Origin of the sequence: Streptomyces sp. DvalAA-43 (assembly GCF_900091725.1) — a bacterium.
Lineage (GTDB): Bacteria > Actinomycetota > Actinomycetes > Streptomycetales > Streptomycetaceae > Streptomyces > Streptomyces pulveraceus.
The window spans coordinates 55,836-113,506 of sequence record NZ_FMBW01000064.1 but is presented as its reverse complement, the minus strand read 5'-3'; the positions used below and the strand labels follow the sequence as shown (position 1 = coordinate 113,506).

Below are 57,671 nucleotides of genomic sequence, written 5' to 3'. Positions count from 1 at the left end.
GGCCGACCGCCCAGGCCGCCAGCCCCAGACCGTGGGCGAGGTGGTCGGCGAGGTAGGGCATGAGCATGTAGAAGCCCAGATTGATGCCGAACTGATTGACCATCAGCAGCTGGATGCCGGGCTCGAAGGAGCGCATCTGGGCGCGCAGCCGTCTCATCGGGCACCCGCCAGCACGGCGGGGACGACGGCCGGGCCGGTGACCGTACGGCACCGCGTCCAGGACGCCACGGTGCGCTCGCCCGGGTCGGCGATCTCGTCGGGCTCGTCCGGCAGCGGCACCGGAGTGTCGAGGAGGCGGTGGCCGTGGCACCAGCCGTCGTTGTAGATGGTGTCGAGATAGCGGTGGGGGCCATCGGGAAAGATCGCGGCGATCCGCGTTCCGGCGGGGTAGGTGCGGGCGGCCCATCCGGCGACCATCGCGACCGCGCCGACGCTCCAGCCCCCCGAGGCGTAGTGGTGGCGGGCCAGCGACCGGCAGGAGCGGACCGCTTCGGCAGGGGCCACCCAGTGGACCTCGGTGAACGCCGGATAGGCGACATTGCCCGGGTGGATGCTGGAGCCCAGCCCGCGCATCAGGCGCGGTGCGGCCGGCTGCCCGAAGATCGTCGAACCGGTCGAGTCCACACCGATCAGGACCAGGTCGGGGAAGGTCCGGCGCAGTGCGGCGGAGATCCCCGCAGAGTGGCCACCCGTCCCGACGGAGGCGACCAGGACGTCGACGCGGCCCAGCTGCGCGACGAGTTCGGCGGCCAGCGGGGCGTAGGCCGCCACATTGTCGGGGTTGTTGTACTGGTCGGGGCACCACGCCCCGGGCGTCGCGGCGAGCAGCTCGGCCACCCGCTCCCGCCGGGCCTGCTGCCAGCCACCGGACGGGTGCGGGGCGGCCACGGTCTCGATGCGGGAGCCGTAGGCGATCAGGGCCCGGCGGATGCCCGGTTCGAGCCCGGGGTCAGTGACCACGGTGACCGGGTGCCCGAAGGTGATCCCGGCCAGGGCCAGGCCCAGTCCCAGGGTGCCGCTGGAGGATTCGACGACGGGGGCGCCGTGGGCCAGGTCGCCGCGCTCCCGGGCGCGGGCCACCATGTGCAGGCCGGGGCGGTCCTTGATGCCGCCGGGGTTGGCGCCTTCGAGCTTGGCCCAGAAGCCTCGGCCCGCATCGGCGAAGGGCTCACCGATCCACAGGACCGGCGTGTGGCCCACCAGCTCGGAAGGCCCACGGGCGGACACCGGGGCAGGGGCGTACGAGGGGATGTTCATGAGGGTGTCACGGCTCCTCGCCCCGGGCCGGCATCGGCCGTCGGGGCATCGGGGGGATCAGGGGGGCGGACACACGGCGGCCCGGATCCGGCCCGGCGCGGGCCGGGACGGCGTGCAGGGGACGGGCGGCCGTGCGGGCACGGTCAGGTCCGCGCCACGCACAACGCCGTGAGGATGCACCGCCCGCCGAGGAGACCGCGACCGGGTGCCCGAGCAGACCCGCCTCCCGGCGGGACGGAGGCGGGTGCCGGGGGCCGGACCTCCGCCGGGAGCGCCCCGCCCGGGGCGGGCGGGGGCGGGGCGTCGACACGGATCCAGTCCGCCGCGTGATCCGACTCGGGACAGCACGGCGCCGGATCGGGAGACGAGGTCGTGGCCGGAACGGAGGGAACCGCCGCAGGAGCCGAGGCCGCCGACAACGCGGTCATCGGATCGTGATGGGTGCCGAACGCCGGGCCATGGCTGTGCGCGCAGCCCAGGAGATGGAAGGCCGCCCAGAGCAGTACGAGGAGCACGCCACTGTCCCACCTGCGGCGATGTGCCGGGGGGAACGACGCCGCACCGATCATTGACTCAAAGTACCCAACCGAACACCCAAAGTCACACCGGCGGGTCGGCTCGCCGCACGCGGTCATGGCGGCCCCGGGCGGCGGCGCCGCCGTCAATCGTGCGTCAAGGGGCGTACCCGCGGGATCAAGAGGCCGCTAACGGGGACGTCCGGCCCGGCGGGGCGGCATAGCGTCGTGCCATGCCATGGACGCCCGGCGGTCCGTGGCGATGTGCCACCCGTCCCGCCCCGTCCCCACGAGGAGTGCCATGAACGACAACCCGCGTACCGAGGACCCCGACCCCCTTCAAGAAGACCCCGACCCCCTTCAACCGGACCGGGCCGGGGCCCTGTTCGTTCCGGTCCGGCCGGGGCCGGCGGGCTGCTGCGCCCGCCTCTTCCGTACGCCGCTCGGTGTGCGTACCGCCGTCGCCTTCACCGATGAGCGGCAGCTGATCCGCACCCTCGGACAGCGGCAGGCCTGGGTCCGGCTCGCCGAGCCGGCGGTACGCGCTCTCGTCGCGCCCCTGGGGGTCGTCGACCTCGTCGTCGACCCGCTGCTCGCCGTCCCGGGCCCCGGCACCGCCTCCCGTGGGCAGCGCACCCACCGCCCGGCCCCCGCGCCGCAGCGCGCACGCCGGCCGGTCCGCAGGCCACGGGCGGCCGATGCGGTCCGCGCGGCCGCAACGCCGTCGTTGTCTCCCGCGTCAACCTCCTGATCGGCCGAGGGAACACCATGACCACGCCACTGCCCGCGACCCCGGCACCGACCGTGCCCGACACCGCACCCGTGCCTCCGGGGACCGCCGCGAGCCTGTCCGTCTGGCCCGCTTCGGCGCGGCTCGCCTCCCGCGGCGATGTCGCGGTCGGCGGCGTCTCCCTGGTCGAGGCCGCCGAGCGGTTCGGGACCCCGGTCTATCTCCTCGACGAGGCAGAGGTCCGGGAGCGCTGCCGCACCTACCTCAGGTCCTTCCCGGACACCGAAGTCGTCTACGCGGCGAAGGCATTCCTCTGCCGCGCCCTCCTGCGCTGGGTGCGGGAGGAGGGCCTCGGCCTGGACGTCTGCTCCGCGGGCGAGCTCGAATTCGCCGTTACCACCGGCTTCCCGCCCGAACGCATCGTGCTGCACGGCAACGCCAAGAGCCCCGACGACCTGGAGGCCGCACTGCGTCTGGGCGTGGGGCGGATCGTGATCGACAGCGCGTGGGAGATCGCCCGGCTCTCCGCGCTCGTCCCCCACGGCGCCCGCCAGAAGGTACTGGTGCGCGTCGTCCCGGGCGTGAACGCGGGCGGCCATGCCGCGATCCGCACCGGCACGGACGGCCAGAAGTTCGGGCTGTCGATCACCGACGGAAGCGCTCAGTACGCCGTCGCCCGGATCCTCGACCAGCCACGGCTGGAACTCGTCGGGCTGCACTGCCACATCGGTTCGCAGATCAGCACGGCCAAGCCCTATCTGACCGCGCTGCGACGGGTCGTCGGACTGCTCGCCCAGATCCGTCACCAGCACGGGATCGTCCTGCCGGAGCTGGACCTCGGCGGCGGGCACGCGGTCGCCTACCGGCCGGGGGAGACCGCGCTCGACATACCGTCCCTCGGCGCCCGCGTCCGCCGGGAACTGGCCGCGAGCTGCGCCGCGGCCGGGCTCCCCGTACCCCGGCTCACCGTCGAGCCCGGCCGTGCCCTGGTCGGGCCCGCGGGTGTGGCGCTCTACCGGGTGCTCGCGGTGAAGAGGACCGGCGAGCGGATCTTCGTGGCCGTGGACGGCGGGATGAGTGACAATCCGCGACCGGCGCTCTACGGCGTACGGTACGCACCCCGGCTCGTCGGCCGCCGCTCGACGGCCGAGCCCTGCACGGCGACCGTCGTCGGCCGGCACTGCGAGGCGGGCGACGTGCTCGCCGCCGATGTGGCCATGCCCGGCGACATCCGCCCCGGCGACCTGGTGGCCGTCCCGGTCGCGGGCGCCTACCACCTCTCCATGGCGTCCAGCTACAACGCGGTCGGCCGTCCGCCGGTGGTCGCCGTCGCCGACGGCCGGGCGCGGCTGCTGGTCCGCCGTGAATCCCTCGCCGACATCAACGGCCGCGACATCGGTCCCTGAGCCGCACGCGCCCACGCCCGTGACGCCCGTCCCGGCGCCGCGTCCCGTCAGCCGTGCTCCTTCGGGCCGGTCGTCGCCATGGCCGCCCCGGCCTGGTCGGCCAGGGTCACCGCCACCAGGCGCGCCTGCAACGGGGCGGGCTCCGCGCCGGGCGTCGGCGCGAGCATGAATCTGCCGTAGTAGTGGCCGTTGCCGGTCGCACGCAGCTCGATCTCCTCCTGCGGCCAGCCCCTGCGCTCCACGTCCCAGGTCCGCCGCCCGACGACCACGTCGCCGTCCTGCTCCAGCCGCGGCGGGTGCCCCAGCAGCGTCCCGTACTCGAACCGGCAGCCCTTCAGCCCGAGCAGCCGGGTCAGTTCGCCCCGGACGTGGTCGACCACCGCGTCGGGGGAGGTCGTCGACTGCGCCAGCTGCGCGGTGTCGTGGATGGTGGCCAGATGGCCCGCGTCGGTGATGGCGACCACCCGGAGCCGTCGGGCCCGCGCCGCGAGCTGCGAGACGACCAGACCGACGACCAGGAGCAGCACGGCCGTCTGGATGTCGTCGCGGTTGCCGATGGTGAAACGCTCGTACGGCGCGGTGAGGAAGAAGTCGAACCAGACGGCGGCCGAGAGCGCGGCGAGCGCACCGGCCACCCGGTTTCCGATCGCGGCGACCGCCACGACGACCACGACGAGGATCAGCGCCGTGTTCGTGCTCGTGAGGTCCGTACGGAAGGGCACCAGGAGCCCGGCCACGGCGGGCGGGCAGACCAGGGCGGCGGCCACGGCCGCTCTGTCCCGCAGGGGGAAACCGGACATGCTGCCTCCTGAGGTCTGTCTTCCACGATGCTCCTCCGCCGCCCGGACCGGTAGCCGGGACGGCGCCGGAACGCCCGTGGGGCGCCCGGACGGAACCTCCGTCCGGGCGCCCCACGGGGTGTGGTGATCAGTGACGCAGGTCGAGACGGTGCACGCCGCCGTCGACGGTGCCGACGTAGAGCGAGCGGCCGTCGGGGCTCGCGGCCAATGCGGTGGTGTCGGTGTTCTGCAGGCCGGAGGAGATGTTCTGCCAGCTCCGGCCGCCGTCGGTGCTGCGCAGTACGCCGCGGCCGCCCTGGAGGAGGCCGCTGGCCCCGGAGCCGGTGGTGGCCGCGTACCAGGTGTCCTTCACCCGGAGCAGGTCGGAGACATGGATCGCGAGGGTGCCGGTGTCCGCGGCGCGGAAGGTCCGGCCGCCGTCGGTGCTGACGCGGACGCTGTCGCCGCCGATGACCAGACGCCGTCCGTCGAGGGCGATCGCGGTCACCGGGCCGTCGGCGACCTTGGTGACGGTCACCCCGCCGTCGTCCGACCGGTAGAGCCCGGAGGTGTTGCCGAGCCACAGGCGCAGCGGATCGGCGGGGTCGCCCACGAGGGTGCCGAAGGAGCGGTCGTGGTAGAGGTTCTTCCACGTCGCGCCGCCGTCACTGGTGGCGAACAGACCCTCGCCGAGCAGGCTCCGGAAACCGACCATCACCCGGTTCGGGTCGGCGGGGTGGACCAGCAGCGCCGTCGGTACCTCCGCCGACGTGCCCCTCTTCTGCCAGGTGGCACCGCCGTCGCGGCTGCGCTCGACGGTGAACGCGCCGAACGCGGTGCGGCGCACCTTCCAGACCACCTTCGGATCCTTGGCCGACACGGCGAGTTGCGGGACGCCGACGCCCCGCCCGCCCTCGCCGCCCGACTTGCCCCACTCGGGGTTCGTGACGGGCAGGGCGGTGCGGTAGACCGCGCTGTCGGTGGCGGCGAGCAGCCGCCCGTCACTGACCGCGAGATCGTTGACGGTCAGTCCCTGGACGCCGATCCTCCGGTACCCGGTGCCGTCCGCGGCACCCCGGTAGAGACCGTCCTGCTCGCTGGAGACGGTGACGGAACCGTCGGCCCAGCGGTCGTAGTCCACCGGCAGCGCCGCGCGCGACGGCGCGGCGACCTCGGTCCACGTCCGTCCGTGGTCGCGGCTGAGCCGGCCGACGCCGGTCACCGTGCTCAGATACAGGTCGCCGCCGGAGGCGGTCAGGCGGAGGCCGCCCTCGGTCAGGGGCAGCAGGGTGGTCCAGGTGTCCCCGCCGTCATGGGAACCGACCACTCCCCGGCCCGGGACGTACACCGCCACGACCGAGGCGTCGACGGCCAGCCCGCCGACGCCTCCACCGGACGGTTCGAAGAGCGGGCGCGCGTCGCCGGGGTTGCCCGAACCGATGGCGGAGCGGGCCCAGACACCGTCGTACGTCGTCAGGTAGAGGGTGTCACCCGTGACGGCGGCGGCGGTGACGGCACCGGTGACACCGGTCGGATACGTCGTCCAGTGGTCGCCCGCGTCCGTGCTGACCAGCAGCGCGTCCGAGGTGACCGCGACCAGGGTGCGGGTCCGCTCATCGGCGGCGAGCGCCGCGACGCGGGTGTTCGGGAAGTCCAGCGTGCGCCAGGTGCGCCCGTTGTCATCGGTGCGCAGCAGGGCTCCCCGGCGGCTGCCGTCGTGGACGCTGTTCACCGCGTACCACCAGCGGTCGGGATTCTCCGCGTCCACCACGAGCGGTCCCGTGCCGTCCGCGACCGGGAGCCGGCCCAACTGGCGCCAGGAGGCGCCGCTGTCGGTGGTCAGCCAGGGAGCCGCCTTCTGGAACTGGGTGAGGACGGCCTGCTTCGGCCGCCCCGGCGAGAGGGCGACGGCACCGGCCTCGCTGTTGGGGCCGACCGGCTTCCAGCGGTCCTCGCGGCTGTCGACCGGGGTGACCTCGAAGGCGCTGGAGCCGGTGAGCCGCTGTCCGGTGCCGGCGGTGCCGCGCACCGAGACCCGGTAGGCGCCGGCCGTATCGCCGGTCACCTCGGCCCGGTAGTAGCCGGTGGCGGGATCGAGGGTGGACGTGAGTTCGACGGCCCTGCCGCGCGGCGGGGTGACGGTGACGACCGGCGGCGCGGCCAGCCGGGTGGGCGGGGCGATGTGCACGGTCGAGTGACCGTCGCTCGGGTCGGGGGCGGCCTGGACGGCGAGGTGCCGCACGGCCAGCAGGTAGGGGACCCCGATCGTGGGTCCCCGGTCGGGAGTCGCGGTGAGACGGCCGCTGATCTCGGTGTCGGCGGCCGGCCGGGTGGCCCGCAGCGAGACCGTGACGGTGGCGGTCCGCCCGGCCGGTACGGTGACGATCCTCGGCCAGACCTTGGCCGGACCGTCGGTCCGCAGCGAGGCCCTGACCGGACGCTTGCCGGGGTTGCGCAGGGTAACCTTCGCGGTGCCGGAGACCTGGCTCCGGGACAGATCGGCCAGCCCGAACGACACCGACGCCGGTGAGGCGCTGAGGGTGGCCGAGGCGGCCGCGGCCACATCGAGCCGACCCGAGCCCCGCGCCGTGGGGCCGGTGGAGTTCAGCGGCTTCGCGGTGCCGACCAGCTCGGCCTTGATCTCGGCGGGCGTCCGCCCGGGGTGCAGCTGGCGCAGCAGGGCCGCGGCGCCGGCGACGTGCGGGGCCGCCATCGACGTACCCGACATGCGGTACTGACCCGGCCCGTACAGGGACTTGGGCACGGTGGAGCGGATCTCCACGCCCGGCGCGACCAGATCGGGCTTCAGACCGAAGTCCGGTGCGGGACCGCGCGAGGAGAACGAGGCGATCTCGTCGGTGGTGTCGGTGGAGCGCAGTGTCACCGACACCTTCCCGGCGGCGAGCCGGGAGCTCAGCTCCGTGTACTGGGTCGAGTCGATGCCCATGACCACCAGCCGGTCCATGCGCAGCGAGTCGCCGGAGGCGTCGATCCGGGCGGGCGAGGACGGCACCTGGGCCACCCCCGGCTCGGGGTTCACCGCCGGCGGCCGGACCTCTCCCGCTCCGGCGACGAACACCGGGCCGTCGCTGGAGGGCAGACCGGCGAGCACCGCGATCGCCCCCCGCTTCTCCGCCTCCTGCGCCCACTCCACGGCGCTCGCCGTCAGATACCGGACGTCGGAGGCGACGAGCATGCTGGCCCGTACGATCTTTCCGCGTACGTCACCGGCCCGCTTCCAGTCCTCGGCGGTGCCCTCGCCGACATCGACGAGCGGCGCGGTGACGGGGCGCTCCGGCGGGTTCGCGGACAGGATGCCTCGGTAGCTCTGGATCAACTCGGGCTTCTCGCCCGCCAGATAGGCGCTCGGCAGCCGCAGATTGCTGGTCGACGCGCCGACCGAGATCACTCCGTCGGCCGTGCCGGGAGTGCTGACCGTACCCGCGCCCGGTCCGTCGTTGCCGGCCGCGGCCACCACGACCACACCGGCCCGTACGGCCGCGGTCGCGGCGCGGCCCAGAGGGTCGGTGCCGTCGCCGGGGCCGCCGAGGCTCATGTTGATGACATCGGCGCGGTGCGGGTTGGCCGGATCGGAGGCCGCCTCGATCCCGGCGATGATGTCCGAGGTGTAGCCGGCGCCGTCGGCGTCCATGACCTTGTACGCCAGCAGCTTCGCGCCGGGCGCCACGCCGGTGATGCCGCCCTTCGCGGCGGCCTTCCCCGCGACGATGCCCGCGACATGGGTGCCGTGGCCGTTGTCGTCCATCGGGTCCTCGTCGCCGTTGACGAAGTCGTGCCCGCCGACGACCTTGTGGCCCTTGCCGAGTCCGCCGCCGAGGTCGGGGTGGGTGTAGTCCACCCCGCTGTCCAGGATCGCGACGGTGGTCCCCCTGCCGGTGACGCGGTGTCCGGCGGGGTCCTTGCGCTGCCGGACGGCGGGCGCGCCGATCAGTGGCACACTCGCGTCCGTCTTCGTGAGCACCCGGGTGTCGGGGCGGACGGCGGTGACGCCCGGCAGCGAGGACAGCCGCCCCACCTCGGACGCGGGCACCGTCATCGCCACGGCGTCGATGAGCAGGCCCAGTCCGCGGGTCGCGGAGGGGTGCAGTCCGGCGCTCCTCGCCGAACCGAGGAACGTCTCCTGCCGCGCGTCGAGCGCCCGGCGGGCGGCACCGACGCCGCGGACGGCCTCGGCGGACAGCAGCGATCCGCCGGGTGCGGCGGTGACCGCGGGGTTCCCGGACAGTTCGACGAGGACGCGTTGCGACGGGCCGGGCGCGGACGCGTCGGCGGCGCCCGGTGCCGCCGCCAGCAGACCGGCGAGAACAACGGCGGCGAGAGCGGCCTGACTCGATCTTCGTGACTTCATTGCCATGCATAAAGGTCCTAGTGGTGAGGGCACTTGCCGCACAACTGATCTTCGTGGCCCATTGCTGCCGCTGGCACAACTGGGCCACGATCCGTCCATGACTCCCGAGACTTCCCAACTCACCGCGGCAGGCATCGATCCGTTCGACGAGAGCGTCTACCGCGCCGTCCTGACCCGGCGTACGGCGGCCCCCGCCGAACTCACCGCGGACCTCGGATGTTCGGCCGAGCGTGTCGCCAGGGCGCTGGACCGGCTCCGCGACCACGGACTGGTCGGCCGGCTCGCCGGCGCCCGCCGCCGGTACGCCGCGATCGAGCCGGGAGCCGCCGTCGAGGCCCTGGTGCGGGCCAGGACCAATGAGCTGGAGCGGGTCCGCACGGCGGCCGGGGAGCTGTCCCGGCTCTTCGCCGCCGCGCAGACCGGCGCGACCGACGAGGACGAGGTGGAGATCACCACCGGCAGCGAGGCCCTCGGCCGCTGGTTCGTCCGCCTCCAGCAGGAGGCCCACGAGGACGTGATGACCCTGGACCGGCCGCCGTACGCCCTGACCACCTCCAACCCGGTGGAGGCGACGGCGCTCGGCCGCGGCGTGCGCTACCGCGCGGTCTACGCCCCCGAGGCCCTGGAGTGGCCGGGCGTCCTCGACGACATCCGCGAGCTGGTCCGGCACGGCGAACAGGCCCGCGTCCTGCCCGGCCTGGGCATCAAACTCGCCATCGCAGACCGGAAGCTCGCCCTGATGCCGCTCTCCCTCGACCTCGACGACGTCCGCGCCGCGGTGATCCGCCCGTCCACCCTGCTCGACGCCCTCACCGGCTACTGGGAGATGTGCTGGAAGCAGGCCGTGCCCCTCAACGCCCCCGCCGAGGACCCGCTCGGCGAGGAGGACCGGCTCGTACTCACCCTCCTGGTCAGCGGCCTCAAGGACGAGGCGATAGCCCGTCAGCTCGGCTGGTCCGTCCGCACCATGCGCCGCCGCATCAGCCGACTGCACGAGCTCCTCGGCGCCGCCAACCGCTTCCAGGCCGGTGTGATCGCGGCCCGCCGAGGCTGGCTGTGACCCCGCGCGCCCGGCGCGCGACGCGTGGATGTGGTCCCGGCGCGCGGTCCGTGCCTGCACAATGCGGTGTGTGAGTGATGAAGATCCGTACCTGTGGCTGGAAGACATCGAGGGCGAGGCCGCGCTCCGGTGGGTGGCCGAGTGGAACGCCGAGACGGACGCGGCACTGGCCGCCGACCCCGGCTTCGCCGACCTCAAGGAGCGCCTGCGGGAGGTGCTGGACGCCTCGGACCGTATCCCCTACACGGTTCGGCACGGCACGTTCCTCTACAACTTCTGGCGGGACGCCGGGAACGCGCGTGGAGTGTGGCGGCGCACGACGCTGGAGCAGTACCGCAAGGACGCTCCCGAGTGGGAGATCCTGCTGGACGTCGACGCGCTCGCCGCGGCGGAGGACGAGAAGTGGATCTGGGCGGGGGCGCGGCTGCGTCACCCCGATGACGACCGGGCCCTGGTGTGCCTGTCGCGGGACGGTGGTGACGCCGTCGTGGTCCGTGAGTACGACCTCGCCACCCGCACCTTCGTCGAGGGCGGCTTCCAGGTGGCGGAGGCGAAGACACGGATCGGGTGGATCGACGCCGACACCGTCTTCGTCGGCACGGACTTCGGCCCGGGTTCCCTGACCGACGCCGGCTATCCGCGCACGGTCCGCAGATGGCGGCGCGGCACGCCGCTGGAGGACGCCGCCCAGGTCTTCGAGGCCGGGACGGGGGACGTGGCGGCCTGGGCCTGGCACGACACCACCCCCGGTTTCGAGCGGGACTTCGTCGCCCGGTGGCTGGACTTCTTCCGCAGCGAGACGTTCCTGCTGACCCCGGAAGCCACGCTCATCAGGATCGACGTTCCGGACGACGCCAGTGCCTACGCCCATCGCGAGCACCTGATCGTCACCCTGAAGTCCGACTGGCTCGGACAGCCGGCCGGCTCCCTGCTGGCGTTCGACTTCGACGCCTTCCTGGCGGGCGACCGTACCGCGGAGGTGCTGTTCACCCCGGACGAGCGCACGGCCCTGTCCGGGCACTCCTGGACCCGCCACCATCTGCTCCTGGAGACGATGCGCGACGTCTGCACCCGCATCGAGGTGCTCACCCCCGCCGACGGAGGCGGCTGGACCCGCCGCCCGCTCGCGGACGTCCCGGCACTGTCCGCCGTGACGGTCGTGGACACGGACCCGGACGTCTCCGACGAGTACTTCCTCGACATGTCGGGGTTCCTGCAGCCGTCCACCCTCCACCACGGGTGGATCGGCGCGGACTCGGAGACCCTCAAGCAGGCCCCGGCCCGCTTCGACACGGCGGGCCTGACGGCCGAGCAGTTCTTCGCGACCTCCCCGGACGGCACGCGGGTGCCGTACTTCGTGATCGGTCCCGACCGTTCCCCCGACGGCCCCGGCCCTCGCCCCGCCCTGCTCCACGGCTACGGCGGCTTCGAGGTCTCCCTCACCCCCTCCTACGACGCGGTGACGGGCCGGGCGTGGCTGGAGCGCGGCGGCACCTATGTGGTCGCGAACATCCGAGGGGGCGGTGAGTACGGACCGGACTGGCACCAGGCCGCGCTCGGCGCGCAACGGCCGCGGGCCTACGAGGACTTCGCCGCCGTCGCCGGGGACCTCGTCGCACGGGGCATCACCACCCCGGCCATGCTGGGAGCCACGGGGGCAAGCAACGGCGGCCTGCTCATGGGCGCGATGCTCACCCGCTACCCCCACCTGTTCGGCGCCATCGTCGTACAGGTGCCGCTGCTGGACATGCTCCGCTTCCACAAGCTCCTCGCGGGCTCCTCCTGGACCGCCGAATTCGGCAACCCGGACACCGAAGCCGACCGTCCCCACCTGCGCGAGATCTCCCCCTACCACCAGTTCACCGCGGACCGGGTCTACCCGCCGGTCCTGCTGACCACCTCGACCCGCGACGACCGCGTCCACCCCGGCCACGCCCGCAAGGCCGCCGCCCGGCTGCGCGAGCAGGGCCACCCGGTCCTCCTCCACGAGAACACCGGCGGCGGCCACGCGGGCGCCGGCGACAACGAACAGTCCGCCCACAACGAGGCCCTGACGCACACCTTCCTGTGGCAGCACCTCGCCCCGGTGCGACCGGACGAGGGGGACTGACCGGACGGCGCCGCCCGCTCGGCTCAGCCCAGGACGATCGGGTTGCTGAGCGCCGCCATGTGCCCGCCGGGGTGGCGCACCTCGACCCGGACGAACGAGGTCTCGGCCGGGCCGGTGCGCCATGTCACGGTGCCCGATCCCGATCCGGGCAGCGACGCGTGGTGCGCCCGTCCCCGCTCGGTGTGGAAGCCGACCGTGCCCGAGGGCACCCCGCGTACGTCCACCCGCACCTCGACCGGAGCGTCCCCCGCCACCAGCCGCTCACCGATTCCGGCGCGCGGACCACCGGCCGAGGCCGTGAACGACAGCTCGACAGCGGCCGATTCGGCGATCCAGCTCCGGCCGGCCCGGATCGCGGCGAGGACCGCTTCGGTGCTCAGCTCTTCGGCGAACACGACGGTGTGGGGGATGCCGATCTGGTCCTCCAGATGGGTGTCGCTGTTGCCCATCGCCGGACGCCACCGCCCCCGGTGGACGTCCGCGGCCAGACCGCGCCCCCACTCGGCCAGCGCGGCCTCGTTGTCGGCATTCCACGGCAGGTCCGAGCTCCACCGCCCGTTCCACACCTCCACCGCGTCGAAGCCCTGGTACGGGTACATGAACGTGCCCGAGGCGTACGGTGCGTGCGGATGGGCCGCCACACACAGGCCACCGGCCCGGTGCACCTCGTCCAGATGGCGGTCGACCCGCTCGTCCCGCAGGCCGTAGCGCCAGTCGACCACCTGCCCGGGGCGGAGGCCCAGTGCGAGCCAGTGCCCGGTGCGGGTGGTGACCTCCTCGCCGAGGATCACCAGCAGACCGTCGCCCGCACAGTGGTTCCAGGCACCGTGCGCCTCGGCGTTGTTGTGTTCGGTGGTCGCCAGGAAGTCCAGCCCCGCAGCACGGGCACCGGCCGCGAGTCGGTCCGGCGTCAGGCTGCCGTCCGAGTACACCGAATGCACGTGACAGTCACCCCGGTACCAACCGCGGCCCCGGCCCTTCACACGCGTGGGCGGGAATTCCGGCTCGGGCATCCGTTCCCCCCACTGTCTCGATGCGGACCCGCCACTCCGAGCCTGCCCCGGCAGGGCCGTCTCATGGGTGCCCGGGTCATACCGTGACCTTCTCGGCCGGGCGCCGCTCCGTAGGAGGGAGCGGGGAAAGCACCCCGCCCGACTACGCGGCCGTCGGCGCACCCGGGACGTGCCGGTCGCCGCCGTTGTGCTGCTGCCACAGCCGGTACACATCGACGGCACCGTCATGCGGCTCGTGGCGCATGGGCAGCCGCCGTTCGGTGTAGTCCTTGGCGAACTCGCCGTAGAGGGTTTCGAGTTCGAAGTACTTGCGGTCGTCGACGTAGTGCTGCTTGTAGGTGTCACGGGTGGTGAGGAAGACGACCTCGTCGGGGGAGCAGTAGTACAGCGACCCCAGGCACATCGGGCAGGGGTGGGCGAGCACGTAGATGGTCGTGCCGACCAGGTGCTCGGTGCCGAGCCTACGGCAGGCGTCCCGGATGGCGAGGATCTCGGCGTGGGCGGTGGGGTCGTTCGTCTGGGCGACCTTGTTGGGGCTCTCGGCGAGGATCTCGCCGTCCTTCACGATGACGGTGGCGAAGGGGCGTCCGCCCTCCTCCACATTCTGGCGGGCGATGTCGATGGTGCGCTGGGCGAAGTCCACGGGAGGTCCTCCGGGGAAGCGATCGGTGGGGTGGGGGAGCGGGGGCGGGCCGGACTCCGCCGTGCGGAGTGGTCCGGCCCGCTCGCTCGGTGTGCCGGGTGAGGTCAGAACGGCTTGGTGGGGAGGTACTTGCCGTCGAGGGTGATGACGGCGCGCTCGCCGCCCTCGGGGTCGGCGACCTTCTTCACGTCGAGCTTGAAGTTGATCGCGGAGATGATGCCGTCGCCGAACTCCTCGTGGACCAGGGCCTTGAGGGTGGTGCCGTAGACCTGGAGCATCTCGTAGAAGCGGTAGATGGTCGGGTCGGTGGGGATGCCGCCGGGGATCGATCCGCGGGCCGGGATGGTCTGCAGGAGCATCGCCGCGTCCTCGTCGAGGCCGAGGAGCTCGGCGACGGCCTCGGCGGAGTGCTCCGGCAGGGCGTGCTGGCCGAGCACGGCGGCGGTGACGAAGGCGACCGACAGTCCGGCGGCGTCGGCGATCTGCTGCCAGGTCAGGTCCTTGCGGGTCTTCGCCTCGACGGCGGCGACGGAGAGGGCCTGGCGGGCGGTGGGGTCGAACTGGGCGTGTGCCATGGCGGGGATTCCTTTCGGGGTGCCGGCCTCGATGCGGGGCCGGGCGGTCTTGGGGGTGGGGGTGGTGGTCAGGCCGCGGCCAGGGCGGCGTCGACCGGCTCGACGGTCCCGGTGGCGATGTCGAACACCCAGCCGTGCAGCGTGAGCGTCCGTTCCGCCAGGGCGCGGGCCACGGAGGGGTGGGTGGTCAGGTTCCGCAGCTGTGCGGCCACGTTCGCCCGGACCAGGGCGGCCACCCTGGCCGGTCCGGATGCGGCCGGCGCGGCGGCGGTCCGGGCCCGAGCGGCGTCCGCGTGCCGCAGCCAGCCGGCGATGACCGGCGCGGCACTGAGGTCGTGCTCCTCGGCCAGGGCGGTCATCGCGCCGCAGGAGGAGTGGCCGCAGATGACGATGTCGGTCACGTGCAGTACGGCGACGGCGTACTCGATGCTCGCCGCGATGCCGTCCGGGCCGAACGCGTGGGCCGGAACGAGATTGCCCGCGGTGCGGATGACGAACAGCTCGCCGGGGTCGCTCTGGGTGATCAGCTCGGGGACCACCCGGGCGTCCGAGCAGCCGATGAACAGGGTTTTCGGCCGGTGCGTCGTGGCCAGGTGGGCGAAGAGCCCCGCCTTTGCCGGAAAGACGTCGCGGTGGAAACGCGCGAGGCCGTCCGTGAAGTCCTGCATCGGTCACTCCTTTCGGTGGGTGTCGGCCCGAGTGGCTGACGAGATCCACCATGCATGACCTGTGCCTATAGTGTCCAAGTCTTGGTATCCATCATCTTTATAGATTGCATCAATACATCTGAAGTGGCGCCGGTGACGCCCCTTCGCCCCGGGCATCCCAGGGGTCATAGACAACAGGGCGCCCTGGAGGTGATTTCGATTGGCTGTCTCTATACTTCGCTCATGGGTCCGGAACTGCGTCACCTCCGCTATCTGATCGCGGTGGCCGAGCACGGCAACTTCACGCGCGCCGCCGAAGAGCTGCGCATCTCGCAGCCGACGCTGTCGCAGCAGATCAAGCAGCTGGAGCGGGTCGTCGGCGTCCAGCTGCTCGACCGCGGCGGCCGTGGCGTCCGCGCCACCGACGCGGGCGAGGCCTATGTGCACTACGCGCGGCGCGCACTGCGGGAACTGGCGGCCGCCGACCGTGCCGTCCTCGATGTCGCCGACCTCTCCCGGGGGCATCTGCGCCTGGCGGTGACGCCGACCTTCACCGCCTATCTCGTCGGTCCCCTCGTGGAGGCGCTGCACACCCGCCATCCCGGCATCACGCTGGACCTGTGGGAGATGACGCAGGACCGTATCGAGGCGGGCCTGCTGGCCGACGATCTCGACCTCGGGATCGCCTTCGAGGGACCCCATCCGCCCGGTGTCATCCCGACCGCGCTGTTCACCGAAACCCTCAGCCTCGTCGTCGCCACGTCCCGCGCCGAGGCCCGAGCCGAACGGCCGCTTCCCGTGCGCGATCTGGCCGACCAGCAACTCGCCCTGCTCAGCAGCGACTTCGCTACCCGCGGCCATATCGAGGGCTACCTCGCCGAGCACCGCGTCAGCCCGCCGATCGCCGTGGAGGCCAACACCATCCAGGCCCTCACGGAAATCGTCCGGCGCACCGGCACGCTGGCCACCGTGCTGCCCGACGCGATCACGGACGACCACCCCCACCTCGCGCCCATTCCCATCGACCCTCCACTGCCCACCCGCGTCGCCACCCTGCTGCACCGGGAGAGCGCCTACGAGAGCGCCGCCGCCCGCGCCTTCACCCGGCTCGCCCGCGACCTGGTCCGTGCCCGCGGATACGCACCGGCCCGAGGAACCCGAGCCGCGGGCGGCATGCCGAATGGGGACATCGAGTGATGAGAGAATCGAGCGCATGACAGGGTCTGGGGACTTCGAGCCCGAGTCGGAACGGGTCACGCGCCAGTTGCGTGACGAGATCATCGACGGTGTGCGTGAGCCGGGCAGCAAACTCGTCGAGCGTGAACTCGCCGCGGAGCTCGGGGTGAGCAGGCTGCCCGTACGAGAGGCTCTGAAGGCACTGGTCACCGAGGGGCTGGTCACACCCAGGCCGCGGACCTGGGCCGTCGTACGGGAATTCACGCCGGCGGACGTCGAGGACCTCGACGAGGTCCGCGCGGCCCTGGAGGCCCTGACCTTCCGGCTCGCGGCCCAACGGCGTACCCGGGCGGGGCTGGAGAAGCTCCGGGCGGATCTGGACGCCGAGCTGAAGGCGGCGGACAAGGGGGACGCCGTACGGGCCCGCCGGGCCGCCGCCGACTTCCACGAGACGGTGACCGCGCTGGCCGACAACGAGCTCCTGAACGAGCTCCAGAGCACCCTTCGCAGCAGGATGCGCTGGCTGCTGGGACAGCACGACGACCTTGAGGGCGTGGCGCGGGAACACGAGGGCCTGTACCGGGCGATCGCCGAGCGCGATGTGGTGAGCGTCGAGCAGCTGGCCGGCAAGCACCTGGTGACAGGCCGCAACGCGGCGGCCGCCCGGCGCGGGCAGCAGGGCTGAACGGCACGGCCCGGCCCGCGCGCCGGGCCGATCGCGGCCCCGGCGCCGGAGGCCCTTCACGCTCCGGCGCTGGGGCGGGATGCATCGCAATGGCCGTTGCCGACAACGGAGTTGACCGAATGTCGGCCCTCTTCCGGCTCGGGGCTGACACAGTGGGCGTGCCGGTTCCATCTCCCGAACCAGAGAGGTACCCATGCGCTTACGTCGATTCACCCGCACCACCCTCACCGCATGCGTCGCGGCAGCGAGTCTGTGCGCGGCGCTGACGCCGGTCACGGCCGTCGCACAGGAGCGGCCGACCGGTTCCCGGACCGGGACCGCCCAGGTCGTCAACACCGAGTCGCGCGCCCGACTCGACGCCTACTGGACCCCGGCGCGGATCCGCGCGGCCCGGCCGATGCCCGCGCCCGACGCCGGCTCCGAGACGCGGCCCCTGACCGTCGCGGCCGCCGGGCAGGGCGGCGAACCGGTGCACGTACCCGCGACAAGACCCCAGGCGAGCTCGGGAGTTGAGACCCGGGCCAGCGTGTGGGGGACGGTGGGGCGCCTGTACTTCACGATCCCGGGCAAGGGCGACTACATCTGCTCTGGCAACGTTGTCACGAGCAACAACCGTTCGGTGGTGGCGACCGCGCGGCACTGCGGCTTCGGTGAAGGCGGCACCAACTACCGCTTTGCGCCCAACTACAACAAGGGCAACGCGCCCTACGGCTGGTGGGGCTGGCGCAGCGCGGGCTGGGTCACGGGAGGCGGTCAGGAGAACGACAACGCCTTCCTCGTCCTGGACACCCCGGACGGCCGGCATGTGCAGGACGTCGTCGGCTCCACCGGGCTCGGCTTCAACTGGTCCAGCAACTACGCGCACATCATCGGTCTGCCGGCCGACAAGGACTATGCCGTCTGGTGCGAGGGCCAGGGTTACGCGGGGCCCGGCGGGCAGCGCCTGATGGACAACTGCAACGGCCTGTCCGGCGGTGCCAGCGGCGGCGCCTGGATCGAGAACTACCAGTCCGACGGCAACGCGATACAGACCGGTGCCTACTCCGGCAGCTACGGAGCGGCGGCGGCCACGTCCGCGTACGGAAACGCCGCGTACGACGTCTGGAACGGCGCCCAGAACGCCTGACCGGGCTGCTCCTTCGGTACTCGTGCCGCTCCGGGGCCGGGGCTCGTGCCCCGGCCCCGGAGCGGTCACCGTGATCGATCCGGACCTCGATGTCTGCCGCACATGCCATGGGGGAGTGCTCGTCTCGGCTGCGCGGATCCGACGTAGAGTCCGCGTGATCCCGCGAGCGTCGGCTCACTTGTCGCATCCCCGGGGAACGCTGATCACCGAAGCGTGCCCCGGACGGCGGTGTCCGCGCGCCCGACGGCCCCGGTGCCGCTGCCCGCGACCGGATGCAGCGCGGCGTACTCCAGTGGCGCCGACGGGTCGATGGACACGTCCAGTGGTGCCGGTAGTGCGCCCGCGCGGACCAGCAGGTCCCCGACCGCGGCGATCATCGCGCCGTTGTCGGTGCACAGCCGCAGCGGCGGCACGCGCAGGGTGATTCCGGCGGACCGGCACCGCTCCTGGGCCAGGGCCCGTACGCGGGAGTTGGCGGCCACGCCGCCCACCACGACCAGCGTGCCCACGCCGTACGCGTCGCAGGCGGCCACCGCCTTGCGGGTCAGCACGTCCGCGACGGCCTCCTGGAGCGCGGCGGCTCCATCGGCCAGGGGGAGCCGGGCCCGGCGGATCCGGTGCTGCTCCGCCCAGCGGGCCGCGGCGGTCTTCAGGCCGGAGAAGGAGAACGCGTAGGGGGCGTCGCCCGGCCCCGTGAGCGGACGCGGGAACGCCACCGCGCCCGGGTCGCCCGTCCGCGCCGCCCGGTCGATGGCCGGACCGCCCGGATAGGGCAGGCCGAAGACACGGGCGACCTTGTCGAAGCACTCGCCGGCCGCGTCGTCGAGGGTGTCGCCGAGATGCAGGATCGGATCGCGGGCCAGATCGCGCACGAGCAGCAGGGACGTGTGGCCGCCGGACACGATCAGGACCACGCACGGATCGGGCAGCGGGCCGTGCTCCAGAGTGTCGGCGGCCACGTGCCCGGCCAGATGGTGCACCCCGTGGAGCGGCACGCCCAGCGCGTACGCGAGCCCCTTCGCGCCGGCCAGGCCGACCTGGAGCGCCCCCGACAGACCAGGGCCCGTGGTGACGGCGACCGCGCCGATGTCCTTCATGCGCAGCCCCGCTTCGGCCAGGGCCCGGGACACCACCGGGGTCAGCGACGAGACATGCGCACGGGCCGCGATCTCCGGGACGACTCCGCCGAACCGCGCGTGCTCGTCCATGCTCGACGCCACCGCCTGCCCGAGCAGCCGCCCGTCGCGGACGAGACCCGCGCCGGTCTCGTCGCACGACGACTCGATTCCGAGCACCACCGGAGACCCCACAGCACACTCCCGCACTTCATGATTAGTTGCGAATAGTTTGCAATAAGGGTACGGGGGTGGCGACCTGGCCGTGGACCGAGCACGGCCGGACAGTAGAGTTCGGCTGCGTCATCCCCTGAACACCGAGGTACCGGCCGTGACTCTCGCTCCACCCGCACCACCCGTCCCACCTGCGGTGACCGTCGTGGGAATCGGCGCCGACGGATGGGCGGGACTGCCCGACGCGGCGCGCGCGGCGTTGGCCGACGCCCAGGTGCTCATCGGTGGCGCGCGGCAGCTGGCCCTGCTCCCGCCGTCCTGCCGGGGGCAACGCGTGCCGTGGCCCTCGCCGCTGCGGCCCGCCGTCCCCGGCCTGCTCGCCGCGCACGCCCGGAGCCGGATCGCCGTCCTGGCCAGCGGCGACCCGATGTTCTACGGCATCGGCCGGGCCCTCACCGAAGTGCTCGGCCCCGATGCGCTGAGGATCCTGCCCCACCCGTCGTCCGTGTCCTACGCCTGTGCCCGGATCGGCTGGCCGGTCGAGGACACCGAGACCGTCACCCTGGTCGGCCGCCCCGCCGCACGGCTCGCCGCCGCTCTGCACGACGGACGGCGGGTGCTCGTCCTCAGCGCGGACGCCGACACCCCGGCCGCAGTCGCCGGACTCCTGCGCGAACAGGGCTTCGGCCCGAGCCGTCTGCGCGTGCTCGAACAGCTCGGCGGGGCGGACGAGGCATGCCTGGAGGGCACCGCGGACCACTGGCCGCACTCCCCGGGCGACCCGCTGAACATCATCGCGGTCGAATGCCGGCGCGCCCCCGGAGCACCGCGCCTCGGCGCCGTTCCCGGGCTGCCCGACGAGGCATACGAGCACGACGGCCAGCTCACCAAGCGGCACATCCGGGCCGCGACCCTCGGCGTGCTCGCGCCCGCCCCCGGCGAACTCCTCTGGGACATCGGCGGAGGCTCGGGATCCATCGCGATCGAATGGATGCGGAGCCACCCGTCCTGCCGGGCGGTCACCGTGGAACGCGATCCGGCACGGGCCGCACGCATCGTGCGCAACGCCGACCGCCTCGGCGTACCGGCCCTGCGCGTGGTCACCGGCCGGGCCCCCGGCGACCTGGCCGGACTCCCCGCACCCGACGCCGTGTTCATCGGCGGCGGGCTGACCGCGCCCGGCCTCCTCGACGCCTGCTGGGACGCGCTGGGGCCCGGCGGACGGCTGGTCGCCAACACCGTCACACTGGAGTCCGAGGCGCTGCTCGCCGAGGCGCACCGCCGTCACGGCGGCGACCTGGTCCGGCTCGCGGTCGCCCACGCCGTGCCGGTCGGCGGCTTCACCGGCTGGCGGCAGGCCATGCCGGTCACCCAGTGGTCCGTACGCAAACCCTCGACCAGTACCGAAGCGGACAGCTCAGCACAGGAGCCCGCGCAAGACCCAGGAGACAACGGATGACCGTCTATTTCATCGGCGCGGGCCCGGGGGCGGCCGACCTGATCACCGTGCGCGGTGCCCGCACACTCGCCTCCTGCGGAGTGTGCCTGTACGCGGGCAGCCTGGTGCCCGAGGAACTGCTCGCCGAATGCCCCCCGGACGCCCGCCTGGTGGACACCGCGCAGCTGGACATCGACCAGATCACCGCCGAGCTGACGGCCGCGCACCGGGCCGGTCACGACGTGGCCCGGCTGCACTCGGGCGACCCCTCGGTCTTCAGCGCGGTCAACGAGCAGATGCGGCGGCTCGACGAGGCCGGTGTCCCGTACGAAGTGGTGCCCGGCGTGCCCGCGTTCGCGGCCGCCGCCGCCGCGCTCAAGCGTGAGCTGACCGTGCCGACCGTCGGTCAGACCGTCATCCTCACCCGGATCGCCCACCGCGCCACCGCGATGCCGGAGGGCGAGGACCTGGCCACGCTGGGCCGCAGCGGCGCCCTGATCGTGCTGCACCTCGCCGCCCGGTACGTGGACCGAGTCGTCGAGGAACTGCTGCCGCACTACGGGGCCGACTGCCCGGCCGCCGTCGTGGCACTGGCCTCACGCCCGGACGAACTCGTCCTGCGCGGAACCCTCGACGACATCGCCGGGCAGGTGAAGGCGGCGGGCGTGCTCCGTACCGCCGTCATCATGGTCGGCCGCACCCTGGGCGCCGAGCAGTTCCGGGACAGCCACCTCTACTCGCCCGGACGCGAACGCCACGTCTGCTGACGGCACCGCCGCATCTGCCGGGCGGACGGTCAGCGCACACTGCTGCGCCCGACGACCGTGCCCGCCCGGTCGATGCAGATGACGTCCACGGCGACCGGCGCACCCCGCAGCACCGACAACGCCTCGTCCCGCGCCGCCACGGCCACCAGGTCTCCGAGCGGCACACCCCGCGCGAGACACAGCTGGAGCGCCGCGAGACCGGTGTTCGCGACCGCCACCTCGGCCGCCAGAGCCTCGTCCGCACCACCGCGCCGGGCCAGCCCGGCCAGGAAGGGCTTGTCGACCTGGGACCGGGCGGAGTGCAGGTCCAGATGGCCGGCGGCGAGCTTCGAGAGCTTCGCGAACCCGCCGCAGACCGTGAGCCGGTCCACCGGGTGACGGCGTACGTACTTCAGCACCGCGCCCGCGAAGTCCCCCATGTCGAGCAGCGCGATCTCCGGCAGCCCGTACTCGGACACCACGGTCCTCTCCGAGGTGGAACCCGTGCACCCGGCCACATGGGTGTGCCCGGCGGCACGGGCCACGTCCACACCGCGGCGGATCGAGTCGATCCACGCCGAGCAGGAGTACGGCACCACGACCCCCGTCGTGCCGAGGATCGACAGACCGCCCAGGATGCCGAGGCGCGGGTTCCAGGTGGAACGGGCTATCTCCTCGCCGTCGTCCACCGACACGGTGACCTCGACGTCCCCCGAACCCCGGTGCTCCGCGGCGACCTGCGCGATGTGGTCGCGGATCATCCCGCGCGGCACGGGATTGATCGCCGGCTCCCCGACGTCCAGCGGCAGCCCGGGAAGGGTGACCGTGCCCACACCGGGCCCGGCCCGGAACACCACACCCGAGCCCGGCGGCAGCTTCCGCACGGTCACCCGCACCAGAGCGCCGTGCGTCACATCGGGGTCGTCGCCCGCGTCCTTGACCACCCCGGCCGTCGCCCGGCCCTCCGCCAGCTCCTCCACCGCGAGCGCGAAAGCGGGCGTCTGCCCCTTGGGTAGGGTGATCGTCACCGGGTCGGGGAAGTCACCCGTCAGCAGGGCCGTGTACGCGGCGGTGGCCGCCGCGGTCGCACAGGCGCCGGTGGTCCAGCCGGGCCGCAGACCGGTGTGTTTCAGCTGGGCGTCGCGGCCGCCCTCGCTCTCACCCATGGATGGATCCGATGCATGTACTCGTACTCGGCGGCACGACGGAGGCCCGTCGCCTCGCCGAGTCGCTGGTGGAACTGCTCCCGGCCGGTGCCCGGCTGACGAGTTCGCTCGCCGGACGCGTGTCCGGCCCGAGGCTTCCGCCGGGCGAGGTCCGCATCGGTGGCTTCGGGGGAGCCGAGGGGCTCGCCGCATGGCTGCGTACGCACCAGGTGGACGCGCTCATCGACGCCACCCATCCTTTCGCCGGGACGATCAGTTTCAACGCGGCAGCCGCCGCCGCTGCCGCCCATGTTCCCCTGCTGGCACTGCGCCGACCCGGCTGGGTGCCCGGCGACGGCGACGACTGGCATGCGGCCGGTTCCCTCGCCGAGGCCGCGGCGGCACTGCCCGCGCTGGGACGGCGGGTGTTCCTCACGACGGGGCGGATGGGGCTGGCCGCCTTCGCCGGTCTGGACGAGCTGTGGTTCCTGATGCGCTCGGTGGACGCCCCGGAAGCGCCGCACCCCGCCCGCATGGAGGTCCTGCTCGACCGGGGCCCGTTCTCCCTGGACGGGGAACGCGAGCTGATCCGCCGCCATCGCATCGACGTCGTCGTCACGAAGGACAGCGGAGGAGCCGCCACCGCCCCCAAACTCACCGCGGCCCGCGAGGCGCGGATCCCGGTGGTGGTGGTGCGGAGGCCGCCGGTGCCCCGGGGCATCCCGGTCGTCGACGGACCGGAACCCGCCGTGGAGTGGCTGCGCGAACACCTCCGCCACGGCCCGCGGCCGACGGCCGCCCGTACTCAGTCCTCCGGATAGCGGCGGGGCGTCCAGACGATCTGCTCCCCGCCACCGCGCCGAACCCAGCGGGTCTGCGAGGAACCGACCAGCAGGATCGTGCGCATGTCGACCTCGGCGGGATCGAGGTCGCCCAGGCGCACCGTCCGCACGCTCTCGGCCGGACCGCCGACATCCCGGCCGAGGACCACCGGGGTGTCCGGCGAGCGGTGTTCGAGCAGCAGGTCGCGCGCCTTGCCGACCTGCCAGGTCCGGCTGCGCGAACCGGGGTTGTACAGCGCGAGCACCAGATCCGCCGTCGCGGCCGCCCGCAGCCGCTCCGCGATGACCTCCCACGGCTTGAGCCGGTCGGAGAGCGATATCGCGGCGTAGTCGTGGCCCAGCGGCGCACCCGCACGGGCAGCGGCGGCGTTGGCCGCCGTCACCCCCGGCAGCACCCGCACCGGCACCTGCGCGTACGCGTCCTGCGAGGCCACCTCCAGGACGGCCGTCGCCATGGCGAAGACCCCCGGATCGCCGCCGGACACCACGGCCACCCGCCGCCCCCGCCGGGCCAGGTCGAGGGCGAACTCGGCACGCTCCGACTCGACCTTGTTGTCCGAGCCGTGGCGCACCTGCCCCGGACGGACCGGCACCCGGTCGAGATAGGTGGTGTAGCCGACCAGGTCGTCGGCGGCGGCCAGCGCCCCGCGCGTCTCGGGCGTCAGCCACAGCGGCCCGGCCGGGCCGGTACCGACCACGGTCACCCCGCCGCCCTCCGGGGCACGTTCGGGACGCGGTGCCCCGATCCGGCTGGGCAGCACCGCGACCGCGAAGTACGGCACGGAGTCGGCGTCGACCTCGGCCAGCTCGCCCACACGCTCCCCGGCCATCGTGGCGCGCTCGACATAACGCGCCTCGGGCAGCCGCCCGGACGTCTCGAAGGCGCGGCGCACGGCGGGAAACGTCCGGCCCAGCTTCATGACCACGGCGGCGTCGGTGGCGGCGAGCCGGGCGGTCAGCTCCTCCTCCGGCAGGGTGCCGGGCAGGATGGTCAGCACCTCCTCGCCCTCGACGAGCGGGGTACCGAGCCGCGCGGCGGCCGCGCTGACCGAGGTGACGCCCGGGATCACCTCGGTCGGGTAGCGGTCGGCGAGACGCTTGTGCATGTGCATGTACGAGCCGTAGAAGAGCGGGTCGCCCTCGGCCAGCACGGCGACCGTGCGCCCGGCGTCGAGGTGCACCGCCAGGCGGGCCGCCGCCTCGGCGTAGAACTCCTCCATCGCCCCCCGGTAACCGCCCGGGTGGTCCGTGGTCTCCGTCGTGACGGGATAGACCAGCGGCTCCTCCACATGGTCGGCACGGATGTGCTTCGCCGCGATGGACCGGGCGATCGACCGCCCGTGCCGGGCGCTGTGATAGGCGATGACATCGGCCTCGGCGATGATCTCCACCGCGCGTACGGTCATCAGAGCCGGATCGCCGGGACCGAGCCCGACCCCGTACAGCCGGCCCGTCTGCTGCTCGTTCACGTCTACTCTTCCTCGCTGGCGATCGCGTTGAGGGCGGCGGCCGCGATGGCGCTGCCGCCGCGACGGCCTCGGACTATCAGGTGCTCAAGACCGGACGGGTGCGCGGCCAGGGCGTCCTTCGACTCGGCGGCACCGATGAAGCCGACCGGCACACCGATGACGGCGGCGGGGCGCGGCGCGCCCTCCTCGATCATCTCCAGCAGCCGGAACAGCGCGGTCGGCGCGTTGCCGACGGCGACGACCGCGCCCTCCAGCCGGTCGCGCCACAGCTCCAGGGCGGCGGCGCTGCGGGTGGTGCCCATCCGCTGCGCGAGCTCCGGCACCGACGGGTCGGAGAGAGTGCACACCACCTCGTTGTCCGCGGGCAGCCGCTTGCGGGTGACACCGCTGGCGACCATGGCCACATCGCACAGGATGGGCGCGCCGGCCCGCAGAGCGGTACGGGCGCGGGCGACCGCGTCCGGGGTGAAAGCGAGATCCCGGACGAGGTCGACCATCCCGCAGGCGTGGATCATGCGGACCGCGACCTGGCTCACATCGGCGGGCAGACCGGCCAGATCCGCCTCCGCGCGGATCGTGGCGAAGGACTGGCGATAGATCGCCGGTCCGTCCTTCTCGTACTGGTGCACAGTGCTTTCGCTCTCTTCCTCGGGCGTGCGACGGTCGGGTACAGGAATGTGGGGCGTACGGGATCAGCCGCGCGCGCGGCGGGCCGCGGCCACCGCGGCGGCGAGCCCGCCGGGGCCGTCGGGGACGCTCACGGGGGCGTCCCGCTCCTCGCCCCGCACGAGGGAGATCCGGTGCCCGTCGGGGGTGGCGACGACGTCGACCCACTCGCCGCGCGGGTGACCGCACCGGCGTTCGCACCCCGACCAGTACACCGGCAGCAGGCCCACGGGCCCCAGCGAGGCCGCCGCCTGGGCCCGCACATCGGCCAGCGACCTGGCGCAGCCGGGCCGGCCGATGCAGGCACCCACCCCGGACCAGGGGGAGTCGGGTCCGACGACGAGGCCGGTGGCCGCCAGCGCGTCCAGCAGCCCGGCGGACTCCCGCCGCTCCACCCCCGGTACGACGACGCCGCGCCACGGTGTCAGCCGCAGCTCACCGCGGCCCCGGCGCCGGGCCGTGTCCGTCAGCGACCGCCACTGCGCCGGGCCGACACGTCCCAGGGGGATCCCGACGGACAGCGCGGTCGCACCGTCCGGGCCGGTCACGACGCCGGGGGCGGGCCCGTCCGAGCCGCGCGGGCAGGCGCGGTCCTCGGTGGTGAGCCCGCCGGGGACCGTCGCCCGCAGCCGTCGGACGACCTCCTCGCGCAGCGCGTCGGCGCCACCGGGCAGATCCGGCACCCGCCAGGCACCGGTGCCCGACGCCCGGTCGAGAAAGGTCTCGGCCGCCACGAGGGCGGCCCGCGGCGCCTGCGCGCCCGGAATCCGTACCGCGGTCGGGGCGGTGCCGATCCGCAGCAGAGCCGTTCCGTCGTCCTGCGCCAGCAGCGTCACATCGCCGCCCAGCGCGTCCACATCGCCCCGGCCGTCGTCGAGCACGAACAGGAACCTGCCCGAGAGGCCCGCCGTCCCCTCGCCCGCGCACAGCAGCGCGTCCAGGCGGGAGAGCCAGGGGCCGACGTCCCGCGCGCCCCGGCCGTCGAGACCGGAGAGCGGCGACGCCACGATGTTGCGTATCCGTTCATGGCGCGCGGAGGGCAACAGCCCCGCCTCGCCCAGCAGGCCGGCCAGTTCGCCACCGCTGTCCGGGCGCAGCCCGCGCAACTGGACGTTGCCACGCGAAGTGAGATGCAACTCACCATCGCCCAGGCGCTCCGCCACCGCTCCCAGGGCATCCGCCTGTTCCGCGGTCAGCAGACCGCCGGGCACCCGGACGCGGGCCAGCGCACCGTCGTCCGCCCGGTGCAGCCGCAGCGTGCCGGGGCAGGCGTCACCGCGGTCCCTGGGAGAGGAGTCTCCCGGCGGTGAGGGCGAAGTGGCTGGTCGGGGCATGGCGGCGAGCATACCGACCATCTCACCAGATCCGTATGTCTCCATTATCTGACTGGCCCTTACTATGCCTAGTGACGGGCCAGCCGGCCCGTCGTCGCCACAGACGGCGACAGGGGAGGAAGTCCGGTGCAAGCCCGGCACGGTCCCGCCACTGTGAGCCCGGCCACGGCCGGGCGAGTCAGGAACTCCCTTCCCCGGCCCTCGACCCCGTTCGAGCAGGGGAGCTCCATTCCGACACCGCCCGGGGCGTGGACACCCCGAGGAAGGCCCGACGCCGCATGATCCTGCTCCTGTCGACGTCCGACACCGACCTGCTCAGCGCCCGAGCCTCGGACGGCCCGGTCTCCTACCGCTACGCCAACCCCTCCCGGCTCCCGCTCCAGGACCTGCCCGAACTCCTGGACGGCGTCGACCTGGTCGTCGTGCGCCTCCTCGGTGGCGTCCGCGCCTGGCAGGACGGCCTCGACCAGGTGCTCGCCACCGGACGCCCCGTCGTGGTCCTCACCGGCGAACAGGCCCCCGACGCCCAGCTGATGGCCGCCTCGACGGTTCCCATCGGCATCGCCGCCGAGGCCCATGCCTATCTGGCCCACGGCGGACCCGCCAACCTGGACCAGCTGGCCCGCTTCCTCTCCGACACCGTCCTGCTCACCGGCCACGGTTTCGCACCGCCCGCCCCGGCACCCTCCTGGGGCCCGCTGGAGCGCACCCCCGGCCGCACCGACGGCCCGCTCGTCGCCGTGCTCTACTACCGCGCCCACCACATGAGCGGCAACACCGCGTTCATCGAGGCCCTCTGCCGTGCCGTCGAGGACGCGGGCGCCCGCGCGCTGCCGCTGTACGTCGCCTCGCTGCGCACCCCCGAGCCCGAACTCATCGAAGCGCTGCGCGCCGCCGACGTGATCGTGACCACCGTTCTCGCCGCGGGCGGCACCCGGCCCGCCGAGGCGTCGGCCGGCGGCGACGACGAGTCCTGGGACGCGGGCGTCCTCAGCGGACTCGACGTACCGATCCTCCAGGCCCTCTGCCTCACCGGTTCACGCTCCGACTGGGAGGACAACGACGAGGGCGTCTCCCCGCTCGACGCCGCCAGTCAGATCGCGGTGCCCGAGTTCGACGGCCGTCTGATCACCGTGCCCTTCTCGTTCAAGGAGATCGACGAGGACGGCCTGCCCGCGTACGTCGCCGACACCGAGCGCGCCGCCCGCGTCGCCGGGATCGCCGTGCGCCACGCCCGGCTGCGCCACATCCCGGCCGCCGAGAAGCGGATCGCGCTCGTGCTGTCCGCGTACCCGACCAAGCACTCCAGGATCGGCAACGCCGTCGGCCTCGACACCCCCGCCAGCGCCGTCGCCCTGCTGCGCCGACTCCGCGCCGAGGGATACGACTTCGGCACCGAGGAGGTCCCCGGCCTGGTGTCGGGCGACGGCGACGAGCTGATCCGCGCGCTGATCGAGGCGGGCGGCCACGACCAGGAGTGGCTGACCGAGGAGCAGCTGGCCCGCAACCCGGTCCGCATCCCGGCCGCCGACTACCGCCGCTGGTACGCGACCCTCCCGGCCGAGCTCCGCGAGGCGGTCGAGGAGCACTGGGGCCCCGCCCCGGGCGAGATGTTCGTGGACCGGTCCCGCAATCCGGAGGGCGACATCGTGCTCGCCGCCCTGCGCCACGGCAATCTGCTCGTCCTCATCCAGCCGCCGCGCGGCTTCGGCGAGAACCCGATCGCGATCTACCACGACCCCGATCTGCCGCCCTCGCACCACTACCTGGCCGCCTACCGCTGGATCGCCGCCTCCGCCGACGACAACGGCTTCGGCGCCGACGCGATGATCCACCTCGGCAAGCACGGCAACCTGGAGTGGCTGCCCGGCAAGAACGCCGGCCTCTCCGCCGCCTGCGGCCCCGACGCCGCCCTCGGCGACCTCCCGCTGATCTACCCGTTCCTGGTCAACGACCCGGGCGAGGGAACCCAGGCCAAGCGGCGCGTCCACGCCACTCTCGTGGACCACCTGGTCCCGCCGATGGCGCGTGCCGACAGCTACGGGGACATCGCCCGGCTCGAACAACTCCTGGACGAGCACGCCCAGATCGCGGCGATGGACCCGGCGAAGCTCCCGGCGATCCGCGCGCAGATCTGGACCCTGATCCAGGCCGCCAAGCTCGACCACGACCTGGGGCTGGAGGACCGCCCCGAGGACGAGGGCTTCGACGAGTTCATCATGCATCTCGACGGCTGGCTCTGTGAGATCAAGGACGCCCAGATCCGCGACGGCCTGCACGTCCTGGGCGGCGCCCCGGCCGGCGCCGACCGGGTCAACCTCGTCCTCGCGATCCTGCGCGCCCGTCAGATCTGGGGTGGCACGGCCTCGCTGCCGGGTCTGCGCGAGGCCCTGGGACTCGACGAGTCCGCCGCGACCCGTGTCACCGCCGACGAGGCCGAGGAGCGGGCCCGCACCCTGGTCCAGGCGATGGAGGACGCGGACTGGTCGCCGGAGGCCGTCGCCGGGGTGGCCGCCGGACACCCGAGGGCGGTCGCCGACATCCTCGCCTTCGCGGCCCGCGAGGTGGTTCCGCGGCTGGCCGCCACCACCGACGAACTCGACCACGCCCTGCACGCGCTGGACGGCGGCTTCGTCCCCGCCGGACCCTCCGGCTCCCCGCTCCGCGGTCTGGTCAACGTCCTGCCGACCGGCCGCAACTTCTACTCCGTCGACCCCAAGGCCGTCCCCTCGCGCCTCGCCTGGGAGACCGGCCAGGCCCTGGCCGACTCGCTCCTGGAGCGCTACCGCACCGACAACGGCGACTGGCCCACCTCGGTCGGTCTGTCCCTGTGGGGCACCAGCGCGATGCGCACCGCCGGTGACGATGTCGCCGAAGCCTTCGCGCTGCTCGGCGTCCGACCGGTCTGGGACGACGCCTCGCGCCGTGTCACCGGCCTGGAGGCGATCCCGCCGGCCGAACTCGGCCGTCCGCGCATCGACGTCACCCTGCGGATCAGTGGCTTCTTCCGCGACGCCTTCCCGCACACCATCGGCCTCCTCGACGACGCGGTCCGCCTCGCCGCCTCCCTGGACGAACCCGCCGAGCAGAACCACGTACGCGCCCACACCCAGGCCGATCTGGCCGCCCACGGCGACGAACGCCGCGCCACCACCCGTATCTTCGGCTCCCGCCCCGGTACGTACGGCGCCGGTCTGCTCCAGCTCATCGACTCCCGTGACTGGCGCACCGACGCGGACCTCGCCGAGGTCTACACGGTGTGGGGCGGCTACGCCTACGGACGTGAGCTCGACGGCCGCCCGGCCCGCGAGGAGATGGAGACGGCGTACAAGCGGATCGCGGTCGCGGCCAAGAACACCGACACCCGCGAACACGACATCGCCGACTCGGACGACTACTTCCAGTACCACGGCGGCATGGTGGCCACCGTCCGCGCCCTGCGCGGCACCGCGCCGGAGGCGTACATCGGCGACTCCACCCGCCCCGAGACGGTCCGCACCCGCACCCTGCTGGAGGAGACCTCCCGGGTCTTCCGCGCCCGGGTGGTGAACCCGAAGTGGATCGAGGCGATGCGGCGGCACGGCTACAAGGGCGCCTTCGAGCTCGCCGCCACCGTCGACTACCTCTTCGGCTACGACGCCACGACGGGCGTGGTCGCCGACTGGATGTACGACAAGCTCACCGAGACGTACGTCCTGGACCCGACCAACCGTGAGTTCCTCCAGCAGGCCAATCCCTGGGCCCTGCACGGCATCGCGGAACGCCTCCTGGAGGCGGAGTCCCGGGGCATGTGGGCCAAGCCCGACCCGGCCGTCCTCGAAGCCCTGCGCCAGGCGTACCTGGAGACGGAGGGCAACCTGGAGGGCGAGGACTGACCTTCGGACCGGATCACCGGTCCACCGTCCAGCGACAGGGCCCCGGCCGCACTCCCGGCCGGGGCCCTGTCGGTGTGTCCGGTGCCGGCCGCGGGCGGTGGGGGACCGGTGCGGTGGTTCGGCCGTACGCGGTGCGTGCGGTGGGCCTCGCGGCATTGCCCCGGGCAGACGTACTGCTCAGCGAAGGGGCGTCACCCGTTCCGCCGTCGGGCATAGTGTCGCCCGCGGCGTGGAAGCGATCTACGCATGACCGAAAGTGACAGCCCTTATATCGCGATGCCCCGGATCACCGTGCTGGGAGTACAGCCCGGCGACCCGCCCTTCCGTCTTGTGGAGATCGACGGGGAGATCGTCCGTGAGGCGACATCGATGGTGGACGTGCTCGCCGCCGCCCTGGCCGCGGGGATCAAGGTCCATGATCTCGACGACCCCGAGACGGTGCGGTGGGTGGGTGGCGGGAAACTCACCTGGAGGCTGCACTGAGCATCGCCCTGTGGCGCATCTGCGGCACGGCGGCACGCACGGATGCGGCGCGGTCGGGGCGCCGCGCCGTGCGGGCCGGCCGGTGCGTCGTGTCCGCGTGGTGCGGCCGGGTGTCCCGGGCGCCCTCGCTCCGGAACCGCCGGTCGGCCCCGGTGCGGCTCCCGTGGGTCCGATCGGGTCCCGGCGGGGTGGCCGTGGTGCGGGTGTTCCCGCCAGGGGCCGTCGGTGCTGATGGTGACGGCGGAGAACCCGCCACGGCCGCCCTCGCGACATCGGTGGCCCTGATGCTCCGCAGGTTGATGACCGGCTCCTTCGGCGATGCGCCGGTGGCGACTCGCAGCAGTCCGCGCGCACCCGTCACGCGGGCACCGGCGTACGGAACACACCGGCAGGCGGGCTTGGTGACACCGTCACGAGTCGGAGCCGACGGCCCGACTGGCCCCGAACTCTCCCGCCCCGCACTGACGTTCCGCGCACGTTTCGCTGACGTTTCGCTGACGTCACACGTGCGGCCCCGGCGCACCGGGGCCGCACCCGCGTCGACGGCTTCCGGGGTCTCAGGCCAGTGTGGTGGCGCGGTCGGGGTCGATGGCGTGCTGAAGAGGCTGGTCATGTATAAAGCGTCGGAGTTCGTCGAGCACAAGCGCTCCGAGACGATGACGTTCGGCCCCGAGGGCACCGCCGAGGTGGGGTGTCAGGACCACGTTGGGAAGGGTGAAGAGTGGCGAGTCATGGGCGGGAGGCTCCGGGTGTGTGACATCGAGTACGGCGGTGAGGTCGGCTCTGGCGCGCAGCACCTCCGCCGCGGCGGTCTCGTCGATGAGCGCGCCACGCGCGGTGTTGATCAGTGTGGCGCCCGGCCCCAGGGAGTTGAGCAGCCGGGACCCGATCGTGCCGCGGGTCTCGGGCAGGAGGGGGGCGTGGAGACTGACGACATGGCTGGTGGCGAAGAGTTCCTCGATGCCGACGAGCCGGACGCCCGCCCGCCGGGCGGTGTCCGGAGAGGCGACGGGATCCGTGGCGAGGACCTCGATGTCGAACCGGCCGAGGTGGGACGCGACGAGACGGCCGATGTGCCCGAGCCCCAACAGGCCCACGCGTGACCGGTAGGCGCCCGGCACCTGGGGGTTGTGCGGGAAGCGGCGACTGCTCGCCACCTCCCGGGTGACGCGGTGCACCTGCTTCAGTCCGAGGAGGACCTGAGCGAGGGTGAACTCCGCCACCGGTACGGCGTTGGCCGATGCCGCGGAGACGATCGGCACGCCGCGTGCCCAGAACTCGGGTGTGGTCAGATGCCGCACGGAGCCCGCGGCGACGAGGACCGCCCGCAACCGGGGGGCATGGGACAGGAAGGCGGCATCGAGGACGGGCGCGCCCCAGCCCGTGAGCAGCACGTCGACGTCGCGCAGCACATCGGGGTCCTCGGCGAGCCGCTGTCGCGTGAGGGGTGGACGCCGCAGGTGCACGAGACGTTCGATTTCGGCTAGGACCTCATGGGGATAGACGTCCGCCCTGCGCTCTTCCTCCATGACCAACAGGGCGGTCGGTCTGCGGTCCGGCTCGTTCATGGCGTTGCGCTCCTCAGCTCTTCGCCGACAGACCGTCAGCGAGTCGATCCGTGGACCCTGATCGGATGTGTGGGGAAATGTCCGATCGGATGTTGAAGATTGGCGTGGCTTGTTCGTTGCCTTGATCGGCGTGCTTGCCGCACGATACATCGGATGATTGAAAAGGCTTCGAGCGAAAACCGGTCATCCGATGCCTGTCGCCCCGGCGATCGTGGTGTTCGGGCATGATCGACGTGCGGTCGGTCGATCGTTGCCTGGGGCAGTCAATTTCCGGTTCCATCAGGCGCTTTCGCGGGAGGAGTGATCCGCCTGCGGGGGTGTCGGGGAGTGACGGTCGAGTAGGGGGCGCGTCCGGAGGGCCCAGGGTGAGCCCTCGCAGAACTTTTGCATTCATCGGACTATTGACCACGGATTCGGACCCCGTTAGCGTCCCAGCAAGCGCTTTCCAGGCCAGCTGTGATGCGGCGAAAACAGGAGTTGTCATGCAGAGAACGCGGTGGATCGGTGCGGGTGTTCTCGCTTCCGCTCTGGTCCTCACCAGCTGTACATCAGGGCCTGCGGGAGTGGATGCCAAGCAGAACTCGAAGGCACCGCTCGAACTGTGGACCCGGACGACACCGGGCGGACCGGGGGAGCAGGGGACCCTCAAGCTCGCCGCCGCCTTCGAGAAGGCCACGGGCTTCAAGGTCAAGGTCACGGCGATCTTCGACGACTTCGAGACCAAGCTGCAGCAGCGGGCCGCGCAGAAGAACCTGCCCGACATCGTCCTGAACGATGTGACGCAGCTCGGCGCCATGCACAGCCAGGGTCTCCTCCGGGAGATCGACCTGGACAAGATCAAGAACAGCAAGCAGGTCGTCGGCCAGGGGCTGGACTCCGGCAAGAGCGTGGACGGCAAGCAGTTCGGCCTGCCGTACTCGGCCCAGGCGTCCGCGCTGCTCATCCGCAAGGACTGGCGGGAGAAGCTGAAGCTCGAAGCCCCGAAGAGCTGGGACGACTTCGCCGCCATGGCCGAGGCCTTCACCACCAAGGACCCCGACGGCGACGGCAAGAACAACACCTACGGTCTCGCCGCTCCGCTGTCCACCAAGCGCGGATACGCCTCCTGGTACTTCTCCAACTTCCTCTGGGCGGCGGGCGGGGACTTCATCACCGGGGCCGGTGACGGAAAGTACAAGCCCGCGATGACCACCAAGGAATCGGTCCAGGCCGTGCAGTGGTTCCGCGACCTCGGCTGCAAGAACAAGGTCATCCAGCCGGGCGCCGTGACCATGGAGACCCCGCCCACGAACGAGACGTTCGAGGCAGGCCGGACCGGCATGTTCGTCGTCGGCCCGTATCTGCTGCCCCGCTTCGACGAGACCCTCGGCAAGGACAAGTACGAGGTCGTGCCGATGCCCAAGGGGCCGAAGGACGCCACCGTGCTCGCCGAGGGCGGGTCCGTCTACCTGATGGCCGGCTCCGAGAACATGGCGGGCCAGGACGCCTTCGCCGACTTCGCGCTCTCCGCCGAGGGCCAGAAGACCGGCATGGAGGGGGAGACCGGCTTCACCGTGCAGCTGCCCGTCAACAAGACGGTGGACATCTCCCAGGTTCGTCCCGACCCCCGCTGGAAGACCTACGCGGAGATCTACCAGAGCTCCGGCCGGTACGCGCCGTCCATCCCGAACTGGACCCCGGTGCGGCAGACGACCGCCGACGCCGTCAACGCGCTGATGGCCGACTGCGACCTGGACACCGGGACCAAGCTCAAGGAGCTCGACAAGCAGCTCGCCGACATCCTCAAGGAACAGGGAATCGCCGCGTCATGAGTCTTGACCAGGCGGATCCGGCCGCCCTCCCGGCGGCCGGGCCCGCCACCCGGAAAACGGGCCGCACGGCCGGCGGCGGCGCCGGCCGCCGCGGGCACGACCGCCGGGCGGGCCGGTGGTGGACGCCGTGGCTGTTCCTCGCCCCGGCACTGCTCCTCTTCCTGTACTTCAAGTTCATCCCCATGGTCAGCGCGCTGACCATGTCCTTCCAGGACGTTCAGCCCTACCTCGGCAACAAGTGGGTCGGCACCGAGAACTACGCCACGGTGCTCCAGTCCGCCGGCTTCCGCGAGGCCGCCTGGCACACCATCGTCCTCGCCGTCGGGCAGACGGCCGGATCGATGGCCCTCGGCCTGGCACTCGCCCTGCTGATGGAGGGCCAGGGCCGTCGGCTGGGATTCGTGCGCTCCGCGGCGTTCCTGCCGGTGGTGGTGCCGATCGCCGTCGTCGCCGAACTCTGGCGGATCATGTACCACCCGACCGCGGACGGCATGCTCAACTCCCTCCTCGGCCTGGTGGGATTCGGCCCTTCGGGATTCATCAACGACCCCGACTCGTCGATGGCCTCCATCATGCTCACCGGCATCTGGCGGGGCGCCCCCTACGACATGATGATCTTCCTCGCCGGTCTCACCAGTGTGGACCGCGGTCTGTACGAGGCCGCGAAGGTCGACGGCGCCTCCAGGCGCCAGCGGGTCTGGCACGTGACCGTGCCCGGACTGCGGTCGGTGTTCTCGATCCTGTTCATCCTCGCCGCGATCCGCGGACTGCGGGTGTTCACCGAGGTGTTCCTGCTCACCAACGGCGGGCCCGACGGCTCCACCGAGGTCGTGATGACCCTGATCTACAAGCTCGGTCTTGAGCAGAACAGACTCGGCGTCGGCGCGGCGGGAGCCGTCCTGCTGTTCCTCGCGACGCTGATCCTGACAGTCGTCGTCCACCTGCTGCGACGGAGAGAGAGCAAATGAACGCGCCGACCGAGACCGCGCTGGGCCTGACGGAGAGCAGGAGTCCGGGCGGGCGGATCCTGAAGGCCGTCACCTACCTGCTGGTCCTCATCGTCTTCGCCGGGCCGCTGCTGGCCCTGCTGGTCAGCGCCTTCGGGCATGTCAAGGACCCGACCCAGCTGAGCATCGTCCCCACGGGCGCCACGCTGGACAACTTCAAGATCGCCTTCGACCAGGGCGTCCTCGCGTACCTGCTGAACTCGTTCTTCGTGGTCGGCTTCGGGCTGCTGCTCCAGGTGGCCGTCTCCGTCCTCGCCGGGTACGCGCTGGCCAGGAAGGTCTTCCCGGGGATGACCGTGGTGCTCGTCGCCATCCTGGCGACGCTGATGCTGCCCGAGGAGATCCTGGCTCTCCCGCTCTCCTTGATCCTCTCCGATCTGCCGGTCGTCCACTTCAACCTCATCGGCACCCTGGCCGGAATGATCGTCCCGCTGGGCGCCTGGGGATTCTCCATCCTCGTGATGACCGAGTTCATGAAGGACGTCCCCCGGGAACTCGAAGAGGCCGCCCGGATCGACGGCGCCGGCGACCTGCGCATCTTCGCCCAGATCATCCTGCCGATGTGCAAGCCCGCGCTCGGCGTCATCGGAGTCTTCGGCTTCACCATGATCTGGGACCAGTACCTGCTGCCCCTCCTGGTCTCCACCGACTCCTCCTCGTACACGCTCCCGCTGGCGCTGCGCACCCTGCGGATCGACCCCGCCGTGACCCCCGGAGTGGTGATGGCCGCCTCGCTGCTGGCCCTGCTCCCCTCCGTGATCGTCTTCCTGTTCTTCCAGCGTTCCTTCGTGCACGGTCTGTCGTCCGGTGCCCTGAAGGGCTGACCCGGCAGGCCGTCCCCCTTCCCCGCCCCCCGTACCACCAGCCCTCCGACAGCGCACCGGGCACGCCACCGGACGCCGACGACAAGGAACGATGCCCCATGACCCCGAGCGCCGAGACCCCGTCAGCGCCCCCCGCTTCCCCGGCACCCGCACCGGGCCCGGACACGACCTGGTTCACCACCGACCGGTTCGGCATGTTCGTCCACTGGGGCCTGTACTCGCTCGCCGCACGGCACGAGTGGGTCAAGAACCGGGAGAAGCTGACCGACGAGCAGTACCAGGTCTACTTCGACCACTTCGACCCCGACCGCTACGACCCGGTCCAGTGGGCCAGGGCGGCCAGGGCGGCGGGCATGCGGTACGTCGTCCTGACCACCAAGCACCACGACGGCTTCTGCCTGTGGGACAGCGCCCTCACCGAGTACAAGGTCACCAACACCCCGCACGGCCGCGACCTCGTCGGGCCGTTCGTCGAGGCGTGCCGCGCCGAAGGGCTCAAGGTCGGCCTCTACTACTCCCTCATCGACTGGCACCACCCGTCCTTCCCCGTGGACGGCACCCACCCCCAGCGCGACGACGAGGAGTTCAAGGCCGCGGCCGCCGACCGCGACATCCGCGACTACCAGCGCTATCTGCACGGCCAGGTCCGCGAACTGCTCACCTCCTTCGGACGCGTCGACTACCTTTTCTTCGACTTCTCGTACGCGGGCCGCACCTGGTGGGGCGGCAAGGGCCCGGACGACTGGGACTCCCCGAAGCTGCTGGAGACGGTCCGCGAGCTCCAGCCGCATGTGCTCGTCAACGACCGGACCGGCCTGCCCGGCGACTTCATCACCCCCGAGCAGTACCAGCCCTCCGGTCCCATGACCAAGGACGGGCAGCCCGTGCTGTGGGAGGCGTGCCAGACGCTCAACGGAAGCTGGGGCTACGACCGCGACAACCTGGACCACAAGAGCGCGGACCTGCTGATCCGCATGCTCGTCGACGGGGTGTCCAAGGGCGGCAACCTGTTGCTCAACGTCGGCCCGACCGGCCGCGGCGACCTCGAACCGCGCGCCGTCGCCGTCCTCGGCGAGATCGGCCGGTGGATGGACCTGCACGAACGGTCGGTCCGCGGCTGCGGCCCGTCCCCGTACACCGCGCCCGCCGAATGCCGGTACACCCAGCGCGGCGACCGGCTCTACGTCCACCTGCTGGCCTGGCCGCTGCGCCATCTCCACCTGCCGGGACTCGCCGGCCGGGTGCGCTACGCCCAGCTGCTGAACGACGCCTCGGAGATCGGCCAGGTCCACATCGACCCGGACCGGCCCGCGCAGAACACCGAAATGGGCGGGCAGCCCGCCGGGACGCTCACCCTCGAAATCCCCGTCCAGCGCCCCGACACCCCCGTGCCCGTCATCGAACTCTTCCTGGACACCCCGGCCGACCGGGCCGACGGCTGATACAGGCCCGGCCCCCTCGATCCACCACCACACTCACGGAGGCATCATGCAACGCCGCACGTTCCTCATGGGCACCGCAGCAGGGGCGACGCTGGCCGTCGCCCCCACCGGAGGTCTCCTGACCGCGAGCGCCACGGCGGCCCCGGCCACCGTCGGTTCGCTGGACGAGCTCCAGGCCGCCATCGACCGGGCCCGGCCGGGTGACCGCATCGTCGTGGCCGACGGCACCTACACCGTCCCGTCGGACCGGCCCCTCACCATCAGGAACAAGCAGGGCACCGGGCGCGCGCCCATCACCGTCGTCGCCCGGACCCGCGGCGGCGTCGTCCTCGACGGCGAGCAGAGCTTCGTCCTCGACGGCTCCAGCCACATCACGCTCAGCGGCTTCTCCTTCCGCCAGAGCACCACCCTGGACATCCCCCCGACCTGCTCGCACATCAGGCTGACCCGCAACGACTTCCAGCTCGCCGACATCGAGGGCGTGCACTGGGTGATGGTGCGCGCGGACGACAGCAAGGTCGACCACAACCACTTCCACGGCAAGTCCACACTCGGCATCTACCTCGGCATCGAGGGCGCGGGCACGGAGGAGATGGCGCAGCGCGTCCACATCTTCCGGAACTACTTCTCCGACCACACCTTCCCCGGGGACAACGGCGGAGAGCCGATCCGGCTAGGTGTCAGCCCCCGGGCCCTGTCCAGCGCCCACGCGATCGTGGAGTACAACCTGTTCGAGCGCGCCAACGGCGACCCGGAGGCCATCTCCGTGAAGAGCTCGGACAACGTCATCCGGCACAACACCATCCGCGACAGCTTCGGCGGCATCGTCCTGCGGCACGGCAACCGCAACCGGGTCGAGGGCAACCACCTCCTCGCCGGCACGGAAGGCGTGCGGATCTACGGCAACGACCATGTGATCGTCAACAACCACCTCGCCGGTCTGTCCGGGCGGGCCATGGTGATCGGCAGCGGTTCGGAGCGCGACCACCTGCCCGGCGAGTCACCCGACACGCGCCGCGGCAACGACGCGCCCGACCGGGTCCTCATCGCGTACAACACCCTGGTGAACAACAACGGCACACTCTCCGGCGAGAGCCAGCGCCCCCACGAGCCGCGCGATGTGACCGTCGCGGACAACCTGTTCGTCGGTGACTCGGGCGAACTGGTCGCGATGGCCAACACCGTACGGTTCGCCTGGTCCGGCAACATCCTGTGGGGGTCCGCCGCCGACGGCAACATCCCGTCCGGTGGATACACCCGTGTCGACCCGAAGCTGGTGACGGGCACGGACGGTGTGGCCCGGCTCTCCGCGGGCAGCCCGGCGATCGGTGCGGGCACGCTCCGGCCGTCACCGGTCACCCACGACATCGACGGGGACCCGCGCGGCCGTCGACAGGACGTGGGTGCGGACGAGTACGCGAAGCGGGCGCCCCGGTACCGGCCGCTGACCCCGGCCGACGTCGGCCCCCACGCCCGCTGACAACCCGCCCGAGAGGGACAGCCGGTCCGGTCCGCCCCCGGCTGTCCCCACCGTCGAACAGCCGGTCCGTCCAGCGCGGGGGCTGTACGGACCGGCCCGTCATGTACTCGTCGCCACAGGAGGCATCATGCAACGACGCACGTTCCTCAGGGGCACCGCGGTGGCAGCACTCGCCGCCGTGCCCCTCACCACCTCGATGTCGGTCGACGCCTCGGCGGCCGACACACCGGTCAGCAGCCTGGCCGCACTCCAGAGCGCGATCAACAGCGCCGCACCCGGCGACCGGATCGTCGTGGCCGACGGCACGTACACCGTCCCGTCGGGCGGCGCCATCAACGTCTCCGGCAAGAACGGCACCGGCGCCGCGCCGATCACCATCGTGGCCAAGTCCCGCGGCGGCGTGGTGCTCAAGGGCGAGCGCAGCTTCGTCTTCGCCGATTCGAGCAACATCACCGTCAGTGGCTTCGCCTTCCGGCAGAGCACCACGCTGGAGATCCCGGTGAACTGCTCGTCGATCCGGCTGACCCGCAACGACTTCCAGCACGCGGACGACGGCGACCCGTACTGGGTCGTCGTACGGGCGAACAGCACGAAGATCGACCGGAACCACTTCCACAACAAGACGACCACGGGCATCTTCCTGATCGTCGACGGTCCGGGCTCGACCGACATGGCCCAGAACACCCACATCCTGCGGAACTACTTCTCCGACCACAGTTTCGCCGGGGACAACGGCGGCGAGTGCATCCGCCTCGGCGTCAGCGGGCGGGCGCTGTCCGCCGCGAACGCGGTCGTGGAGTACAACCTGTTCGAGCGTGCCAACGGCGACCCCGAGGCCATCTCGGTGAAGTCCTCCGACAACATCATCCGGTACAACACCATCCGCGACAGCCGCGGCGGGATCGTGCTCCGCCACGGCAACCGCTCCCGGGTGGAGAGCAACTACCTGATCGGCGGAGAGGAGGGCGTGCGGCTCTACGGCAACGACCACCTGATCGTCAACAACTACCTCGCCGGACTCTCGAAGCGGGCCCTGGTCGTCGGCAGCGGCACCACCCGCGACCACAACTCGGGCGAGACGCAGGACGAGCGGCGGGGCAACGACGCCTGCGACCGCGCGGTGATCGTGCACAACACCCTGTTCGGCAACTCCAGCATGCTCTCCGGCGAGAGCCGGGCCTACGAGCCCCGGGACGTGGTCATCGCCGACAACCTGCTCGTCGGCGACTCGGGGAGCCTGGTCGCGATGGGGACGACGACCAACTTCACCTGGCAGAGCAACATCCTGTGGGGTGCGGCGTCCAACGGCAACGCGCCGTCGGGTGGTTACACCCGTGTCGACCCGAAGCTGGTGACGGGCACGGACGGCGTGGCCCGGCTGTCCGCCGGCAGCCCGGCGATCGGCGCGGCCACGCTGGCCGACCCGGGCGTGAGCGACGACATCGACGGCGACTCGCGAGGCAGCACGCGCGACATCGGCGCCGACGAGTACGCGACCACGGCCGCGCTCCGTCACCCCCTCACGACCGCGGACGTGGGGCCGAACGCGGCCTGATACGTCCTCACCGGGACGGCCCGCCCGGGGCGGGCCGTCCCCCACCCGACCGGAGACCGGGCGGGAGACGCGCCGCCACGCGGCGACCGCAGGAAGGAGTGTTGTGACAGGCAGGGAGAGCCGTGACCGCGCGGAGCGCGAGCGCGGCGCGGCGGACCGCACCCCGGACAGCCCGCCGACCGGGTCGGGAACTCCCGTGACCAGACCGGGAATCTGCTCGGTCACCTTCCGTCGGCTGCCCGCCGCCGAGGTCGCGCGCCTCGCCGCGGACGCGGGCCTGGAAGCGGTCGAGTGGGGAGCGGACGTGCACGCGCCTCCGGGGGATCCAGACACCGTCCGCTCGGCCCGCGAAGCCTCCGACAGACACGGGCTCACCTGCTGCTCGTACGGCTCGTACTTCCGCGCCGCACCGGGGGAGACGGCCGGATTCCCCGGGATCGCCCGCGCCGCGACGCTTCTCGGCGCGCCGCGGGTACGGGTCTGGGCGGGCGGAGCCGGATCGGACGCCGCCACACCGCAGGAGCGGAGCGGGACGGCCGCCGGACTGCGGGAGGCGGCCCGGATCGCCGCGGACCACGGGCTGGAGCTCGCTCTGGAGTTCCATGGCGGGACCCTCACTGACACCGTCGCCTCCACCGTCCGGCTGCTGGACGAGGTGGGCGCGGACAACCTCCGCACCTACTGGCAGCCTCCGCAGAACTCCCCCGCCGAGGAGGCGCTGGCGGGGCTCCGCGCACTCGTCGAACGGGTCAGCGCGGTGCATGTCTTCTCGTGGTGGCCGGGAAATCACCGACTGCCGCTGGCCGACCGGGCGGACCTCTGGTCCGAGGTCTTCGACCTGCTCAACGCACGACGCGTCCCGCTGGACGCGCTCCTGGAGTTCGTGCCCGGCGACGACCCCGCCGTACTGGCGCGCGAGGCCGGTACGCTGCGGCGCGTCGCGGCTCACCGATGAGCGCGGCACCCATCCCACCATCCCCACCTCAGGACGGCAGAGCAGACATGCACATCACGGAAACGGACACCCTCCTGTTCATCGGTGACTCCATCACCGACGCGGGCCGCGACCGGGCGGATGCCACGTCCCTCGGCAGCGGATACGTCCAGGAGATCGCACGCACCCTGCACGACAGGGCGGGCGACGGAGCCGCCCCCGTGGTCATCAACAGGGGCGTCAACGGCAACCGTGTGTACGACCTCGAAGCCCGCTGGGCCACCGACGTCATCGAGCACCGGCCCACCGTGGTCACGGTCAAGATCGGCATCAACGACACCTGGCGGCGCTACGACCGCGGAATCCTCAGCCCGGTCGACGAGTTCGAGGCCTGCCTCGACCGCCTCCTCGCGGACACCGCACGCAGTCTCTCCGCACGACTGGTCGTCATCACCCCGTTCCTGCTCCCGGTCACCCCGGAGCAGGAGGACTGGTTCGAGGACCTGACACCCCGTACCGAAGCCGTCCTGCGCGCCGCGGCGGCCACCGGGGCCCAGGTGGTCCGTGCCGACCTCGCGCTGCGCCGTGCCGCGCAGACGAAGGCAGCCGCGGAGCTGGCCCGGGACGGAGTCCATCCGAGCCCCCTCGGCCACCGGATCGTCGCCGATGCCTGGCTGGCCGAGGTGGGCTCCCGCCTACTCGGGCAGCAGGGGGAGGCCCAGCCGGACCTCGACTGACTCGACGCGGCCGAGGACCCGCACCGAACCGCTGAAGCACAGGGCCCGCGCCGGATCGAGCGTCAGCTCGCCGGTGACGTCGCCGTGCTCGTGGAGGTAGAGACCGATGTCGTACAGGTCGGCCATGGTCTCGTCGATGCTCACGGTCGCCACGTCATCGGTCCAGGCGGCGGGCACCGCCGTGAGGTAGAGATGCGGCGGATGCAGCGCCCAGCCGAACGGACCGGTGTCCCCCTGCCCGTCCAGGGCCTCGATGGTTCCCCACAACGACACGGTCACCAGGCCGTCCGGGGACACCTGGACCGATGATTCCGACCGGTCGACGGCGAAGTCCGTGTCGCCCAGCACGAATGTGTCCACGGTGAAGACCCCAACGGATGTCGGTTCGGCGCGATCAAGGCGTCCATCATGGCACCGGACCCCGTCCGGCATGGTGCCCACGCGCGGAGAGTCCCGGGAAGCGGCGGCCACGAGCGCACGAGACCCCAGGCCACGGCGTGAGGCGGATCACTTTCCGGCGAGCACGGGGCATGGTTCTCCGGACCCGGGGCAGGCGGCCGGATCGCCGGGGTGTGACCGGCGCTGGAAGCGAACCGGAACCGAAGGGTCAAACACGACGTGTCGGCTGCACAACAGACCATCCAGGTGGGCGGGGAGTGGCGTCCGGCCGTCTCCGGCGCCACGCGCGACATCATCGACCCCGTCGACGCGGACGTCTTCGCCGTGGTGTCGGAAGGCGGTGTCGCCGACACCGACGACGCCGTCGCCGCCGCGCGTGCCGCCTTCGACGACGGGGTCTGGCCGCGCACGCCCGTCGCCGAGCGGGCCGCCCTGCTGCGCCGCGTCGCGGCCCTGCTGGAGCGGGACCGGGAGAAGATCGGTGCCCTGGAAAGCCGGGACGCGGGCAAGACCCTCGAAGAGGGACGCGTCGACGTGGACTGTGTGCGCGACGCCTTCGTCTACTTCGCCGACCTCGTCATGAACGAGAGCGGCGGACGTGTCGTCGACGCCGGGAACGACGAGATCCACAGCGTCGTCGTCCACGAGCCCGTCGGTGTGTGCGCCCTCATCACCCCCTGGAACTACCCGCTGCTCCAGGCGAGTTGGAAGATCGCCCCGGCGCTCGCCGCGGGCAACACCTTCGTGGTCAAGCCCAGCGAGATCACCCCGCTCAGCACCGTCGCACTGATCGGACTCCTGATGGAGGCCGGACTGCCCCAGGGCGCCGCCAACATCGTCACCGGCGCCGGTGACACCGTCGGCGCCCGTCTCGCCGAACACCCCGATGTCGACCTCGTGTCGTTCACCGGCGGACTGGCCAGCGGTACGAAGGTGGCCCGCGCCGCCGCCGACACCGTCAAGAAGGTCGCCCTCGAACTCGGCGGCAAGAACCCCAACGTCGTCTTCGCCGACGCCTGCGCCACCGACGAGGGCTTCGACACCGCCGTCGACCAGGCACTCAACGCCGCCTTCATCCACAGCGGCCAGGTCTGCTCCGCCGGATCCCGGCTCATCGTCGAGGAGTCGCTGCGCGAGCGCTTCGTCGCCGAACTCGCCCGCCGCGCCGAGAGGATCCGCCTCGGCCGGGGCACCGACCCGGGCGTCGAATGCGGCCCGCTCGTCTCCGCCCGGCAGCTCGCGAGGACCGAGGACTACGTCGCGTCCGCCCTCGCGGAGGGCGCCGTGCTCCGGGCCGGCGGCGAACGGCCCGACGGCCCCGGCTACTTCTACCGCCCCACCGTCCTCGACCGGTGCGACCGCCGGATGCGCGTCGTCCGCGAAGAGGTCTTCGGCCCCGTGCTGACCGTCGAGACCTTCCGTACCGAGGACGAGGCCGTCACCCTCGCCAACGACACCGAGTACGGGCTCGCCGGAGCCGTGTGGACCGCCGACGCGGGCCGCGCCCGGCGCGTCGCCGGGCGGCTGCGCCACGGCACCATCTGGATCAACGACTTCCACCCCTACCTCCCGCAGGCCGAATGGGGTGGCTTCGGGAAGTCGGGCACCGGCCGCGAGCTGGGCCCGACCGGACTGGCCGAGTACCGCGAGGCCAAGCACATCTACCAGAACCTCGCTCCGCGCCCCGTGCGCTGGTTCGCGGGCTGAGGCGCACCCGAGGGACACGACGCACATGCCGCACGTGACACACGGCACGGGCCAGGGACGCCACGGCCGCAACGGAGCAGAGGAAAACGAGCGCATGACCGACCACCACGTATACGACTACGTCGTCATCGGCGGAGGCACCGCCGGATCGGTGATCGCCTCCCGGCTCACCGAGAACCCGGACACCACCGTCGCCGTCATCGAGGGCGGCCCCAGCGACGTCGGACGGGACGACGTCCTGACCCTGCGCCGCTGGATGGGCCTGCTCGGCGGTGAACTGGACTACGACTACCCGACGACCGAGCAGCCCCGCGGCAACTCGCACATCCGCCACAGCCGCGCCCGGGTGCTCGGCGGCTGCTCGTCCCACAACACCCTGATCGCCTTCAAGCCCCTGCCCTGCGACTGGGACGAGTGGGCGGACGCGGGCGCCGAGGGCTGGGACGCGGCCTCCATGGACCCGTACTTCGCCAGGCTCCGCAACAACATCGTCCCCGTCGACGAGGCCGACCGGAACGCCATCGCCCGCGACTTCGTCGACGCCGCGCGGAGCGCGCTGGACGTGCCGCGCGTCGAGGGCTTCAACCAGCAGCCCTTCCACGAGGGCGTCGGCTTCTTCGACCTCGCCTACCACCCGGAGAACAACAAGCGTTCCTCGGCCTCCGTGGCGTATCTGCACCCGTTCCTGGACCGGCCCAACCTCCATATCGCCCTGGAGACCTGGGCGTTCCGCCTGGAACTGGAGGGCACCCGGGCCACCGGTGTCCGGGTGCGCGCCAAGGACGGCACGGAGCACGTCGTACGGGCCCGGCGCGAGGTGCTCGTGTGCGCGGGCGCCGTGGACACCCCCCGGCTGCTGCTGCACTCGGGCATCGGACCCCGCGCCGACCTGGAGAAGCTCGGCATCCCCGTGGTGCACGACCTGCCGGGAGTCGGCGAGAACCTGCTCGACCACCCCGAGTCGGTCATCGTCTGGGAGACCGAGGGACCGATACCGGAGAACTCCGCGATGGACAGCGACGCGGGCCTGTTCGTACGCAGGGACCCGGCGGCCGAGGGGCCGGACCTGATGTTCCACTTCTACCAGATCCCGTTCACCGACAACCCCGAGCGGCTGGGCTACGAGCGGCCCCCGCACGGTGTGTCGATGACCCCCAACATCCCCAAGCCCCGCAGCCGCGGCCGGCTCTACCTGACCAGCGCCGACCCCGAGGTCAAGCCCGCCCTCGACTTCCGGTACTTCACCGACGAGGACGACTACGACGGCCGCACCCTGGTCGACGGCATCCGGATCGCCCGTCGCATCGCCGCCCAGGAACCGCTGGCCGGCTGGCTCAGGCGCGAGGTCTGCCCGGGGCCCGGGATCACCTCCGACGAGGAACTCGGCGCGTACGCGCGCAAGGTCGCGCACACCGTCTACCACCCGGCGGGGACCTGCCGGATGGGTGCCGAGGACGACGAACTCGCCGTGGCGTCACCCGATCTGAGGATCCGTGGGCTGAACGGCATCCGGATCGCCGACGCGTCCGTCTTCCCGACGATGACGACCGTCAACCCGATGATCGGCGTGCTGATGATCGGGGAGAAATGCGCGGACCTGCTGGGAGGCACTGCCTGATGAACACCGAGCCGCCGGCCCCTTCCGAGCCGCCCGTGTCCGAGCCGCCCGTGTTCTCCGTACGTGAGCTGTGGAAGGTATTCGGCCCGAAGGCGGGCCGGGTGCCGTCGGACCCCGCCCTCGCCGCCCTCGGCCCCGCCGAACTGCGTGAACGGACCGGCTGCACCGCCGCCGTGCGCGAGGTGTCCTTCGACGTCCGCAGGGGCGAGGTGTTCGTCGTGATGGGCCTCTCCGGCTCCGGGAAGTCCACCCTCGTACGCTGTCTGACCCGGCTGATCGAGCCCACCTCCGGTGCGATCGCCATCGACGGCGAGGACGTGCTGTCGATGGACGCGGCACGCCTGCGCCGACTGCGCCGCCACCGCGCCGCCATGGTCTTCCAGCACTTCGGGCTGCTGCCGCACCGGTCGGTGCTGGACAACGTCGCCTACGGGCTGGAGATCCAGGGCGTCCCGCGCGCCGAACGGCGGGCCCGCGCGGCGGAGTTCGTCGCCAAGGTCGGCCTCGAAGGCATGGAGCACCGCCGCCCCGCCCAGCTCTCCGGCGGTCAGCAGCAACGGGTGGGGCTGGCCCGCGCACTGGCCGTGGACCCCGAAGTGCTGCTGTTCGACGAACCGTTCAGCGCGCTGGACCCACTGATCAGGCGGGACATGCAGGAGGAGGTCGTACGGCTGCACGGCGAGGAGGGCCGCACGATGGTCTTCATCACGCACGACCTCGGCGAGGCGCTGAAGCTCGGCGACCGGATCGCACTGATGCGGGACGGCCGGATCGTGCAGCTCGGCACGCCCGAGGAGATCGTGGGCGCCCCCGCCGACGACTACGTACGCGACTTCGTCCGCGACGTGCCGCGGGAACAGGTCATGACCGTGCGCTCGGCGATGCGGCCCGCCACCGCAGCCGAGACGGACCACGGCCCGGCGCTGGCCCCCGGCGCGACGGTCCACGAGGCCATCGAGGCCGTCGTCCGCAGCGGCGGCACCGCCCGCGTCGTCGAGCACGGCCGCTGCCTGGGCGTGGTCGGCCACGCGGACCTGCTCGGCGTGGTCGCGGGGCTCGCCCCGCGCGAGGAGGCGGCCTGATGCCCGCCCACGCCACCTGGGCGCGCACCGGGCCCGCCCGCGCCGCCGACCCGGCAGGGAGGCGGACACGATGAGCACCACCGTCACCGAGGCGGGCGCGCCCCCGGCACGCCTGCCGCTGAGCGATGTCCTCGCCCGGCACCGCACCGCGCTCATCGGGGGTCTCGCGCTCGTCGCGCTCCTCCTCGGCGCCCTGCTCCTGGGCGGTGGCGCCTGGCCCGCACGCTTCTCCGTCGACCTGTCCGGACCGCTCGGCGACGCCAGCGACTGGATCATCGACAACCGGGACAGCCACCCGCTCTTCCTGTACTTCTTCGGCCACGTCAGCAACGCCGTCGTGCTCTCCGTACGCGCCGTCTACCTCGTGCTCCTCGCCGCAGGCTGGGCCGGGGTGACGGCCGGCGCCGGGCTCGTCGCCTGGCGCCTGGCGGGCCTGCGCCCGGCGCTCACCGCCGTCGCCGCGTTCGGGGTGTGCGGGCTGCTCGGCATGTGGGTCCCCACCATGCAGACGCTCGCCCTGATGGTCGTCGCCGTCGCCGCGTCCGTGCTGCTCGGCCTCGTGCTCGGGCTGGCCGCCGGGCTCTCCGACCGTGTGCACCGGGCCCTGCGCCCGGTGCTCGACACCATGCAGGTGCTGCCCGCGTTCGCGTATCTGCTCCCGGTCGTGCTGGTCTTCGGCATCGGTGTGCCGGCAGCGGTCCTCGCCACGGTCGTCTACGCGGCACCGCCCATGGCCCGGCTGACCGCGCTCGGACTGCGCGGCGCGGACGCCGGGGTGCTGGAGGCCGCGGCCTCGCTCGGCGCGACCGGCCGGCAGCGGCTGCTGACCGCCCGCCTCCCGCTGGCCCGCAAGGAGCTGCTGCTCGGGGTCAACCAGTCGATCATGATGGCGCTCTCGATGGCCGTGATCGCGTCCGTGATCGGTGCGGGCGGACTGGGTGACCGCGTGTACCAGGCCCTCGCCTCCGTCGACGTCGGAGCGGCGCTCGCCGCCGGTGTGCCGGTCGTCCTGCTCGCCGTCGTCCTCGACCGCGTGACCGCCGCCGCGGGGGCGCGCATCGGTGCCGCGCCCGCCCGGGGCACCGGCCTGGGCTGGGCCGCCGCCGCGGCCGGGACCGTCGCCGCCGCCCTCGTCGGCCGCTCCGCCGGCCGGCTGTCCTGGCCCGACGCCTGGACCGTGGACGTCGCGGCCTTTGTCAACCGTGCCGTCGACTGGATGACCGCGCACCTGTACTCCGGGGTCCCCGTCATCGGTGGCACCGCCGACTGGGCCGCCCGCTTCACCACCTGGGTCCTCGACCCGGTGCGCGACGGCCTGCGGTGGCTGCCCTGGTGGACCGTACTGCTCCTGGTGGCGGTCCTCGCCCTGCTCGTCGGCACCTGGCGCACCGCGGCGACCGCGGTGCTCGCGATGGTCGCGATCGGGGTGCTCGGGGTGTGGGACCCGGCGCTGGACACCCTCTCGCAGGTGCTGGCCGCGGTCGCCGTCACCCTGGTCGCCGGTGTCGCCACCGGTGTGGCCGCGGGTCGCAGCTCGCGTCTGGAACGGCTGTTGCGGCCCGTGCTCGACGTCTTCCAGACGATGCCGCAGTTCGTCTACCTCATCCCGGTGGTCGCGCTGTTCGGCGTCGGCCGGGCACCCGCCGTCGCCGCGGCCGTGGTGTACGCCCTGCCGGCCGTCGTCCGTATCACCACCCAGGGCATGCGTGCCGTGGACCCGGTCGTGATGGAGTCGTCCCGCTCGCTCGGCGCCACGGCCCGGCAACAGCTGTGGCGTGTCCAACTCCCGCTCGCCCGGCCCGCGTTGCTGCTGGCCGTCAACCAGGGCGTGGTCCTCGTCCTCGCCGTCGTCATCATCGGCGGCCTGGTCGGCGGTGGTGCGCTCGGCTACGAGGTGGTGTTCGGGCTGGCCCAGGGCGACCTGGCGACCGGTCTCGTCGCGGGCGCGGCCATCGTGTGCCTGGGGCTGATGCTCGACCGGGTCACCCAGCCCGCCGGAAAGGAGCACCACGATGCGTAGGCGCACCATCGCCGCCGCCACGGCGTTCGGCCTGCTGGCCCTGACGGGCTGCGGCGCGGCGGACATGACGAAGCAGTCGTCCCCGTACGCCGACGCGCACGGCGCCAGGACCGTGACCCTGTCCGTGCAGTCGTGGGTGGGCGCGCAGGCCAACGCGGCCGTCGCCCGGTACCTGCTCGAACACGAGCTGGGGTACCGCGTCGACACCGTCCAGATCGACGAGGTCCCCGCCTGGGACGCCCTCAGCCAGGGCCGGGTCGACGCGATCCTGGAGGACTGGGGCCACCCGGAGCAGGAGCAGAGGTACGTCGAGGACAAGAAGACCATCGTGCCCGGCGGCGAGCTCGGTGTGACCGGCCACATCGGCTGGTTCGTGCCGAAGTACTTCGCCGACGCGCACCCGGACGTGACGGACTGGAAGCACCTGAACGCGTACGCCGACCGGCTCCGCACGGCGGAGAGCGGCGGCAAGGGCCAGCTCCTGGACGGCTCGCCGTCCTACGTCACCAACGACAAGGCACTGGTGAAGAACCTGGACCTGGACTACCAGGTGGTCTTCTCCGGCTCCGAGGCGGCGCAGATCACACAGATCAAGCAGTTCGCCAAGGAGAAGAAGCCGTTCCTGACCTACTGGTACAAGCCGCAGTGGCTGTTCGAGCAGGTTCCGATGACGGAGGTGAAGCTGCCCGCGTACGAGGAGGGCTGCGACGCCGACCCGGAGAAGGTGGCGTGCGCCTATCCGCACACCCCGCTGCGGAAGTTCCTCAACGCCCGGTTCGCCGACCGCGGCGGCAGGGCGGCCGCGTTCCTGAAGCACTTCCGCTGGACGACCCGGGCGCAGAACGAGGTGGCGCTGATGATCGCGGACCAGAAGCTGTCGCCCGAGGAGGCCGCGGAGCGGTGGGTGAGGAAGAACGGACCCATCTGGCGGGCGTGGCTGCCGAAGTGAGCCCCGGGGCCGGTCCGGCGGCCCGATGGGCGCCCGGGGCGGATGCCACGCCGGACCACGGCGCGGCATCCGCCCCGCGGTGTGTCAGGAGGTGGTGTGCAGCGGAACGGTCAGCTGCTTGAGCCAGGTGCCGGTGGTGAAGTCACGGGCCTTGATGACGACGGAACGGGGACCGACCTCGACCTGGAGCCCCTGGTTGAAGGCATCGCCGAGGGAGACCTCGCCGCCCTTGCCGTCGTCCATCCAGCCGACCTGGACGGCCGAGGTGTTCACCACGGTGAAGCCTTCGAGGTTGCCGGTGCCGGGGACGACACGGCGCACCACCCAGTCGGACAGGTTGAGGTCCCAGTGGGTGTGCCCGGAGAAGAGGAACACGTCCTTGTGGCGGCCGAGGATCGACAGCAGCCGGTCGGGCTGGAGGTAGTCGTTGAGGTAGAGCTTGTTGTGTGTGCCCGACACCGTGTTGGGCAGCGGGTGGTGGGTCAGCACCATGACGGGCCGGCGGCGGCGCGCCCAGTACGCGAGCCGGTCCTCCAGCCAGGTGAACTGCGCGTCGCTGATCCAGACCTCGTCCCACAGCTTCGCGTCGTGGTAGTGGGAGTAGCGCTCGGTGCCCAGGCTGAGCACGGGAACGCCGCCGAACGAGGTCTCCGAGTAGACCTTGTTGCGCTCCGCGAAGTTGTAGAAGCTGCGGAAGAGCGAGCCCTCGGTGGTGCCGTTGGGCCAGGTGTCCTGGGCGAGTGTGTTCGGGTCGCTGTACTTCGGTACGTAGAACTCGTGGTTGCCGATGGCCCACGCGATGTTCTTGGGGTGCGGGTGCCGCTTGAGCGTCTGGCGGACCGCCGCGTACTCGAAGTCGTAGCCGCGCGGGGTGATGTCACCGGCTATGCCGAGGCCGGCGCTGCCGGGGTTGATGCGGTGCAGATCGTCGAGGGCCTTGCCGAAGTCGGTGAGGTCGCCCTGGATGTCACTGATGATGTTGAACCGGACCGTGTGGCCCTTGTCGGGCCGGTGCGGAGCTGCCGCGGCCGCGGGCGCCGCCGGCCCCGCGCCGGCGGCGAGCGCGCCGCCCACCAGCGACGCGCTCCCTGTGGTGGCCATGAACGATCTGCGATCCATCGGTACTTCCTTCGTCTGTGCGCCCCCGTGCGTGTGGGACGCGGCGAGTGTCGCCGCTCAGGATGGCCCGTCGGGGTATCACAGATGGCCATGGCTTGAACTGTTCGGTCGCCGATGGCGTGTTTCTGATGTTGCCGGTCAACGCGGCCCGGCGTCGGCCGGGTTCCTGGCCCGGTCGCGGGTCAGCCGCCAGACCCGGTCCTCGCCGGAATCGGCCGGAGCGAGGCTCTCGGCGGGGCTCTCGGAGGGGCGGCGGAGGTGTTCGGTGAAGCCGAGCCGGGCCGGGACGGCGCCGCTGGCGGTGTTGGCCACGTCGTGGACGATCTCGACGTGGTCGACGCCGGGAATCCGGAAGGCCAGTTCGGTCAGGGCGCGGACGGACCGGGTCACCAGACCGCGGCCGGTGGCGGCGGGGTGCAGCCAGTAGCCGATCTCGCGGCCGTTCTCCGGGGCCGCACCGCGCCGGAAGAGCCCGCAGGCGCCGACGATCGCCCCGTCGAGCACGATCGCGTAGGTGAACTCCTCGCCGCGCGCCCAGCGTTCCGCACGTTTGGCCAGGAACCGGCTGGTCCCGGCCAGGCTGTGCTCGGCGGCCCAGGGCATCCACGGGCGCAGGTGCTCCAGCGACTCCTCGATGACCCGGAAGAGCTCCGGGAGGTCTCTCTCGCCGTTGAATCGGCGCAGTGCGAGGCCGTCCAGTTCGATCAGGTGCGGGGGAAGGTCCATGCCGTGAGGATGCTGGGCGTACCCGCCCGCGGGCAACGGGGTTTCGCGGCCGTGGCCGCAGCCGGGGCGCCGACGGGGCATGCACGGCCCATGGGCAGCCGTGTGCACCACGCCGACGCCCCGGCCTTCGGCGGACCGTCCCGGTCACCTCGGGGCGGCGGGTTCCGCCGGAGTCACCGGGTGCGGTAGGCGTCGACGAGGGTCTGGGTGAGTGTGCGCCCGCCGGTGTCGGTCAGTTCCGCGCGCAGGGAGACGCCGGTGCCCGAGCCCGGGTTGTGGATCGTGACGGCGCCCTGCTCGACCGGCACCCGCTTCCAGGAGGCGCCGCCGTCCACCGATACGGACACGGCCGACGAACGGAGCTTTCCGTTCGCGGCGCCGCCCTGCACCGTGACGGGAATCCGCAGCGCCGTGCCCGCCTCGGCGGTACCGGTGGAGCCGAGCGCGGGAGAGAACCGTACGACGCTCACGGGCACCGGGACCGGACCGGTGGTCGTGCCCGAGGTGAAGGTCCACGACACGGTCACGCGGGTGGCGGTGCCGGGTGCTCCGCCGCGCCGCACCGTGCTGGTGATCCGGTACGTCGCGCGCCCCGGCGGCACGGTGAACCGGGCCTGCCCGGGGGCGCCGGTCCGCGTCCCGACGAGCACGCCGTCGCGGTGCAGCGTGGTCGAGGCCTCGGCGTACGGCGGTGACGACGGCACGTGTCCACCGCCGTCCGTGAGCAGCGGGACATCGACGGTGAGGGTGTCGCCGTCGCGCACGACGCCGGAGCCGCCGGTGAGGCCGGGGCCGAAGACGGCGTTGTCGAAGGTGTGCGTGGTGGTGCGTCCGGCGCGCACGGCGACGCCCTCGGCGGAGTAGCGGTTCGACGGCCCGCCGGGCGCGCGGGGAGCCATGTAGGTGATGTCCCAGGCGCCGCGTCCAGGTGTCACGAGGTAGGTGGCGGTGCCGGGCGTCGCCAGGGCCCGGGAGAGCCCGACGGTCAGTCCGGTGCTCGGTTGCAGGTCGACGGAGCCGGTGCCCGCGGTGCCCGGCAGGGCGGCGCCATGGACCTTCATGGTGGCCAGGTCCTTGGCGGTGGGGTGCCGGGTGAGCCCGGTCAGGGCGCGCGCCCCGGTGAAGACGTAGCCGAGCGCGTAGTCGGCGCTCTCGGTGGTCCAGTACCCGTCGAACCACTGCTTCACCGATCCGGCCTCGGCGTCGGGACCCAGGTGGGCGACGCGCAGATTCGCCGCGGAGGAGATCAGGTTGACGAGCCGTTCGGCGCCCCGGTGCCTCACCTCGACGACCATCGCGCTGTGCAGGAAGCGCGCCGAGCGGTCGGGCGGCCGTACGTCGACGGGGGCCGTGGTCCGCGCGTCGACGGTGACGGTGGTGTCGCGGTCCAGGTCGAGGCGCGGCTGCACGATCCAGTCGGTGCCGTCCGCTCCGTCACCGGAGGTCAGGGAACTGCTCAGCAGATAACGGCCCTTGGGCAGCCGCACGGTGGTGGTGCCGGAGGCGTCGTGCGGCTGGACCACCTCGTCGGCGCCCGCACCAAAGACCCCGGTGACGGTGGTCTCGTACGAGCCCGTCAACCGGCCGGCCCGGTCGAGGTGCTTGATCGTGAGGGCGTACGTCTGCGCCGTCGCGGCGAAGGCCGGGGCGTTCCAGACGGGCGTCGCGCCCCCGGCCACGGCGGCGGCCACGGCCATGGTCCGCAGAACGCTCCGGCGGGGTACGGAAGAAGCGGAGGAATGAGTCATGACCTGCACTGCGCCGCCGGGCGCCGGAGTTCCGGTGAGCCGCGTCACACCCGGGTGCGGGACCGCGGCCCCGGACCGCGCATGTGGTGCACGTCACGGGAACCGGCGCAACGGAGGTGGCAGAGCAGAGTGTGGAATCACTCATGAGGAATCGCTTCCGCCGCGGGGACCGGGGCGTCTTGGGGGAGCTGTACGACGAACACTCCCAGGTGCTGTACCGGTACGCCCTCCGTGTGACCGGTGACTGGGCGGAGGCCGAGGACGTCGTCTCGGCGACCTTCCTGGAGGCCTGGCGCAGCAGGGAGAAGGTGCACCCCGAAGGGGACGGCCTGCGCCCGTGGCTGCTGGGCATCGCCACCAACGTGATGCGCCGCGACGCACGCGCGCGCCGACGCCGTGACATTGCGCTCGCCCGCGTCCCGGAACGCGGCCTGGTCCCGGACTTCGTCGACGACCTCGTCACCCACCTCGCGGATTCCGAGCAGTTGCGTGCGGCGCACGCCGCACTCGCCCGGCTCCGGCGCCGCGACCGGGAGGTCTTCACCCTCGTGGTCTGGGAGGGCCTGGACTACGCGGCCGCGGCCGAGGCGCTCGGCGTACCGGTCGGCACCGTCCGGTCACGGCTCTCCCGCGCCCGGACCCGCCTGCGCGGGCTCGCCGACACCGAGGCCCGCGCCGCACGTGCGCAGCCCGGGAGGGGAGCCGTCCCGCCGCCCGCGCCGGGGGGCCAGGAGCCCGCCGCCACCCCCGACAAGCCCGCCCCGTACCGCGTCCCCGCGATCGGCTCGTCCCGCCAGGAGAAGCACGGATGAACGCCAGCCCGCGACACCCCACGGACCAGGCCGCCGAGGAGAACGAACGTCTCGTCCTCACCGGTCTGCTGCCCCCACCGCCGGTACCCGGCCTGGCCCCCGACCGCGCACTGCCGCTGAAGCAGGCACTGCTGGCCGAGGCCGCCGCCACCGAACCGTCCGGCAGGCCCGCCACCCGCGCCCCGCGCTGCCGTCGGCCGGCGGTCCGGTTCGTGGCACCGGCCGTCGCCTGCGCCCTGGCCGTCGGCGGCGTCGTGATGGTGGACCGCACGGACGCGCCGGGCCCCGCGACCCCCGCCGCCGCGGATGGCGGCACCACTCGCGCACCCGAAGCCGCACGGCTGCTCGACCGCATCGCACTCGCCGCCGCCGGGGAGCGGCGGCAGACGGTCCGCGCCGACCAGTTCGTGTACATCGAGAGCAGGGTCGCCTACGCGGCGCAGAGCGCCGGGGGAGGCCCCGTGACGATGCCTCCCGCGCACACGCGGCAGGTGTGGCTGTCCGCCGACGGCAGCCGCCCCGGCCTGCTGCGCGAGGCGGGCTCGCCCGACACCGGGCTCGCCGCCGACGGCCCGGTCGACACCCTCGACGGCCCGGGAGCGACACCCCGCCCCGGCCGCCTGAACGCCTCGGGCCCGTCGGTCAGCAGCCCCACCCACGCCTATGTCGCATCGCTGCCCACCGACCCCGACGCCCTGCTGAAGCGGATCCGGGACGAGACCCGGGGACAGGGCCGGGATCCGGACCAGCGGGCGTTCACCGCGATCGGCGACCTGCTGGCCGAGACCTGGGCCCCGCCACGGGTCGGCGCCGCGCTCTACCGCGCCGCCGCGAAGATCCCCGGCGTCACGGTGGTCCGCGCGGCCACGGACGCCACGGGCCGCGAAGGCGTCGCCGTCGCCCGCACCGCGCACGGGCAGCAGACGCAGTGGATCTTCGACCGGACCACGTACGCGTTCCTCGGTGAACGCACGGTCCTCGCCGAGGCCGGTGACGCCGGCCCGGCAGGCACCGTCGTCGGCACCTCGGCGATCCTCACCAGGGCCGCCGTCGACCGCACCGGCCGGACCGCCTAGCCAGGAACTGTCCGGGCGATCGCGCTGGGCTCGATCCTCGGGTATCCACCCCCAAGGTGCTCCGGAGCCGCCTCCGTCGAATCAGACGCCGATCGGCTTGCGGTAGCGGACGTATTCGTTCTGGCGCCGGAACCCTACGCTCTCGTAGAGGTCGTAGGAGCGGTGCGGATTCGCGGTCCCGGTGAACAGCCGGGCAGTCTCCGCGCCGTGCTCGCGGAGAGATCGCAATCCGTCCAGCAGCAGGGCACGCCCCAGTCCCAGACGCCTCGACTCTGCCCGGACGCTCAATTCTTCGACTTCGCCCACGGTGCGGTCATGCCGGCGGATGGAGCACAGGGCGACGCCGGCCATCTGATCCTCGTACCAAGCAGCTCGCCAGCGGGTCGGGACGGCCGTGGCGAGGAAACTCTCGAACGTCCACTTCTCGGTGAAGGCGGCATTCGCATAGGAATCGACGACCGTCTTCCAGGCCGCGTGGTAACTGGCCGGCTCGACGGCACCCACTTCGATACCGGCCGGCAACCGACCGTCGTGCTCGGGTAGCCGTCGGAGATCGGCCAGTTCCAGCTCCACCAGGCTGAAGACACGCCGGTATCCGGTTTCGAGCAGCAGCTGCGTTGAATCCTTTTCGGAGGCCATTGCGTTGGCGCCGAACACGGCCGTCCGTGCGGTTCCGTGTTGCTGTACCAGCCGACGGATACGGTTCTCGGCCCAGTTGAGCATGTCTGAGCCGATGCCCGCGCCGCGGTGGTCGGGCAGCAGGTAGCCACGGTGCAGGTACAGCCATGTCCCGTCCCGTTCCTGCCACCACCTGATCGTCACGTAGCCGACGATGCCGCCGTTGCACTCCACCAGGACTTGGTTCTCGGACGGGTCGTCCAGCTCGGCGGAGGCTTCGGCGATCTCGGCCGCCGTCGGGACTCCCTCCACGACCGAGCGGGCGTCGGTCTCGTCCAGCCCTGCGCAGCCCAGCCGCACGGCGGCCATCGCGCCGTGGTCTTCGTTGCCGCGGTACGGCCGGAAGAGACAGCTGGGCAATCGTCCCGGCGTCCCAAGGCCGCTGCCCCTGTTCACGCCCATACCCGGGCCTCCCGTCATGTCGGACATGAGGTCGGCGAGCGTAGGCCGTGCCGATCGGACAACAGAACTCGTTTTCCGCAGTGCTCCCCGATGACAGCGTTCCGCCGCCGCGGCCGGAGCCGCGACGGCGGAACGCCGAAAGGGATGGTCAGTCCGCCAGGGTCACCGCGTTGTACTGGCCGGAGTCCTTCGCATGGGAGATGCCGCCGCCCCAGGCGAGGAAAGAGCGGCCCCCGCCGTCGTCGTCGTTCACCAGCACCGAGACGCTCAGCAGGCGCTGGTCCGCGGCGATCGGCGCCAGCTCCGCCCAGGGCAGGGACATTCGGTAGCGCGTCCTGTTCGCGGAGTCGTCCCGCGTCACGGTGCTGGTCGCGGCGGTCCTGGTGCCGGGACTGCCGTCCATGGTGCGGAAGACCACGCTCTCCGCTCCGGACGAGGTGAGCGCCGCGCCGTACTCGGCGCCCGCGGAGACCGTCTCTCCCGGGAACCCCGGTGCGAGAGCCACCTGGACGGAATCGCCCTGCCAGATGTTCTGCCCGGTGAAGGTCTGCCGCTGGACGTCGTCCGCGACGCAGACGTCGACGACGAGAGCCTCCTGC

General features: G+C 72.4%; 47 protein-coding genes and 1 riboswitch (2 of these 48 cut by a window edge). Of the genes, 27 read left to right on the top strand and 20 right to left on the bottom strand.

Annotation, left to right across the window (positions count from 1 at the left end; all coding sequences use genetic code 11):
- Nucleotides 1-157: the beginning of an MDR family MFS transporter gene (locus GA0115234_RS26360; RefSeq protein ID WP_093546431.1), read on the bottom strand. 1,133 nt of this gene lie to the left of the window's left edge; only the first 157 of its 1,290 coding nucleotides appear in the window; the start codon lies at nt 155-157; the stop codon falls past the left edge of the window.
- Entirely contained in the window at nt 154-1,257 is a 1,104-nt protein-coding gene (locus GA0115234_RS26355; protein WP_093546428.1) for a PLP-dependent cysteine synthase family protein, read from the bottom strand. Before GA0115234_RS26355 ends, GA0115234_RS26360 begins: the two co-directional genes overlap by 4 nt.
- A gap of 816 nt (nt 1,258-2,073) precedes the next feature.
- Here GA0115234_RS26355 and GA0115234_RS43780 point away from each other — a divergent pair.
- Together GA0115234_RS43780 and lysA are read left to right on the top strand one after the other, a co-directional pair.
- Nucleotides 2,074-2,523, top strand: coding sequence for an SAV_915 family protein (locus tag GA0115234_RS43780; protein ID WP_237541756.1), 450 nt, complete (start codon nt 2,074-2,076; stop codon nt 2,521-2,523).
- A gap of 17 nt (nt 2,524-2,540) precedes the next feature.
- Complete coding sequence (gene lysA / locus GA0115234_RS26345; RefSeq protein WP_093546425.1) at nt 2,541-3,908, top strand: diaminopimelate decarboxylase; 1,368 nt, start codon at nt 2,541-2,543, stop codon at nt 3,906-3,908.
- 47 nt (nt 3,909-3,955) lie between these two features.
- Here lysA and GA0115234_RS26340 read toward each other — a convergent pair whose 3' ends face one another.
- Complete coding sequence (locus tag GA0115234_RS26340; RefSeq protein ID WP_093546422.1) at nt 3,956-4,708, bottom strand: DUF4118 domain-containing protein; 753 nt, start codon at nt 4,706-4,708, stop codon at nt 3,956-3,958.
- Between the two features lie 127 nt (nt 4,709-4,835).
- Nucleotides 4,836-9,062: a S8 family serine peptidase gene (locus GA0115234_RS26335; RefSeq protein ID WP_161275665.1), complete on the bottom strand. Its 4,227-nt coding sequence runs from the start codon at nt 9,060-9,062 to the stop codon at nt 4,836-4,838.
- A gap of 91 nt (nt 9,063-9,153) precedes the next feature.
- Between GA0115234_RS26335 and GA0115234_RS26330 the strand changes: the two genes are divergently transcribed.
- Entirely contained in the window at nt 9,154-10,116 is a 963-nt protein-coding gene (locus GA0115234_RS26330; protein ID WP_237541755.1) for a helix-turn-helix transcriptional regulator, read from the top strand.
- A 61-nt stretch (nt 10,117-10,177) separates the two neighbouring features.
- Nucleotides 10,178-12,226 carry a prolyl oligopeptidase family serine peptidase gene (locus GA0115234_RS26325; protein WP_093546413.1) on the top strand — a complete coding sequence of 683 codons (2,049 nt, stop codon included), beginning with the start codon at nt 10,178-10,180 and terminating at the stop codon, nt 12,224-12,226.
- Nucleotides 12,227-12,249: 23 nt separating this feature from the next.
- On the opposite strand, the gene GA0115234_RS26320 is transcribed toward GA0115234_RS26325, so the two are convergent.
- The 4 genes from GA0115234_RS26320 to GA0115234_RS26305 form a co-directional block, all read right to left on the bottom strand.
- Entirely contained in the window at nt 12,250-13,239 is a 990-nt protein-coding gene (locus GA0115234_RS26320) for a CehA/McbA family metallohydrolase (protein WP_107405814.1), read from the bottom strand.
- Between the two features lie 142 nt (nt 13,240-13,381).
- Nucleotides 13,382-13,882, bottom strand: a complete 501-nt coding sequence (locus GA0115234_RS26315; RefSeq protein WP_093546410.1) for a nucleoside deaminase — start codon at nt 13,880-13,882, stop codon at nt 13,382-13,384.
- A 104-nt stretch (nt 13,883-13,986) separates the two neighbouring features.
- Entirely contained in the window at nt 13,987-14,457 is a 471-nt protein-coding gene (gene cynS / locus GA0115234_RS26310) for a cyanase (protein WP_093546407.1), read from the bottom strand.
- Between the two features lie 68 nt (nt 14,458-14,525).
- A complete protein-coding gene (locus GA0115234_RS26305) occupies nt 14,526-15,125 on the bottom strand; it encodes a carbonic anhydrase (protein WP_093546404.1) in 600 nt (199 codons plus the stop codon).
- 222 nt (nt 15,126-15,347) lie between these two features.
- Between GA0115234_RS26305 and cynR the strand changes: the two genes are divergently transcribed.
- The 3 genes from cynR (at nt 15,348) to GA0115234_RS26290 (ending at nt 18,091) form a co-directional block, all read left to right on the top strand.
- Nucleotides 15,348-16,301, top strand: coding sequence for a transcriptional regulator CynR (gene cynR / locus GA0115234_RS26300; RefSeq protein ID WP_093546401.1), 954 nt, complete (start codon nt 15,348-15,350; stop codon nt 16,299-16,301).
- Between the two features lie 16 nt (nt 16,302-16,317).
- The gene (locus tag GA0115234_RS26295) at nt 16,318-16,965 is read left to right on the top strand and encodes a GntR family transcriptional regulator (protein WP_093546398.1); all 648 of its coding nucleotides are present in this window, start codon (nt 16,318-16,320) and stop codon (nt 16,963-16,965) included.
- Between the two features lie 193 nt (nt 16,966-17,158).
- Entirely contained in the window at nt 17,159-18,091 is a 933-nt protein-coding gene (locus tag GA0115234_RS26290; protein ID WP_202554186.1) for a peptidase, read from the top strand.
- Between the two features lie 203 nt (nt 18,092-18,294).
- On the opposite strand, the gene tsaD is transcribed toward GA0115234_RS26290, so the two are convergent.
- Nucleotides 18,295-19,401, bottom strand: coding sequence for a tRNA (adenosine(37)-N6)-threonylcarbamoyltransferase complex transferase subunit TsaD (gene tsaD, locus GA0115234_RS26285; RefSeq protein ID WP_093546392.1), 1,107 nt, complete (start codon nt 19,399-19,401; stop codon nt 18,295-18,297).
- Nucleotides 19,402-19,537: 136 nt separating this feature from the next.
- On the opposite strand from tsaD, the gene cbiE reads away from it, so the two are divergent.
- Entirely contained in the window at nt 19,538-20,839 is a 1,302-nt protein-coding gene (cbiE, locus tag GA0115234_RS26280) for a precorrin-6y C5,15-methyltransferase (decarboxylating) subunit CbiE (RefSeq protein WP_176729279.1), read from the top strand.
- Nucleotides 20,836-21,585 carry a precorrin-4 C(11)-methyltransferase gene (cobM, locus tag GA0115234_RS26275; protein WP_093546386.1) on the top strand — a complete coding sequence of 250 codons (750 nt, stop codon included), beginning with the start codon at nt 20,836-20,838 and terminating at the stop codon, nt 21,583-21,585. Before cbiE ends, cobM begins: the two co-directional genes overlap by 4 nt.
- Before the next feature lie 29 nt (nt 21,586-21,614).
- Here cobM and GA0115234_RS26270 read toward each other — a convergent pair whose 3' ends face one another.
- Entirely contained in the window at nt 21,615-22,730 is a 1,116-nt protein-coding gene (locus tag GA0115234_RS26270; protein WP_093546383.1) for a cobalt-precorrin-5B (C(1))-methyltransferase, read from the bottom strand.
- An 11-nt stretch (nt 22,731-22,741) separates the two neighbouring features.
- Here GA0115234_RS26270 and GA0115234_RS26265 point away from each other — a divergent pair, with 11 nt between their 5' ends.
- Nucleotides 22,742-23,530 (top strand): cobalt-precorrin-6A reductase, encoded by a 789-nt coding sequence (locus tag GA0115234_RS26265; protein WP_093546380.1) that lies wholly within the window; start codon nt 22,742-22,744, stop codon nt 23,528-23,530.
- Here GA0115234_RS26265 and GA0115234_RS26260 read toward each other — a convergent pair.
- The 3 genes from GA0115234_RS26260 to cobG all read right to left on the bottom strand — a co-directional run bounded on the left by GA0115234_RS26260 (nt 23,515) and on the right by cobG (nt 27,032).
- Entirely contained in the window at nt 23,515-25,020 is a 1,506-nt protein-coding gene (locus tag GA0115234_RS26260; protein WP_093546377.1) for a precorrin-2 C(20)-methyltransferase, read from the bottom strand. The genes GA0115234_RS26265 and GA0115234_RS26260 overlap by 16 nt on opposite strands.
- Nucleotides 25,021-25,022: 2 nt before the next feature.
- The gene (locus GA0115234_RS26255) at nt 25,023-25,649 is read right to left on the bottom strand and encodes a precorrin-8X methylmutase (protein ID WP_093546374.1); all 627 of its coding nucleotides are present in this window, start codon (nt 25,647-25,649) and stop codon (nt 25,023-25,025) included.
- Between the two features lie 63 nt (nt 25,650-25,712).
- Nucleotides 25,713-27,032, bottom strand: a complete 1,320-nt coding sequence (gene cobG / locus GA0115234_RS26250; RefSeq protein WP_176729284.1) for a precorrin-3B synthase — start codon at nt 27,030-27,032, stop codon at nt 25,713-25,715.
- Nucleotides 27,033-27,135: 103 nt separating this feature from the next.
- Nucleotides 27,136-27,208, top strand: a riboswitch (cobalamin riboswitch).
- 90 nt (nt 27,209-27,298) lie between these two features.
- Between cobG and cobN the strand changes: the two genes are divergently transcribed.
- Both cobN and GA0115234_RS26240 read left to right on the top strand, forming a co-directional pair.
- Nucleotides 27,299-30,895: a cobaltochelatase subunit CobN gene (gene cobN, locus GA0115234_RS26245; protein ID WP_093546368.1), complete on the top strand. Its 3,597-nt coding sequence runs from the start codon at nt 27,299-27,301 to the stop codon at nt 30,893-30,895.
- A gap of 246 nt (nt 30,896-31,141) precedes the next feature.
- Nucleotides 31,142-31,378, top strand: a complete 237-nt coding sequence (locus GA0115234_RS26240; protein ID WP_093546365.1) for a hypothetical protein — start codon at nt 31,142-31,144, stop codon at nt 31,376-31,378.
- 557 nt (nt 31,379-31,935) lie between these two features.
- Here GA0115234_RS26240 and GA0115234_RS26235 read toward each other — a convergent pair.
- A complete protein-coding gene (locus GA0115234_RS26235; RefSeq protein ID WP_093546362.1) occupies nt 31,936-32,946 on the bottom strand; it encodes a hydroxyacid dehydrogenase in 1,011 nt (336 codons plus the stop codon).
- A 482-nt stretch (nt 32,947-33,428) separates the two neighbouring features.
- On the opposite strand from GA0115234_RS26235, the gene GA0115234_RS26230 reads away from it, so the two are divergent.
- From GA0115234_RS26230 to GA0115234_RS26195, 8 genes are all read left to right on the top strand, one after another.
- Nucleotides 33,429-34,757 (top strand): sugar ABC transporter substrate-binding protein, encoded by a 1,329-nt coding sequence (locus tag GA0115234_RS26230; protein ID WP_093546360.1) that lies wholly within the window; start codon nt 33,429-33,431, stop codon nt 34,755-34,757.
- Nucleotides 34,754-35,725 carry a carbohydrate ABC transporter permease gene (locus GA0115234_RS26225; protein WP_093546357.1) on the top strand — a complete coding sequence of 324 codons (972 nt, stop codon included), beginning with the start codon at nt 34,754-34,756 and terminating at the stop codon, nt 35,723-35,725. The genes GA0115234_RS26230 and GA0115234_RS26225 overlap by 4 nt, the downstream gene beginning before the upstream one ends.
- Entirely contained in the window at nt 35,722-36,588 is an 867-nt protein-coding gene (locus tag GA0115234_RS26220) for a carbohydrate ABC transporter permease (RefSeq protein ID WP_093546354.1), read from the top strand. Before GA0115234_RS26225 ends, GA0115234_RS26220 begins: the two co-directional genes overlap by 4 nt.
- Nucleotides 36,589-36,686: 98 nt before the next feature.
- Entirely contained in the window at nt 36,687-38,030 is a 1,344-nt protein-coding gene (locus GA0115234_RS26215; protein ID WP_093546351.1) for an alpha-L-fucosidase, read from the top strand.
- 46 nt (nt 38,031-38,076) lie between these two features.
- The gene (locus GA0115234_RS26210) at nt 38,077-39,510 is read left to right on the top strand and encodes a polysaccharide lyase 6 family protein (RefSeq protein ID WP_093546348.1); all 1,434 of its coding nucleotides are present in this window, start codon (nt 38,077-38,079) and stop codon (nt 39,508-39,510) included.
- A gap of 127 nt (nt 39,511-39,637) precedes the next feature.
- On the top strand, nt 39,638-41,065 hold the full coding sequence (locus GA0115234_RS26205) for a polysaccharide lyase 6 family protein (RefSeq protein ID WP_093546345.1): 1,428 nt from the start codon (nt 39,638-39,640) through the stop codon (nt 41,063-41,065).
- Nucleotides 41,066-41,168: 103 nt separating this feature from the next.
- Nucleotides 41,169-42,020 (top strand): sugar phosphate isomerase/epimerase family protein, encoded by an 852-nt coding sequence (locus GA0115234_RS26200; RefSeq protein WP_256088819.1) that lies wholly within the window; start codon nt 41,169-41,171, stop codon nt 42,018-42,020.
- A 47-nt stretch (nt 42,021-42,067) separates the two neighbouring features.
- Nucleotides 42,068-42,736 carry an SGNH/GDSL hydrolase family protein gene (locus tag GA0115234_RS26195; RefSeq protein WP_093546342.1) on the top strand — a complete coding sequence of 223 codons (669 nt, stop codon included), beginning with the start codon at nt 42,068-42,070 and terminating at the stop codon, nt 42,734-42,736.
- Here the strand turns inward: GA0115234_RS26195 and GA0115234_RS26190 are convergent.
- A complete protein-coding gene (locus GA0115234_RS26190) occupies nt 42,695-43,096 on the bottom strand; it encodes a hypothetical protein (RefSeq protein ID WP_093546339.1) in 402 nt (133 codons plus the stop codon). The genes GA0115234_RS26195 and GA0115234_RS26190 overlap by 42 nt on opposite strands.
- 258 nt (nt 43,097-43,354) lie before the next feature.
- On the opposite strand from GA0115234_RS26190, the gene GA0115234_RS26185 reads away from it, so the two are divergent.
- The 5 genes from GA0115234_RS26185 to GA0115234_RS26165 all read left to right on the top strand — a co-directional run bounded on the left by GA0115234_RS26185 (nt 43,355) and on the right by GA0115234_RS26165 (nt 50,511).
- Entirely contained in the window at nt 43,355-44,842 is a 1,488-nt protein-coding gene (locus GA0115234_RS26185) for an aldehyde dehydrogenase family protein (protein ID WP_093546336.1), read from the top strand.
- Nucleotides 44,843-44,936: 94 nt separating this feature from the next.
- The gene (locus GA0115234_RS26180) at nt 44,937-46,460 is read left to right on the top strand and encodes a GMC family oxidoreductase (protein WP_093546333.1); all 1,524 of its coding nucleotides are present in this window, start codon (nt 44,937-44,939) and stop codon (nt 46,458-46,460) included.
- Nucleotides 46,460-47,542, top strand: a complete 1,083-nt coding sequence (locus tag GA0115234_RS26175) for a quaternary amine ABC transporter ATP-binding protein (RefSeq protein ID WP_093546330.1) — start codon at nt 46,460-46,462, stop codon at nt 47,540-47,542. The genes GA0115234_RS26180 and GA0115234_RS26175 overlap by 1 nt, the downstream gene beginning before the upstream one ends.
- A 70-nt stretch (nt 47,543-47,612) precedes the next feature.
- Nucleotides 47,613-49,562, top strand: a complete 1,950-nt coding sequence (locus GA0115234_RS26170) for an ABC transporter permease (RefSeq protein ID WP_093546327.1) — start codon at nt 47,613-47,615, stop codon at nt 49,560-49,562.
- Nucleotides 49,555-50,511 (top strand): ABC transporter substrate-binding protein, encoded by a 957-nt coding sequence (locus tag GA0115234_RS26165; RefSeq protein WP_093546324.1) that lies wholly within the window; start codon nt 49,555-49,557, stop codon nt 50,509-50,511. The genes GA0115234_RS26170 and GA0115234_RS26165 overlap by 8 nt, the downstream gene beginning before the upstream one ends.
- A gap of 84 nt (nt 50,512-50,595) precedes the next feature.
- On the opposite strand, the gene GA0115234_RS26160 is transcribed toward GA0115234_RS26165, so the two are convergent.
- From GA0115234_RS26160 to GA0115234_RS26150, 3 genes are all read right to left on the bottom strand, one after another.
- Complete coding sequence (locus tag GA0115234_RS26160) at nt 50,596-51,630, bottom strand: metallophosphoesterase family protein (RefSeq protein ID WP_202554185.1); 1,035 nt, start codon at nt 51,628-51,630, stop codon at nt 50,596-50,598.
- A 138-nt stretch (nt 51,631-51,768) separates the two neighbouring features.
- Nucleotides 51,769-52,356, bottom strand: coding sequence for a GNAT family N-acetyltransferase (locus tag GA0115234_RS26155; RefSeq protein ID WP_093546321.1), 588 nt, complete (start codon nt 52,354-52,356; stop codon nt 51,769-51,771).
- Between the two features lie 173 nt (nt 52,357-52,529).
- Nucleotides 52,530-54,104, bottom strand: a complete 1,575-nt coding sequence (locus GA0115234_RS26150; protein WP_141718483.1) for a serine protease — start codon at nt 54,102-54,104, stop codon at nt 52,530-52,532.
- 143 nt (nt 54,105-54,247) lie between these two features.
- Here GA0115234_RS26150 and GA0115234_RS26145 point away from each other — a divergent pair, with 143 nt between their 5' ends.
- Nucleotides 54,248-54,916, top strand: coding sequence for an RNA polymerase sigma factor (locus tag GA0115234_RS26145; protein WP_093546315.1), 669 nt, complete (start codon nt 54,248-54,250; stop codon nt 54,914-54,916).
- Nucleotides 54,913-55,992 carry a CU044_5270 family protein gene (locus tag GA0115234_RS26140; RefSeq protein WP_093546312.1) on the top strand — a complete coding sequence of 360 codons (1,080 nt, stop codon included), beginning with the start codon at nt 54,913-54,915 and terminating at the stop codon, nt 55,990-55,992. Before GA0115234_RS26145 ends, GA0115234_RS26140 begins: the two co-directional genes overlap by 4 nt.
- 81 nt (nt 55,993-56,073) lie before the next feature.
- On the opposite strand, the gene GA0115234_RS26135 is transcribed toward GA0115234_RS26140, so the two are convergent.
- Both GA0115234_RS26135 and GA0115234_RS26130 read right to left on the bottom strand, forming a co-directional pair.
- Nucleotides 56,074-57,072, bottom strand: a complete 999-nt coding sequence (locus tag GA0115234_RS26135; protein ID WP_093546309.1) for a GNAT family N-acetyltransferase — start codon at nt 57,070-57,072, stop codon at nt 56,074-56,076.
- A gap of 148 nt (nt 57,073-57,220) precedes the next feature.
- Nucleotides 57,221-57,671: the 3' portion of a sugar-binding protein gene (locus GA0115234_RS26130; RefSeq protein WP_161275664.1), read on the bottom strand. Its footprint extends 110 nt past the window's final position; 451 of the gene's 561 nt are visible here — the last part of the coding sequence; the start codon falls outside the window, past its right edge — the gene reads right to left on this strand; the stop codon is at nt 57,221-57,223.

Coding starts and splice junctions, on each gene's coding strand:
- GA0115234_RS26135 (WP_093546309.1), bottom strand. CDS start 57,072: ATGGGCGTGAACAGGGGCAGCGGCCTTGGGACGCCGGGACGATTGCCC.
- GA0115234_RS26235 (WP_093546362.1), bottom strand. CDS start 32,946: ATGAACGAGCCGGACCGCAGACCGACCGCCCTGTTGGTCATGGAGGAA.
- GA0115234_RS26325 (WP_093546413.1), top strand. CDS start 10,178: ATGCGGTGTGTGAGTGATGAAGATCCGTACCTGTGGCTGGAAGACATC.
- GA0115234_RS26175 (WP_093546330.1), top strand. CDS start 46,460: ATGAACACCGAGCCGCCGGCCCCTTCCGAGCCGCCCGTGTCCGAGCCG.
- GA0115234_RS26210 (WP_093546348.1), top strand. CDS start 38,077: ATGCAACGCCGCACGTTCCTCATGGGCACCGCAGCAGGGGCGACGCTG.
- GA0115234_RS26150 (WP_141718483.1), bottom strand. CDS start 54,104: ATGACTCATTCCTCCGCTTCTTCCGTACCCCGCCGGAGCGTTCTGCGG.
- GA0115234_RS26335 (WP_161275665.1), bottom strand. CDS start 9,062: ATGGCAATGAAGTCACGAAGATCGAGTCAGGCCGCTCTCGCCGCCGTT.
- GA0115234_RS26225 (WP_093546357.1), top strand. CDS start 34,754: ATGAGTCTTGACCAGGCGGATCCGGCCGCCCTCCCGGCGGCCGGGCCC.
- GA0115234_RS26180 (WP_093546333.1), top strand. CDS start 44,937: ATGACCGACCACCACGTATACGACTACGTCGTCATCGGCGGAGGCACC.
- GA0115234_RS26320 (WP_107405814.1), bottom strand. CDS start 13,239: ATGCCCGAGCCGGAATTCCCGCCCACGCGTGTGAAGGGCCGGGGCCGC.
- GA0115234_RS26170 (WP_093546327.1), top strand. CDS start 47,613: ATGAGCACCACCGTCACCGAGGCGGGCGCGCCCCCGGCACGCCTGCCG.
- GA0115234_RS26145 (WP_093546315.1), top strand. CDS start 54,248: ATGAGGAATCGCTTCCGCCGCGGGGACCGGGGCGTCTTGGGGGAGCTG.
- GA0115234_RS26230 (WP_093546360.1), top strand. CDS start 33,429: ATGCAGAGAACGCGGTGGATCGGTGCGGGTGTTCTCGCTTCCGCTCTG.
- GA0115234_RS26220 (WP_093546354.1), top strand. CDS start 35,722: ATGAACGCGCCGACCGAGACCGCGCTGGGCCTGACGGAGAGCAGGAGT.
- GA0115234_RS26330 (WP_237541755.1), top strand. CDS start 9,154: ATGACTCCCGAGACTTCCCAACTCACCGCGGCAGGCATCGATCCGTTC.
- cobM (WP_093546386.1), top strand. CDS start 20,836: ATGACCGTCTATTTCATCGGCGCGGGCCCGGGGGCGGCCGACCTGATC.
- cynR (WP_093546401.1), top strand. CDS start 15,348: ATGGGTCCGGAACTGCGTCACCTCCGCTATCTGATCGCGGTGGCCGAG.
- GA0115234_RS26215 (WP_093546351.1), top strand. CDS start 36,687: ATGACCCCGAGCGCCGAGACCCCGTCAGCGCCCCCCGCTTCCCCGGCA.
- GA0115234_RS43780 (WP_237541756.1), top strand. CDS start 2,074: ATGAACGACAACCCGCGTACCGAGGACCCCGACCCCCTTCAAGAAGAC.
- GA0115234_RS26140 (WP_093546312.1), top strand. CDS start 54,913: ATGAACGCCAGCCCGCGACACCCCACGGACCAGGCCGCCGAGGAGAAC.
- lysA (WP_093546425.1), top strand. CDS start 2,541: ATGACCACGCCACTGCCCGCGACCCCGGCACCGACCGTGCCCGACACC.
- GA0115234_RS26270 (WP_093546383.1), bottom strand. CDS start 22,730: ATGGGTGAGAGCGAGGGCGGCCGCGACGCCCAGCTGAAACACACCGGT.
- GA0115234_RS26165 (WP_093546324.1), top strand. CDS start 49,555: ATGCGTAGGCGCACCATCGCCGCCGCCACGGCGTTCGGCCTGCTGGCC.
- cobN (WP_093546368.1), top strand. CDS start 27,299: ATGATCCTGCTCCTGTCGACGTCCGACACCGACCTGCTCAGCGCCCGA.
- GA0115234_RS26195 (WP_093546342.1), top strand. CDS start 42,068: ATGCACATCACGGAAACGGACACCCTCCTGTTCATCGGTGACTCCATC.
- GA0115234_RS26290 (WP_202554186.1), top strand. CDS start 17,159: ATGCGCTTACGTCGATTCACCCGCACCACCCTCACCGCATGCGTCGCG.
- GA0115234_RS26295 (WP_093546398.1), top strand. CDS start 16,318: ATGACAGGGTCTGGGGACTTCGAGCCCGAGTCGGAACGGGTCACGCGC.
- cynS (WP_093546407.1), bottom strand. CDS start 14,457: ATGGCACACGCCCAGTTCGACCCCACCGCCCGCCAGGCCCTCTCCGTC.
- GA0115234_RS26305 (WP_093546404.1), bottom strand. CDS start 15,125: ATGCAGGACTTCACGGACGGCCTCGCGCGTTTCCACCGCGACGTCTTT.
- GA0115234_RS26265 (WP_093546380.1), top strand. CDS start 22,742: ATGCATGTACTCGTACTCGGCGGCACGACGGAGGCCCGTCGCCTCGCC.
- cobG (WP_176729284.1), bottom strand. CDS start 27,032: ATGCTCGCCGCCATGCCCCGACCAGCCACTTCGCCCTCACCGCCGGGA.
- GA0115234_RS26240 (WP_093546365.1), top strand. CDS start 31,142: ATGACCGAAAGTGACAGCCCTTATATCGCGATGCCCCGGATCACCGTG.
- GA0115234_RS26155 (WP_093546321.1), bottom strand. CDS start 52,356: ATGGACCTTCCCCCGCACCTGATCGAACTGGACGGCCTCGCACTGCGC.
- GA0115234_RS26340 (WP_093546422.1), bottom strand. CDS start 4,708: ATGTCCGGTTTCCCCCTGCGGGACAGAGCGGCCGTGGCCGCCGCCCTG.
- GA0115234_RS26160 (WP_202554185.1), bottom strand. CDS start 51,630: ATGGATCGCAGATCGTTCATGGCCACCACAGGGAGCGCGTCGCTGGTG.
- GA0115234_RS26355 (WP_093546428.1), bottom strand. CDS start 1,257: ATGAACATCCCCTCGTACGCCCCTGCCCCGGTGTCCGCCCGTGGGCCT.
- GA0115234_RS26205 (WP_093546345.1), top strand. CDS start 39,638: ATGCAACGACGCACGTTCCTCAGGGGCACCGCGGTGGCAGCACTCGCC.